Genomic DNA, 57017 nt, shown 5'->3' with positions numbered 1-57017 from the left:
GACAACGACCGCAACCTCGTCATCGTCGTCAACGACAACGGCCGCTCGTACGCGCCGACGATCGGCGGCATGGCCCGCTATCTCAACCGGGTCCGCACGAACGAGGCGTACCGCACGCTGCACCGCGGATCCGACACGCTGTTCCGCCGTCTCGGACCCGCGGCGCGCGCGGTCTACCGCGGCGTCCGCGGCGGGACGCACGGCTTCCTCTCGCGCTTCACGAACAACGAGGCGCTCTACAGCAACCTCGACATCAAGTACCTCGGCCCCATCGACGGGCACGACTTCGAGTCGCTCATCGAGACGCTCGAGCTGGCGAAGTCGTACGGCGCCCCGGTCATCGTGCACGCGATCACCGACAAGGGCAGCGGCTACGCGCCCGCGCTCAGTGACGAGGCTGATCAGTTCCACGCGGTCGGCAAGATCGACCCGATCACCGGCGAAGCCCTCGGCTCGGGCGGGGGCCCGCAGTGGACCGACGTGTTCGCGGAAGAGCTCACCGCCGTCGGCGCCGAACGCGACGACGTGATCGCGATGACCGCGGCGATGCTGCGCCCCACGGGTCTGCAGTCCTTCGCGCAGCGCTTCCCCGAGCGCGTGTACGACGTCGGCATCGCCGAGCAGCACGCCGTCGCCTCCGCCGCCGGCCTCGCCTTCGGGGGCCTGCACCCCGTCGTGGCGATCTACGCGACCTTCATGAACCGTGCGTTCGACCAGGTGATGATGGATGTCGCCCTGCACAAGGCCGGCGTCACCTTCGTCCTCGACCGTGCCGGCGTCACCGGCCCCGACGGCCCGAGCCACCACGGCATCTGGGACCTCGCCATGCTGCAGCTCGTCCCCGGCATCCGGATCGCCGCTCCGCGCGACGCGACCCGCCTGCGCGAGGAATTCCGCGAGGCGGTCGCCGTCTCCGACGCGCCGACCGTCGTGCGCTACCCGAAGGGCGGTGTCCCCGCCGACCTCGACGCGATCGAGCGCCTGCCCGACGGTGTCGACGTTCTCGCGCGAGGCACCTCAGACGACGTGCTCCTCGTCGGCATCGGCCCGATGGTCCACCTCGCGATGGAGGTCGCCGAGCGGCTGCGCGCGCAGGGCATCGGCGCCACGGTCGTCGACCCGCGCTGGGCGATCCCCGTGCAGCCGTCGATCATCGACCTGGCGCGCGAGCACCGGCTCGTGATCACGATCGAGGACGGCATCCGTGTCGGCGGCGTCGGAACCCGCGTCCGCCAGGTGCTGCGCGAGGCCGGTGTCGACACGGCGGTCGACGAGCTCGGCATCCCGGACGAATTCATCGACCACGCCACGCGCGAGCAAATCCTCGAGGACGCCGGGCTCACGGCATCCAAGATCGCCCACGACGTCGTGGCGCAGGTGCTCGGCACGCGCATCCCCATGGCGCGGCAGACGCCCACCGGCGCGATCCCGACGCTGGAGGAGTGGGAGAAGTCCCGCCCGTAGGTCCCGCACGAACGACAGCGGCGCCGCCCCCTCGGGGACGGCGCCGCTGTCGTGTTCGGGCTTTCAGCCGCCGATACCGCGGATCGGCGGGTGGTGGAACGTGTCGCCGAACGCGCGCTCCGACGCCCCCTCGCGGTCGAGGTAGGGCGAGGCTCCGCCGTCGATGAACGGCCAGCCCGCGCCGAGGATGAGGCACAGGTCGATGTCCTGCACCTCGGGGACCACACCCTCGTCGAGCATGATCTTGATCTCCTGCGCGAGGCCGTCCTGAACCCGGGCGAGGATGGTCTCGGGCGCCACCGGGGTCTTTCCGGTGACGAGCACCTTCTGCGCCGCCTTGGTCCAGCCGGTGACGCGGCCGCCCTTGTCCTTCTCGACGACCTCGGGCAGCGCCGCGAGCTCGTGGAAGTTCTCGGACGCGAAGAAGCGCTCGGGGAACGCGTGCGCCATCGTGTCCTGCACGTGCGCGGCGACCTTCCAACCGACGAGGTCGATGAGCTGGAACGGACCCATCGGCAGCCCGAGGGGCGCGAACGCCTTCTCGACGACCGTGATCGGCGTGCCCTCGTACACGGCACGCGCGGCCTCGCCCATGACCTTGGCCAGCAGACGGTTCACGACGAACCCGGGGGCGTCGGCGGTCAGGACGGCGTTCTTGCCGAGCCCCTTGGCCACGACGAACGCCGTCGACAGCGCGGCGTCGGAAGTGGCATCCGTCTTCACGACCTCGATGAGCGGCATGACCGCGACCGGGTTGAAGAAGTGGAAGCCGACGAGCCGCTCGGGGTGCTCGAGCGCCGAACCGATCTCGGCGACCGACAGCGACGAGGTGTTGGTGGCGAGGATCGTGTCGTCCGCGACGATCTTCTCGATCGCGGAGAACACCTCCTGCTTGACCCCGACCTCTTCGAAGACCGCCTCGATGACGAAGTCGCAGTCGGCGAACTCCGAGCGGTCGGTCGTGCCGTGCACGAGCGCGCGCAGCTGGTTGGCGGTGTCGGCGTCGAGCCTGCCCTTCGCCTCGAGCTTGCCGATCTCCTCCCGGATGGATGCCACGCCCTTGTCGACGCGTCCCTGATCGAGGTCGGTGATGACGACGGGCACCCGCAGCTTCCGCACGAAGAGCAGCGCGAACTGCGAGGCCATGAGGCCCGCGCCGATCACACCGACCTTGGCGACCTTCTTCGCGAGCGCCTTGTCGGGCGCTCCGACCGGCCGCTTCGCGCGCTTCTGCACGAGGTCGAAGGCATACATGGATGCCGCGAACTGGTCGCCCGTGATGAGGTCGGCGAGAGCCTCGTCCTCGCGCGCGAAGCCCTCGGCCTTCGTGCCGCTCCGGGCCTTGTCGAGCAGGTCGAGAGCGACGTAGGGGGAGCGGGGGACCGTGCCGATCTTCGACTCGAGCATGCCGCGTGCGACCTTGATCGCGATCGGCCACTTGGTCAGGCGCTCGATCTTGCCGGGCTCGTTCTTGCGCTCGACCTTGATGCGGCCGGTGAGCACGCCGTCGGCCCAGCGCAGCGAGTCCTCGAGGTAAGAGGCCGCCGGGAAGATGGCATCCATGATCCCGAGGTCGAACGCCTGCTGGGGCTTGAGCATCCGGTTCTGCTTGAGGGGGTTGGACACCACGACCTCGAGCGCGTTCTCGATGCCGATGAGGTTCGGCAGCAGGTAGGCGCCACCCCAGCCGGGGATGATGCCGAGGAACACCTCGGGCAGAGCGATCGCCGCAGCCGACGCGTCGACCGTGCGGTACGTCGAGTTCAGCGCGATCTCGAGGCCGCCGCCGAGTGCAAGGCCGTTCACGAACGCGAACGACGGCACACCGAGTTCGGACAGCGATCCGAGCACCTGGTGACCGCGCTGGGCGATGAGCCGCGCGACGTCCTTCGACGGCAGCTTGGCCACGTCGGAGAGGTCGGCACCGGCGGCGAGGATGTACTGCTTCCCGGTGATAGCGACCGCGTGGATCTCGCCGGCCGCGGCGCGCTCCTTCAGCGTCTCGAGCGTGCGCCCGAGTTCCGCCAGCGTCGCCGGACCCAGCGTGTTGGGCCGGGTGTGGTCGCGTCCGTTGTCGAGCGTCACGAGCGCGACGACGTTGCCCGAGGGCAGGCGCACGTCGCGGACGGGGGAGTGGGTCACGACCTCGTCGCCCGTGAGGGCGTCGAGGGGCGAGAAGTCGATCGAGTCGTAGCCGGTCACTTGCGCTTCTTCTTTCCGTCGAAGAACGGGTTCTCCCAGATCACCGAGCCACCCTGGCCGAGGCCGACGCACATGGCCGTGAGGCCGTACCGCACGTCGGGGCGCTCGGCGAAGTGCGCGGCGAGCTGGATCATGAGACGCACTCCGGATGCCGCGAGCGGGTGACCGAGCGCGATCGCACCGCCCCACGGGTTCACCCGGGGGTCGTCGTCGGCGATGCCGAAGTGGTCGAGGAGCGAGATGACCTGGATCGCGAACGCCTCGTTGAGCTCGAACAGGCCGATGTCGTCGATCGTGAGTCCGGCCTTCTTCAGCGCCTTCTCCGTCGAGGGGATCGGGCCGATGCCCATGATCTCGGGCTGCACGCCGGCGAACGCGAACGAGACCATCCGCATCTTCGGCGTGAGTCCGAGCTCCTTCACGGCGTCCGAGCCCGCGAGCAGGCTGATCGTCGCACCGTCGGTGAGGGGCGACGAGGTCCCGGCGGTCACGCGACCGTGCGGGCGGAACGGCGTCTTGAGGGATGCCAGACCCTCGAGGGTGGTCTCGGGGCGACGCCCCTCGTCCTCTGTGGCGAGCCCCCACGCGCCGTCGGCGTCCTTCACCGCGACGGAGACGAGGTCGGGCTGGAACTTCCCGGCCTCGTACGCGGCCTGCGCCTTGTGCTGGCTGGCCATGCCGAACCGGTCCGCGCGCTCCTTCGTCAGGTGCGGGAAGCGGTCGTGGATGCGCTCGGCCGTGACGCCCATGTTGAGGGCGCCCGGGTCGACCAGCTTCTCGGCGACGAAGCGCGGGTTGGGGTCGGCGTTGGCGCCGATGGGGTGCCGGCCCATGTGCTCGACGCCGCCCGCGAGGGCGAGGTCGTACATGCCGACACCGATCGACGCGCCCATCGTGGTGACGCTCGTCATGGCGCCGGCGCACATGCGCTCGATCGCCAGACCTGGCACGGTCATCGGCAGACCCGCGAGGATCGCCGCCGTCCGCCCGAGCGTGAGGCCCTGGTCACCGGTCTGCGACGTCGCGGCGATCGCCACGTCGTCGATCCGGTCCTTCGGCACGTCGCCGTTGCGTTCCATCAACCCGATGATCGCCTTGACGACGAGGTCGTCCGCGCGGGTGTTACAGTACATGCCCTTCTCGCCGGCGCGCCCGAAGGGGGTACGCATACCGTCGACGAAGAAGACGTCCGACATCTCGGCCACTCTGCCTCCATTGTTTGGGATGCAGCCAGCCTAGGAAACGCGCCGCGACGCGAAGAATCGGTTGTCCGAACCTACGAAGACGGTTCCGAGTCGTCCGGATCGGCGTTGAGGGAAGCTACAAAGCTATCCGCGATCACCTGTGCAGTCTGCTCAATCTGCCACGGGCGGGCGCCGAGCTCCGCGAGTGCGGTCGAGACGGACTCGACGCTCACCTCGGCCGGGGGAGTCCACGCCACGCGGCGCAGCGTCTCGGGGGTGAGGAGGTTCTCGGTCGGCATCCGGAGTTCCTCCGCGCGCGCCTCGACGGCCGGGCGGGCCGCCTTCAGGCGACGGTCCGCCTCGGGGTTGCGGTCGACCCAGGCGCGGGGCGGGGGGAGGGTGTCGCTGGGTACGCGGTCCGGCGGCAGGTCGGTGGCCTCGCGTCCGGCCACGATCGCGTTCCACCAGCGGTCGAGCTGGGTCCGGCTCGCGCGGCCGTTGAACTCCTTGACGCCCGCCAGCGCCTGCTTGGTCTGCGGGTCGGCGAGGACGGCGGCGACGAGCGCGCGGTCGGGCACGAGACGACCGGGGGCGACGTCCTGCTCGCGGGCGTAGTCCTCGCGCGCCTGCCACAGCGATCTGGCCACCGCGAGGGAGCGGCGTCCGCGCACCGTGTGCAGACCGCTGAGGCGCCGCCACGGGTCGTCGCGCGGCGGCTTCGGGAGCCGTTCGAGCACTGCCTGGAACTCCTGCCGCGCGAACTCCGTCTTCTCCTGCTCGTCGAGCTCTGCGGCGAGCTTGTCGCGCACGTCGACGAGGTGCTCGACGTCGAGCGCGGCGTACTCGAGCCAGGAGGCCGGGAGCGGCCGGGTCGACCAGTCGGCCGCGGAGTGCGCCTTCGCGAGCGTGATGCCCAGAGTCTCCTCGACGACGGCGCCGAGTCCGACGCGCTCGTGACCGAGCAGACGGGCGCCGAGCTCGGTGTCGAAGATCACCGGGGGTTCGAGACCGCGCTCGCGGAGCGACGGCAGATCCTGGCTCGCGGCGTGGAAGACCCACTCGACGTCGCCGATGGCGTCCTGGAGCGGCGCGAAGTCCTCGATCGTCGACGGATCGAACAGGAACACCCCGGCATCCCGACGGAAGACCTGGATGAGGTACGCCCGCTGGGAGTACCGGAACCCGGACGCGCGCTCGACGTCGACGGCTACGGGGCCGACCCCGGATGCCAGCGACTGCGACGCCGCGGACAGACCCGCGGCATCCTCGATGACGGTGTACTCAACCACGCGGGGGCCTCCGGGCTCCGAGGACCGCAACGCCCTCGGACCCCGGGGGGAGTCCGGCGAGCATGCAGACCAATTCGGCCCACGCCTCCAGGTGCGGGCGAAACGGACCGCGCGGCGACCACGACGCGCGGAGTTCGATCTGTGACCCCTCGCCCTGCGCCGCGAGAGCCCCGAAGCCGGTGGACAGCGTCTTGGTCGCCGTCCCCGACTCGGAGTGGCGTTCGGCACCGCGCGAATCGAGCGCATCGATCAGCCACGACCAGGCGACGTCCGCCAGGAGGGGATCGATCCCGATCTCCGGCTCGAGCGGGGCCTGGGCGAAGCACACCACGCGCCACGCACCGCCCCACGCCTCGGGTTCCTCCGGGTCGTGCAGCAGGATGAAGCGCCCCGTACCGAACGGAGAATCCGTCGTGTGCGCGTCGGGCCGCACGTCGCCGGCCAGCGCCAGCGACTGCGGCGCGAGGCCCGACGGGGACGGGATCTCGCGCACGACGAAATCGTCGCGGAACGCGGTCTCGCGCAACTCGTCGGCCGCCCGGGCGAAGGGGGTCGCCGCCTCGGGTGAGCGGGGGTCAGTCACGGCCACAGACTAGAGTGAGGCCTCGATGAACGCTCCCAGGCGCGCCGCGAGGCGCCGTGCCCCGCACCCCGCGGCCGCACCGTTGCGGGTCGCCGTCACCGCTCTCACCGCCGCGCTCGGGCTCAGCGCCGCGGCCCTCGGCGCCGTATCGCTGCGGATGGCTCGCACCGTGGTCACCCCCGCGGGCCGCGTCCCCGACGTCCAGCTCCTCGCGCTCGATCCGGCGGCGCAGACCATCACCCTCCAGCGCACGGACGACACCGCCCTCCCGGGGCGCTACGGGCTCTTCGCGACGGGATCCCTCGACTACCTGCGACTGGGCTCCGTCGTCAAGGCGGACGGCGCGAGCGTCACCCGCAAGCTCCTGACCCACGTCCCCGTCGATGCGCATCTCGCTCCGGCGGCCGCGTTCAGCGGCTGGTACTACGACAAGCCCGACGACCTGCAGATCCCGTACCGCACCGCGCTCATCGGCACGCCGGTCGGCCCGTGCGCGGCGTGGGAGTTCCCCGCCGCCGTCGACACCGATGTATGGGTGATCCAGGTGCACGGGCGCGGGACGACCAGATCCGAAGCGCTGCGTGCCGTCCCCGTCTTCCACGACCTCGGCATCACGAGCCTCCTCGTGTCGTACCGCAACGACGGGGATGCACCCCACAGCCGCACGGGCACCTACGCCCTCGGCGCGACCGAGTGGCGCGACGTCGACGCCGCGATCGGATACGCCCGCCGTCAGGGAGCCCGCCGCATCCTGCTGATGGGGTGGTCGATGGGCGGCGCGATCGCGCTCCAGACCGAGTTCTCGTCGCCCCACCGCGACGTGATCGCCGGCCTCATCCTCGAGTCGCCCGTCGCCGACTGGCGCACGGTGCTGCGATACCACAGCCGCCTCCTGCGCCTCCCCGGCGTCGTTCTGGCGTTCGCCCAGCGGATCCTCGGCTCCGACTGGGGCGCCGTCCTCACCGGCAGCGGCTCCGCGATCCCGCTCGACAGCCTCGACGCCGTCGCCCGGGCGGGGGAGCTTCGGCATTCCGTGCTCCTCCTGCACAGCGACGACGACGGTTTCGTCCCGAGCGACGCGTCGCACGCCCTCGCCGAGGCGCGGCCCGATCTCGTGACGATGGAGACGTTCACCGTCGCGCGTCACACGAAGCTCTGGAACTACGACGAGGCGCGGTGGACCCGGGCGATCCAGGACTGGGTGCGCGCTCAGGGGCTCGCCGCCGGGGAGTGAGTGGTCAGAGACCGCTCTTGGCCCGCACCTGACGCTTCGCGCGCATGAGCATTCCGGTCATGCCGGCGATGCGCAGCGGGCTCACGGCCCGGGTGAGACCGATGCTCTGCGGGAAGTCGTCCGGGACCGCGAGGACCTCCTCGGCCGACAGGCCCGTGAGTCCCTGCGCCAGGATGCTCGCGAAGCCGCGGGTCGTGGGCGCCTCGGCCGGTGCGGTCGCGTGCATCGCCACGTGGCCGGCGTCGTCGACATCGACCACGATGTACACCGGCGACTGGCACTCGGCGACCCGCTCGCACATCTCGGGGTGATCCGCGTACTCGGCCGGGACGTCGGGCAGCTCGTGCGAGAACTCCAACAGGAGCTGCAGTCGGTCGGGCTCGTCGAGCTCGAGGAACTCCTCGCGGATCTCGGCGAGGCGGGCGGGGAGCGTGTTCTCGGACATCACCGCCAGTCTCCCACGCCCGCCGCGCCCGGGCTCAGCGCGCGGGAACCTCGCCCGGCTCGGCCCCCGCGACGATGGGCACGCGCACCGCGCTGCCCCACTCGGTCCACGAACCGTCGTAGTTGCGCACGTCCTCGAAGCCGAGCAGGTGCTTCAGCACGAACCACGTGTGGCTGGAACGCTCGCCGATGCGGCAGTACGCCACGATCTTGTCGCCGTCCGCGAGGCCCGCGCCATCTCGGTAGATGGCATCCAGTTCTTCGCGCGACTTGAAACCGCCGTCCTCGGCGACGGCCTTGGCCCACGGAACGCTCTGCGCGCTGGGGATGTGGCCGGCGCGGAGCGCACCCTCTTCGGGGTAAGCGGGGGCCGAGGTGCGCTCACCGGAGTACTCCTCGGGGGAGCGGACGTCGATGAGGGGGTTGCCGAGGTGGGCGAGCACGTCGTCCTTGTAGGCGCGGATCAGCGTGTCGTCGCGCTCGATGATCGGGTACTCGACCGGCTCGCGAGTGGTCGGCTCGGTGGTGATCGGGCGCCCCTCGGCGATCCACTTGTCGCGGCCACCGTCGAGCAGACGCACGTCCGCGTGTCCGAACAGCGAGAACACCCACAGGGCGTAGGCGGCCCACCAGTTGTTCTTGTCGCCGTAGATGACGACCGTGTCGTCGCGGGCGATGCCCTTGCGGCTCAGGAGTTCGGCGAACCCCTCGCCGTCGACGTAGTCGCGGACCACGGGGTCGTTGAGTTCGGTGTGCCAGTCGACCTTCACCGCGCCGGGGATGTGACCCGTCTCGTAGAGCAGGACGTCCTCGTCGGATTCGACGACGACGAGGCCCGGCTGGCCCAGGCGTTCCTGCAGCCAGTCGCCGGTCACGAGACGGCCGGGCTCGGCATACGCGGCGAACTTCGGGGAGGTGGTGTCGAACTCGACGGTCACGATGTCTCCTCTGTCAGGGTGGGGGAGCGGGCGGCGTAGGGTGGACTCCGCACCTTCGACCCTAGGACCGCCGTGTCGAAGCAGGCACCCTCCCGTAAGACTGCGACACAGGACGGCCATGACCTCAACGCCCGCGACGACCGGTGTCGTGCACCTCATCGATCGCGAGCCGGCCATCTCGGGCGCCGAGATGGTGAGCGCGCTCGTGCCGCCGCCGCAGTTCGACGGCGCGACGTTCGAGTCCTATCGGGCGGATGCCGCCTATCCCTCGCAGCAGGAGGCGAAGGAGCTGCTGCAGACCTTCGCGACCGGCCAGGGCGCGCCGGCGAAGAAGTCCGGCTTCTTCCGCCGCGCCGAGAAGACCCCGCCGGTGAAGCCCGGCGTGTACCTGGACGGCGGATTCGGTGTCGGCAAGACCCACCTGCTCGCGTCGATCTACCACGCGATGCCCGCCCGTCGGAAGTACTTCGGCTCGTTCATCGAGTACACCGCGCTGGTCGGCGTCCTCGGCTACGCCAAGGCGGTCGAGCTCTTCCGCGGCTCCGACCTCCTCTGCATCGACGAGTTCGAACTCGACGACCCGGGCGACACGATGGTGATGACTCGGCTGCTCGGCGAGCTCGTGGCATCCGGAACCCGTCTCGCCGCCACGTCGAACACGCCCCCCAACGCCCTGGGCGAAGGACGTTTCGCCGCGCAGGACTTCCTGCGCGAGATCCAGTCCATGTCCGACAGCTTCCGCACGATCCGCATCGACGGCACCGACTTCCGTCAGCGCGCCATCGACGGCGAGGCCCGCGTGCTGACGGACGCCGACTACACCGACGCGATCCAGGATGCCGCCTCGCGCGGCGTCGCGACCGACGACGACTTCACGGCGGCCGTCGCGCACCTCGCCCGCGTGCACCCGTCGCGCTTCATCCGCCTGATCGACGGCATCGACGCGATCGGGCTGCGCGACGTCAAGGTGCTGCACGATCAGTCCGCGGCACTGCGACTGGTCGCGTTCGTCGACCGGGCCTACGACGCGCAGATCCCGATCCGCGCCACCGGCGTTCCCCTGAACACCGTGTTCGCCGACGAGATGCTCGCGGGCGGCTACCGCAAGAAGTACCTTCGCGCCGTGTCACGTCTCGTGGCCTTGACGCATTCCTGACGGGCCGTTTCATCGCCGCTTCGCGGCACCGCGAAACGTGATGTTTACACGACCGCCGCGGCTGTAACGCGTTAGAAACACGATTCCCACGCCGATGGAAACCGGGGCTGTGAACACTGAGGGGACCCGACGCTACACCTGCGTCCCTGCAGAGAGGTTCCCTCCGAGATGGATCAAGGCAACACCGCATTCATCCTGCTAGCAGCGGCACTCGTGCTGCTCATGACGCCCGGCCTGGCGTTCTTCTACGGCGGCCTCGTGAAGGCCAAGAGCGTCATCAGCATGATGATGATGAGCTTCGGCGCGATGGGACTCATCGGAGTCCTGTGGGCGCTGTACGGCTACGCGATCGCATTCCCCGCCACTGACGCGGGCGTCACCCAGGCCCCGTGGGCGATCGACTTCAACGAGCTCGGCCTGACCGGTGTCCTCGAGACGCCCGAGGGTGCGGCTTACCCGCCCCTGGCCTTCGTCGCCTTCCAGGCCACGTTCGCCATCATCACCGTCGCGCTCGTCTCGGGCGCCATCGCCGACCGCGCCAAGTTCGGCTCGTGGATGGTCTTCGCCTTCCTGTGGTCGACCATCGTCTATTTCCCCGTCGCCAGCTGGGTCTTCAACTTCGGCCTCGCCGACGACGGCTCGTTCTCGTACGGCGGCTGGATCACCAAGGGCATGCAGGACGTCTTCGGTGTCGGCGCGATCGACTTCGCCGGTGGTACCGCGGTCCACATCAACGCCGGTGCCGCGGCCCTCGCCCTCGCGCTCGTCCTCGGCAAGCGCGTCGGCTTCCAGAAGGGCGCTCACGCTCCCCACAACCCGCCCTTCGTGCTCCTCGGCGCCGGCCTGCTGTGGTTCGGCTGGTTCGGCTTCAACGCCGGTTCGGAGCTCGCCGCGGACGGCACCGCCGCCCTCGCCTTCGTCAACACGATCATCGCCCCGGCCGCGGCCCTGCTCAGCTGGCTGCTCGTCGAGAAGATCAAGGACGGCAAGCCCACCTCCGTCGGTGCCGCCTCCGGCGCCGTCGCGGGTCTGGTCGCCATCACCCCCGCGTGCGCCTCTCTCGACCCGATCTGGGCGATCCTGCTGGGCCTGCTCGCCGGTGCGATCTGCGCCCTCGCGATCGAGCTGAAGTTCAAGCTCGGCTTCGACGACTCGCTCGACGTCGTCGGCGTGCACCTCGTCGGTGGTCTCCTCGGAACCCTGTACCTGGGCATCTTCGCCCGGGGCACGGGCCTCGTCGAGAGCGGATCCTTCAACCAGCTGCTCGTGCAGGCCATCGCGGCCTTCGCGGTCCTCATCTACTCGTTCGTGCTCGCCTACATCATCGGCTTCGCGATCGAGAAGACGATCGGCTTCCGCGTGAAGAACGAGGACGAGATCGCCGGCATCGACACCATCGTGCACGGCGAAGAGGGCTACGTCCTCACCGACGCCCGCTGATACGCACTCCCCGGAACGGGGCGTCACGGATTCGTCCGTGACGCCCCGTTCTTCGTGCGTCGGGGAGTCGGCGGGGCACTGTCTAGGGTGTGGATATGGGAACCGCCGCACGCCTCGTCTCCGCCTTCCTGCGGGCCTTCCGGCCGTCCACGTCGCCGCAGCCCTCCGCGACGCTCCGGCCCGGGCAGGGGTCCGGCGCTGCCGCGACGAGCCCGTCCGCGCCCCTACGGCCCGGTCAGGGCTCCGGTGAGACCGCGACGGTCGAGGTCGCCCCTCCGCGACGCCTGACGCTCTCCTACGCCCCGCAACGCGACGGCGCGCCCGACGGCGGCGAGATCGTGTGGACCTGGGTGCCGTACGAGGAACGCGACGGACGCGGCAAGGACCGACCGGTGCTCGTCATCGGGCGAGCGGATGCCACCCGCTCCTACGCCGTGCGCCTCACCAGCAAGCCGCACGCGGGCGACACCGATTACCTGGCGCTCGGCACGGGGGAGTGGGACCCGCAGCGCCGCCCCTCGTGGGTCGACATCGAGCAGCTCTACCTCGTGCACGACGCCGGCATGCGCCGGGAGGCCGCAGCCCTGGACCGACGCCGCTTCGAGGCCGTGGCATCCGCTCTCCAAGGCCGCTACGGGTGGCGCCTGGGCTGAGCCTGGGGCTCACGGGTGGTGCGGGTCGCGTGACGCGGGGCGCATTTCGCGAGAATGCATCCGCCTGACATCTCCACTGCACGCTGCAGCGGAGTTGTCAGCGAGATGCAGTCTCGATGATCCGTCGCTGTGTCAGACGCCCGCGGGAACTAGTCGCTGGAGCAGCATGTCCGCCGCGAATGAGAGGTTCGAGACCTGCCATGCGACGATCACCGCCGCGATCACACCGAACCAGACGGTGTCACGGAGCGGACTGCGACGGGCGATCCGGTGGATGACGAGACCCACCGCGGTCGTCATGGCGACCACCGCTCCCGCCACCTGCGCGAACGCCATGCGCACGTAATCGTGTGCGTCCGGCGGGGTCCAGCTGTTGGAGGCGACGGTGATCACCATCGGCACGAGGAGGACGCCGACGACGAGGACGACCGCCGAGGAGTACCCGCGCAGTCGAGTGCCGGGCAGGGGACGGGTGGCGGTCTGCTCCATGGGCAGAGCCTAGGGGAAGGGATGCCGTCAGCCCAGGCGCCGCCGGGAAACGACGAAGCCCCCGGCGAACCGGGGGCTGTGCTGTGGGCGATGCCGGACTCGAACCGACGACCTCTTCCGTGTGAAGGAAGCGCGCTACCAACTGCGCCAATCGCCCAATGTCCCGAACGGGACTCGACTACCTTACCCGATTCGAGGAGCCTCTCCCGACCGTGGCGGCGGACACGCGCGGGCCGCGTCCGGTTTTGCGCACGCCTCGCAATCGGGTAATGTCTTACGAGTGCTCGGGGCAAGCCCCGGGAACGAAATGCGGATGTAGCGCAGTTGGTAGCGCACAACCTTGCCAAGGTTGGGGTCGCGAGTTCGAGTCTCGTCATCCGCTCGAGTGTGAAGATCGCCGTCAGGTTTCCGACGGGAGATCACGACACGTGGGTCGAACCACACACGGTGGCGTGGCCGAGCGGCTAGGCACCGGCCTGCAAAGCCGTTTACACGGGTTCGAATCCCGTCGCCACCTCGCCTACAACTGAACAGCCTTCACAGGCGCGATTGGCGCAGCGGTAGCGCGCTTCCCTGACACGGAAGAGGTCACTGGTTCGATCCCAGTATCGCGCACCACCTGAAACCCCCGGCTCGCCGGGGGTTTTCGCTTTTCCGCCCGCGCACCGGCCGGTCGAGGCGCCGCCGATGAGCAGAGGCGCGACTGCCACCCGCCGGCGACCCGGACGCCCCGCTACTGCTCCTCATCGCCCGCGCGCTGCCGCACGCGGCGTGTCGACGGGCGCACCGGATCAGCCTCGTCGGCTGCCGGTTCGGCATCCGGGGTGTCGTCGAGACGTTCGCACAGCGCGGCCGCCTGCTCGGCGGGCGACACGGGGATGCGGGTCAGGTCGGACACACCGCCGTCCACGCGCCGCAGGTACCAGCTGAGGGGAAGCTCGCGCGAGCTGAACCAGCCCCGACGCGAGCGGACGATGGTGAACCCCTGATCCCGCAACGACACCGCGTGCTCCGCGGTCAGCGAGGTCGGGGGGATGCGCACCCAACCTCGGCGGAAATCGTAGGCGTGGGTCGCGATGTGGTGGCGAGACATGCGGACCTCCTTACCTCGAAGAATCCCACGCCCGGCGAAGAGGGCTCATGCACGATGTGTTCCATTCGTGTGAACAATGCTCAACGTTTCATATGAGCGCAGCGGTGATTCGCGGAGCGCAAGCCCGGGAGCCGAGCAATTCGCTCGCACTAGCGTGAAACGCATGACCGTCCCCGACACCCTCTGGCGTGAGATCGCGTCGTCTCCGTTCGTCTCCCTCGCCACTTTCAAGCGCGACGGCACCGCAGTTGCGACGCCCGTGTGGATCGCGCGGGACGGCGACGAGCTGGTCGTCACGACCGAACGCAAGACCGGGAAGGTCAAGCGCCTCCGCAACGACGACCGCGTCACGCTGCGTCCCTGTTCCCGCATGGGAGCCGTGGAACCGGATGCCGTCGTCGTCGAGGCCCGCGGACGCATCGCCGGTCCGAGCGTCGACGACCGCCGGGCCGACGCGGCGCTGCGACGCAAGTACGGGTGGCAGTTCCGCGCCATCATCGGGTTCGAAGCGTTCGTGCGCCGGCTGCAGCGCCGCGCCGGCGACCGCGTCATCCTCCGCATCTCGCGGGGAGAGTGATTCCTGCGCGGAACGGACATAGCTTCAAACCCGTTCGGCCGCAACCGGGTTTGCGTTTCGGGGGGATTCGCGAGATGTTGCCCCCGAGAGCGTTGGCATCCCCCTTCATCCGCGTTCGTCATTTCTCGCCAGGAATGCGCGGTCCGCGGGATGCCTCCCCGGAGGGCTGCCATGGGCAAATTCATCTACGACGGCAATATCAAAGTCGATTTCGAGGATCGTCTCCTCGCCCATCTGCAGGCGGTGATCATGGCGAAGGTGCGGCGCGGCGAGAGCTTCCCCTTCACGTGGAAGGACGACATCAGTATCGGCGGCGGCCGGACCACCGTGTACATCCACCCCAACGTGTCGATGGTGTTCAAGTACCACGGCAGCCGGAACCCGCAGCTGAGCAGCACGTGGCTCCACGCCCTGACGTACAACGCCAACTCGGGACGCGGCCTGTACGTCATCCCCGAGCCCGACGATGTCGCCGTCCGCGAGCAGCCGCATCGCGAGGAGATGGTCTTCCGCGAGGTCCCCAACGACCAGGCTCCGATGGCCTCGCGCTCCTGACCCGAAACACCTCAGATGGCCTGGAGCCGCGCCTACGAGGGCTGACGCTCACAACGTCAGCGGCAGGACGGCGAGCACCAGGATCAGCGGCGCGATGACGGCACCGAGGAGGACGAACCGGCTCCATCGGACTTCGACTCCCGCCGCCACCAGCCGGTCGTGCCACAGCAGCGTCGCGAGCGAGGCCCACGGCGTGACGATCGGTCCCGCATTCACCCCGATGAGGAGTGCCGCCAGACGCACGGGGGAGCCGGCGACCGACTCCATCGCGAGGTAGGCCGGGAGGTTGTTGATCCCGTTCGCCGCGAGCGCTCCGACACCCGCCAACTGCCACAGCGACACGAGGTCGTCCCCCGAGCCGGCGAGCACCGACGTGACGCGACCGATGCCCACGGCTTCGAGCGCGCCGACGGCGAGGAACAGCCCGCCCGCGAACACGAGCAGAGACCAGGGCACGAGCCGGATGCCGAGAGCCCGGGGCGCGCGCAGGGCGAAGGTCACGATGAGCACGACCGCGGCGGCGAGGGCCGGCATCCACGGGTCCAACCCGATCACGAGCAGGGGCAGCAGGGCCACGGTGACGACGGCGGACACGCGCAGCAGGACGGGGTCCGCGACGGCGGGGGAGGCGGCATCCGGGTACGTCTTCGGCAGCTTTCGCAGGAACACGACCGTCAGGACCACCACCGACACCGCGACGGCGATGAGCGCGGACGGGCCGAGCAGAGCGAGGAAGGCCACGGGGTCGTGCCCGCCGAGCGCGTCGGATGCCAGCAGGTTCGTGAGATTCGACACGGGCAGGAAGAGGGACGCGGTGTTCGCGAGCACCACCGTGACGAAGGCGAAGGGCAGTGGGTCGAGTTTCCGGGCCACCGCCATCGCCACCACGACCGGGGTGAGCAGCACCGCGGTCGTGTCGAGAGAGAGGAAGGCCGTCGCGACGGTGGCCAGCGCGACGACGAGCACCCACAACCACGCCGTGCGCCCGCGCGCGATCCGCGCGAGGCGGGCGGCGACGACGTCGAACAACCCCGCCCTGGATGCCAGCTCCGCCACCACCGTGACCGCCACCACGAACAGCAGGATGGGCCAGACGCGGTCGGCGACGGCGAGGGCCTGGTCGGCGGGGAAGATGCCGACGAGGAGCGCGATGATGCCGAGGATCCACAGCGCGCCGCCGATGATGGCCAGAGTCACCGCTCCACTATGCGGCACTCCGCGTGCCGTCGAGGCCACGCCCGGCGGGTAGCCTGGATTCGACCCATCCAGGAGACCGCCTTGACTGATGCCGCCCTGCCGTCGGAGCAGACCTACCCCGCCGACGGCTTCGCCCTCTTCCCCGACCGTTCGGTCGTCGCCCTGCGCGTGAACGGTGAGCTGAAAGACCTCGCGACGACCGTCCACGCGCACGACCGGATCGAGCCGGTGACGATCGACAGCCCCGAGGGACTGTCGATCCTGCGGCACTCGACGGCGCACGTCCTCGCCCAGGCGGTGCAGCGCGTGAAGCCCCAGGCGAACCTCGGCATCGGACCGCCCGTCACCGACGGCTTCTACTACGACTTCCAGGTCGACGACCCCTTCACTCCGGAAGACCTCAAGGTCATCAAGAAGGAGATGGAGCGGATCGTCCGCGAGAACCAGCGGTTCGTGCGCCGCGTCGTCACCGACGACGAGGCCCGGGCCGAACTCACCGACGAGCCGTTCAAGCTCGAGCTGATCGGCCTCAAGGGCGGATCCGCCGAGGCCGCCGAAGGTGCGAACGTCGAGGTCGGCGCCGGCGAACTGACGATCTACGACAACGTGAACCGCGACGGCGAGACCGTCTGGAAAGACCTGTGCCGCGGACCGCACGTCCCGGGCACGCGCCTCATCGGCAACGGCTGGGACCTCACCCGCATCGCCGGCGCCTACTGGCGCGGCAGCGAGAAGAACCCGCAGCTGCAGCGCATCTACGGCACCGCCTGGGCGACCAAGGACGACCTGCGCGCCTACCAGCACCGTCTGGAAGAGGCCGCCAAGCGCGACCACCGCAAGCTCGGCAAGGAGCTCGACCTCTTCTCGTTCCCCGACGAGATCGGCCCGGGCCTGAGCGTGTTCCACCCCAAGGGCGGAATCATCCGGTACGAGATCGAGCGCTACATGCGCGAGCGTCTGCTCGCCAGCGGCTACCAGGTGGTGAACACGCCCCACATCACCAAGGGCGACCTGTTCATCACCAGCGGTCACCTGCAGTGGTACGCCGACGGCATGTACCCCCCGATGACGCTCGACGAGGTCGTGGACGCCGACGGGCACGTGTCGCGCGAGGGCCAGGAGTACTACCTGAAGCCCATGAACTGCCCGTTCCATAACCTGATCTTCCGCTCGCGCGGTCGCAGCTACCGCGAGCTGCCCCTGCGGCTGAGCGAGTTCGGGTCGGTCTACCGCTACGAGAAGAGCGGCACGCTCGCGGGCCTGACCCGCGTACGCGGCATGACCCAGGACGACACGCACATCTACGTCACCGCGGACCAGGTGAAGGGCGAGCTGACCCACAGCCTCGACTTCGTGCTGCAGACGCTGCGCGACTACGGCCTGCACGACTTCTACCTCGAGCTGTCGACGAAGGAGGAGGGCAACCCCAAGTTCATCGGCGACGACACGCTGTGGACCGAGGCGACCGAGACCCTCCGAGAGGTCGCCGAGGCCTCGGGCCTCGAGCTCGTCCCCGACCCGGGCGGAGCCGCGTTCTACGGCCCGAAGATCTCGGTCCAGGCCCGCGACGCGATCGGCCGCACCTGGCAGATGTCGACGATCCAGCTCGACTTCAACCAGCCCGAGCGCTTCGAGTTGGAATACACCGGGCCGGACGGCGAGAAGCACCGCCCCGTGATGATCCACCGCGCGCTCTTCGGCTCGGTGGAGCGCTTCTTCGCCATCCTGCTCGAGCACTACGCCGGCGCGTTCCCGGTGTGGCTCTCGCCCGTGCAGGTCGTGGCGGTGCCGGTGGCCGCGGAGTACGGCGAGTACCTCGACGGCATCGTCGCCGAGCTCCGCGCGAAGGGCGTCCGCGCCGAGGTCGATCACAGCGACGACCGCATGCAGAAGAAGATCCGCACGCACACCACGCAGAAGGTGCCGCTCCAGCTCATCGCCGGCGAGGCCGACCGCGCCGGCGGCACCGTGTCGTTCCGCTTCCGCGACGGCACGCAGCTCAACGGCATCCCGGCCGACGAAGCCATCGCGCGCATCACCGGTGCGATCGCGACCCGCGCACTCATCGACACCGCCGAGGACCTGGCGTGACGAACGAACCGGATGCCTCCGACGGCGGCGATGCGCAGATCATCGCCGCCGCGGAGCTCCCGGGGGTGCCCGACGAGTTCCAGCGTCTGTGGACACCGCACCGCATGGCCTACATCCAGGCCGGCCGCGAGCCCATGGAGCAGAACTGCCCGTTCTGCGCCGCGCCGGGGAAGTCCGACGAGGACGGCCTGATCGTCGCGCGCGGGAAGAGCGCCTATGTGCTGCTCAACCTGTTCCCGTACAACTCCGGACACCTGCTCGTGTGCCCGTACCGCCACATCGCCACCTACGACCAGGCGACCGACGAAGAGGTCGCCGAGATCGGCGCGCTGACGCAGCGCGGCATGCGCGTGCTCCGCGCCGTGTCGCGCTGCGACGGATTCAACCTCGGCATGAACCAGGGGGCGATCGCCGGGGCCGGCGTCGACGCGCACCTGCACCAGCACATCGTTCCCCGGTGGGCGTCGGATGCCAACTTCTTCCCGATCATCGCCAAGACCAAAGCCCTGCCCCAGTTGCTCGGCGACGTGCGCCGCGCCGTCGCCGACGCGTGGAACGCCTGACCCGCCGATCGACGGGGGAGTGCGCGCCCGGCCGCTACGGTAGGGGAATGAAGGCTCCCGTGCGTCCCCTCGTCCTGACCCTCATCGTCGCTGCGGCGCTCGGGACCACGACGGGATGCTTCCGGCTTCCGAGTCCCCTGGGACCGGACGGGATGCAGGCGCCCGTGACCGCGCCCGAAGATCCCTTCGTCGCGACTCCTTCCCCGACGGACGACTCCAGCCCCGACGCGGGCGCGGCGGCGGAGGATCCGATCGCCGAGCGCGATCGCTTTCTTCAGGAGCAGCAGCTGCCCCTCGACGGCACGCCGCTGGTGGCGGTCACCCCGGCGCAGAAGCAGTTCATCGAAGACCAGAAGTCCTACGTCGAGGAGCAGGGGTTCGAGTGGACCGCCGATGACGAGAGCCTCTCGCTCGCGCTCGTCTCCGACGCGTGCGAGACCGCGATCCTGAACTCCCACGTGGTGAATGCGGATACGCTCCGCACGCACGTGGCGACGTCGCCGCTCTTCGCCCAGCTCGTCGACCAGAGCCTGGAGGGGGACGAGCGCACGGCGGCGGAGGCGCCCATCGCCAACCTCATGGTCTACGGCACGACGTACATGTGCCCGCGCGACACCGCCGGCTGGCTCGACGCGTACACCGAGGTCTACGCCGGCTGACGCCGAGACCCGACGGGCGGGGGATGCCTCAGCGCACCTGCCGCACGGGGAACTGCAGGCGCGGGTGCGCGTACGCCTCCTGCGACTCGACGAGCAGCAGCTCGCGCGAGCCGGCCTCGTACGTGTTCGACAACAGGTCGAAAACGCTGGATGCCGTGCGGGCGAGCGCGTCGGCGGCGTCGCCGCTCCGGCGGTAGTGGGCCGTGAAGAGCGCCGCCGTCACGTCGCCCGAGCCGTTCGCCTTCATCGGGATGAGCGGCGTCTGCACGATCCAGGCGCCCGCGTCGTCGACGACCATCATCTCGATCGTGTCGGGCACGCGGTCGGGTCGCTCGACGCTCGTGACGAGGACGGTGCGGGGTCCGCGGGCGCGCGCGAGGTCGGCGGATTCGAGGGTGGACTCGATGCTCCCCGGCTCGGTGCCGGTGAGGAAGCCGAGCTCGAACTGGTTGGGCGTGATGATGTCCGCCACGGGGATCACCCGCTCGCGCAGGAGCTCGGGGATGGCCGGTGCGACGAAGCAGCCCGACTTGGCGTTGCCCATGACCGGGTCGCACGCGTAGACGGCATCCGGATTCGCCTTCTTCACCCGGGCGACGGCGTCGATGATGACGTCGGCGATGCCCTCGCCGCCCTGGTAGCCCGACAGGACCACGTCGATCTCGCCGAGGACCCCGCGCTCCTCGATGCCGGTGATGACGTCGGCGACGTCGGCGGGGGAGATGAGGGGCCCTCGCCACGCGCCGTAGCCGGTGTGGTTGGAGAAGGTGACCGTGTAGACGGGCAGCACCTCCACGCCGATGCGCTGGAGCGGGAAGACGGCGGCCGAGTTTCCGACGTGGCCATAGGCGACGGCCGACTGGATCGAGAGGACCTTCATCCTTCGATCCTCCCACCTCGCGGCGTCGGCCGGAGCGCGGCGACGGCCGTGGCGAGGTCGTCGGCGAGAGCCGTCGCCTCGTGGTCGTCGAGTTGGTGGACGGTGAGGCGGAGGTAGTCGCCGGCGGTGTCGGGGGAGAGGAAGAAGTGGTCGCCGTCGCGGACCAGCCAGCCGCGACGCATGAGGTCTTCGCGAACACGGGCGGCGGGGACCGGGAGCGGCATCCAGAGGTTCAGGCCGTCGCCGACGGAGACCGGCAGTCCGCGGGCCTCGAGGGCGGCCGCGAACGCGTCGTTGCGAGCGGCGTAGTGCGCCGCGGCCCGGTCGATCCCCTGGCGCACCTCAGGATCGGTGACGAGCGCGAGAGTGAGACGCTGGAGGATGTGGCTCACCCAGGTCGTCCCCGGGGTGAGGCGCAGCGCGAGTCGGTCAGCGGTCTCGTCGTCGGATGCCACGACCGCGAGGCACATGTCCGGTCCGAGGAACTTCGACACCGAGCGGATGCGGGCCCACCGCTGCTGGGCGTCCCCGATGACCGAGCGGAGGGGAGCGCGCGAGAGCAGCGAGAAGTGGTCGTCCTCGATGACCAGCACGTAGGGGTGGTCCGCGAGCACCGCCCGAAGCTGCGCAGCGCGTTCCTCGGTGAGGCTCGCGCCGGTGGGGTTGTGCGCGCGCGGCGTGCAGATCACCGCCCGGACGCCGTCGGCCAGCGCGGCCCGCAACCCCTCGACGGTCATGCCCTCGGCATCCACCGCCACCGGCACCGCGCGGTAGCCGCCCTGACGCACCGTGTGCAGCGCCGAGAGGAAGCAGGGGTCTTCGAGGGCGACGGCGTCGTCGCGCTGCAGCGCCTGGGCCAGCAGTCGCTCGATCGCGTCGCTCGCGCCGCTGGTCACGGTGATGCGGGGAGCACCGTCGGGCAGCCCCTCGGCCATCCATTCGCGTGCCCACGCCTCCAGCCCCGGGTCGACGACGGGTTCGCCGTACAGCACGGGACGACCCGACCGCGCGAGGGCCGCGGCGGGGTCGGGGATGAGCGTCGGGTCGGGGTTGCCGGTGCCGACGTCGCGCAGCACGGTCCCGGCCGCATACCCCTCCTGCGCCACGGGAGCGAGACCTGCGACCCGGGTACCGCCCCGCCCGCGCGCGACGACGAGTCCGGCCTGGGCGAGCAGGCGGTAGGCGGCGACGACGGTGTTGCGGTTCACGCCGAGATCGGCGGCGAGGGCGCGCACGGGGGCGAGTGCATCGCCCGGCCGCAGCTGTCCGCGCTCGATGCGCTCCCGCAGGTCCGCGGCGATCTCGGATGCCGAGCGCCCGGTGATGTCGACGGTCATGCGCCCCCTCTCGCTCCCTCCAGCCTATGTCCTGCGTCATGCTACGGTTTGGCCTAAGCCAAACAAAGCGCCCCGAAGCGCGAAGGGAATCGACAATGACCGACACCGGAACCTCCCGCGTCAAGCGCGGACTCGCCGAGATGCTCAAGGGCGGCGTCATCATGGACGTCGTCACCGCGGAGCAGGCCCGCATCGCCGAAGATGCCGGCGCCGTCGCCGTCATGGCCCTCGAGCGCGTTCCCGCGGACATCCGCGCGCAGGGCGGCGTGGCCCGCATGAGCGACCCCGACCTCATCGACGACATCATCGCGACGGTCTCGATCCCCGTGATGGCCAAGGCGCGCATCGGGCACTTCGTCGAGGCGCAGATCCTGCAGGAGCTCGGTGTCGACTACATCGACGAGTCCGAAGTGCTCTCGCCCGCCGACTACGTCAACCACATCGACAAGTGGAACTTCACCGTTCCGTTCGTGTGCGGCGCGACCAACCTGGGCGAGGCCCTCCGCCGCATCACCGAGGGCGCGGCGATGATCCGCTCGAAGGGCGAGGCCGGGACCGGCGACGTCTCCGAGGCGACCAAGCACATCCGGACCATCACGGGCGAGATCAACGCGCTGCGCGCGAAGACCAAGGACGAGCTGTACGTCGCGGCCAAGGAGCTGCAGGCCCCGTACGAACTCGTCGCCGAGATCGCCGAGACCGGGAAGCTCCCGGTCGTCCTGTTCACCGCCGGCGGCGTGGCCACCCCGGCCGACGCGGCGATGATGATGCAGCTCGGCGCCGACGGCGTGTTCGTCGGGTCGGGCATCTTCAAGTCCGGAAACCCCGCGCAGCGTGCCGCCGCGATCGTCAAGGCCACCACCTTCCACGACGACCCGAAGATCGTGGCCGAGGCCTCGCGCGGTCTCGGCGAGGCGATGGTGGGCATCAACGTCGCCGACCTCCCCGCGCCGCACCGCCTGGCCGAGCGTGGCTGGTAACAGCCCCCGCGTCGGCGTCCTCGCCCTCCAGGGCGACGTCCGCGAGCACCTGCGCGTGCTCGCAAACCTGGGCGCCGACGCCCGGCCCGTCCGGCGGACGTCGGAGCTGGCCGAGGTGGAGGGGCTCGTGCTCCCGGGCGGGGAGTCGAGCGTCATCGACAAGCTCGCGCGGGCGTTCGACCTGTTCGATCCGATCCGCGCCGCGATCGCCGACGGCCTCCCGGTGCTCGGCACGTGCGCGGGGCTGATCCTCCTCGCCGACCGCATCGACGGCGCGATCGAGGGCCAGCGCACCTTCGGCGGGCTCGACGTCCGGGTGCAGCGCAACGCCTTCGGCTCGCAGACGCAGTCGTTCGAGACCGACCTGGCCGTCCCCGTCCTGGGCGAGCCGCCGGTGCACGCCGTGTTCATCCGCGCGCCCGTGGTGACCGAGACGGGCCCGGATGCCACCCCTCTGGCGACCCTGCCCGACGGTCGCGTCGTCGCCGTCGAGCAGGACAACCTCCTGGGGCTCGCGTTCCACCCCGAATCCACCGGCGAGACGCGCTTCCACGCGCGCTTCCTCGACCGTGTCCGCAACCGCGCCGGGGTGTCGGCGCCCGCGCTCTAGACTGGAAGCCATGTCCGGACACTCCAAATGGGCCACGACCAAGCACAAGAAGGCGGTCATCGACTCCCGCCGCGCCAAGTCGTGGGCCAAGCTGATCAAGAACATCGAGGTCGCCGCCAAGCTCGGTGGGGCGGACCTCCAGGGCAACCCGACGCTCTTCGACGCGGTGCTCAAGGCCAAGAAGACCTCGGTCCCCAAAGACAACATCGACCGTGCGATCAAGCGCGGGGCCGGCATCGGCGGCGAGGCCGTCGAGTACGCCTCGATCATGTACGAGGGCTACGGCCCCAACGGCGTCGCGTTCCTCATCGAGTGTCTGACCGACAACAAGAACCGCGCGGCGGCCGAGGTGCGCACCGCTCTCAGCCGTAACGGCGGCACCCTCGCCGACCCGGGCAGCGTCGCCTACAACTTCAGCCGCAAGGGCGTCATCGTCGTCCCGTCCGAGGGCACGACCGAGGACGACGTCATGCTCGCGGTCCTCGAGGCCGGCGCCGAAGAGGTCGAGCCGCACGGCGAGGGCTTCGGCGTCATCACCGAGGCGAGCGACCTCGTGTCGGTGCGCTCCGCGCTGCAGGAGGCCGGCATCGAGTACGACTCCGCCGACGTCGAGTTCGTCCCCTCCCTCAAGGTCGAGGTCGACGCCGACACCGCGCGCAAGGTCTTCCGTTTGATCGACGCCCTCGAAGACAGCGACGACGTGCAGAACGTCTACACGAACTTCGACATGACCCCCGAGGTGCAGGCCGAACTCGAGAACGACGAGTAAGGGCGCGCCCTGCCCCTCTCCACGACCCCTGCGCCTAGCGTGGGGGTCGTGTCTCGTTCTCTGCGCGTCCTCGGCATCGACCCGGGCCTGACGCGCTGCGGCATCGGCGTGGTCGACGTCTCACCGGACCGCACGGCATCCCTCGTGCATGTCGGCGTGGTCCGCTCCGCCGTCACCGATCCCATCGAGAAGCGCCTCGCCGCGATCGCCGCGGGGATCCGCGCGGTGCTGAACGCCCACGATCCCCACGTCGTCGCCGTCGAGCGCGTGTTCGCCCAGAACAACCGCCACTCGGTGATGGGCACCGCGCAGGCCAGCGGCATCGCCCTCCTGCTCGCCGCCGAACACGGAATCCCCGCGGCCACCCACACGCCGAGCGAGGTCAAGGCCGCCGTGACCGGCTACGGCTCGGCCGACAAGCTGCAGGTGCAGACGATGGTGGCGCGGGTGCTCCGCCTGGATGCCCTTCCCCAACCCGCCGACGCGGCCGACGCCCTCGCCATCGCCCTGTGCCACGGCTGGCGCGGGGGAGCGGCTGCGCCCGCGACCGGCGGCGCTCTGACCCCCGCCCAGAAGGCATGGCGGGATGCCGAGAAGCGACAGAGCGCCCCGACGACGCGTGTCGCTCGAACAAAGGTCCGAACCGGCGCGTAGGCTCGTCGCATGATCTCTTCGCTGCAGGGTGTCGCCGCGCACGTCGGCGACGACGCACTCGTCGTGGTCGTCGGGGGAGTGGGGCTCTCGGTGGCCGTGACCCCGCAGGTCGCGCGGACCACCCATGTCGGCGCGCAGGTCCACCTGCACACGCACCTCGTGGTCCGCGAAGACGCCCTGTCGCTCTTCGGTTTCGAGACGCGCGAAGAGCTGACGGTCTTCACGCAGCTCATCGGCGTCACCGGCGTCGGGCCGAAGTCCGCGATGGGGGTGCTCTCGTCGCTGACGGTGCCGCAGATCGCCCAGGCGGTCACCGACGACGACGACGCCCCCTTCAAGCGCGTGTCGGGAATCGGCCCGAAGACCGCGAAGCTCATCGTGGTTCAGCTCGCCGGGAAGCTCGCCGTCCCCGCGGCGCAGGCCCCGGCCGCGGTCGCCCCGCACGGCCAGGTACCCCTGCAGGTCACCCAGGCCCTCATCGGACTCGGGTGGAGCGAACGCGTCGCGGCCGAGGCCGTGGCATCCGTCGCCGAGAACGCCGCCGACGCCGACCGGGCCTCGGTCCAGGCGCTGCTCCGGCTCACGCTCGCGCTGCTGGGCCCCGCGCGCAGGGAGCCCGTCGGTGGCTGACGTCGTGCGCGACGCCGGCTCGCCCGACGACGAGACCGAGCTGGCGATCGAGGGCGCCCTGCGTCCCACCTCGCTCAGCGAGTTCGTCGGACAACAGAAGGTGCGCGGTCAGCTGCAGCTCCTCCTCGACGCGGCTCGCATCCAGCAGCGCTCGCCCGACCACATCCTGCTCTCGGGCCCTCCCGGCCTCGGCAAGACCACGCTCGCGATGATCGTGGCGCACGAGAGCGGCCGCCCGCTGCGCCTGTCCAGCGGACCGGCCATCCAGCACGCGGGCGACCTCGCCGCGTTGCTGTCGTCGCTGACACCGGGCGAGGTGCTCTTCATCGACGAGATCCATCGCATGGCGCGCTCCGCCGAAGAGATGCTGTACCTCGCGATGGAGGACTTCCGCATCGACATCATGGTCGGCAAGGGGGCCGGGGCGACGAGCATCCCCCTCGACCTCGCTCCCTTCACGCTGGTGGGGGCGACGACCCGCGCGGGACTCCTCCCCAACCCGCTGCGCGACCGGTTCGGCTTCACCGCCCACCTCGAGTACTACGAGCCGGAAGAGCTCGAGCGGGTCGTCTCGCGGTCGGCATCCATGCTCGACGTCGGTCTCCCCGGCACCGCACGCACCGAGATCGCCCGCCGCTCGCGCGGCACGCCCCGCATCGCCAACCGTCTGCTGCGGCGCGTGCGCGACTACCTCGTCGTGCACGGGCCCTCGACCGGGACGGATGCCGGCGACGCCGACGTCCGCACGGTCGACGCCGCGCTCGACCTCTACGACGTGGATGCCATCGGCTTGGACCGCCTGGACCGGGCGGTGCTCGACGCCCTCGTGCGACGGTTCCGCGGGGGGCCGGTCGGCCTCAGCACCCTGGCGGTCGCCGTCGGCGAGGAACCGGAGACCATCGAGTCGGTCGTCGAGCCGTATCTCGTGCGGATCGGCTTCATGGGGCGAACCCCGCGCGGCCGGGTCGCGACGCCCGAAGCGTACGACCACCTCGGCGCTCCCCACCCCGACGGACTGCTCCGATTCAGTCAAGGGGGATGACCTATACTCGGCGGGGGATTCCCCGACCCCCACAGGTAGTGCCGCACGGTGCGCCTGAATCGAAAGGTGCACCGCCTCCATGGATTTCGCGAGCTTCTTCGCCAACTACGGCCTGATCATTCTGCTGATCGGTCTGCTGGTCTTCATGTTCTACAGCTCGCGTCGCCGCATGCAGAAGCAGAAGCTCGAGCAGGAGGAGAAGGCGCGCCAGACCGTTCCCGGCTCCGAGGTGCTGCTGCAGGGTGGCCTGTACGGCACGATCGTCGAGTACGACGGTGAAGACCTCGACAAGCCCGCCCAGGTCGAGATCGCTCCCGGCGTGGTCATCAAGGTGCACAGCCAGGCCGTTCTCCGCATCGTGAGCCCCGCCGAGGGCTTCGTGACCGAGGACGAGTTCATCGAGGCCGAGGAGTCCGAGGCCGAGTACGTCGCCGGCGTCGCCGATGGCGACATCACCTCGATCAGCGACGACCACCGTGCCCGACAGGCTGAGGCCGAGCGCGACGACAAGGACCGCCCGCAGGCCTGACGTCCCTCCGCCCTTCCCGTTCACCGCCGCACAGAAAGCCGACTCCGTGGCGCCCTCAACTCCCGTCCGTCACGCCTGGCGCGTACTGCTCGGACTGCTCGCCATCACGGGCGTGCTGTTCGGCATCAACTCGCTCGGTGTGTACGTCTTCCAGGCCAGCTCCTGGGCCCCGTCCCTCGCTCTCGATCTGCAGGGCGGCACCCAGATCATCCTGCAGGCCCAGACCACCGACGGCGCCGACCCCAACAAGGACCAGCTCGACCAGGCGGTGTCGATCATCCGTCAGCGCGTCGACGCCTCCGGTGTCGGCGAGGCGGATGTGGCGACCGAGGGCGGGAAGAACATCGTCGTGCAGATCCCCGGCGAGGCCGACGAGGCCACGCGCCAGCGGATCCAGAGTTCCGCGCAGCTGCAGCTGCGCGCGGTGCTGTTCACCGGTTCGCCCGCGACGTCGTTCGTCGGCGAGGACGGCCAGAACACGCCGTACCCGACCCCCGACCCGTCGCTGCAGGCGACCCCCACCGCGTCGCCGACCAGCGGCAGCGACACGTCGTGGATCACCCCGGCCCTGCAGGCCCAGTTCCTCGCGTACGACTGCGCCAACCCGACGAACAACCCGGCCCAGGCTCCCGTCGACCAGCCGCTCATCACGTGCAGCGAAGACGGGTCGATCAAGTACATCCTCGGACCGGTCGAGCTCGATGGCACCGACATCAGCAACGCGACCAACGGCCAGGAGCAGAACACCGGGCAGTGGGCCGTGAACCTCGTCTTCAACGACCAGGGCACCGAGACCTTCGGCAAGATCAGCCAGCGCCTCTACGGCGCCCAGGCCCCTCTGAACCAGTTCGCCTTCGTGCTCGACGGCACGGTCCTCTCCGCGCCGTCGATGAACGGGATCATCGTGGACGGCCGCCCGAGCATCACGGGCAGCTTCACGCAGGAGTCGTCCAAGGCCCTCGCCGACCAGCTGAAGTACGGCGCGCTGCCGCTGAGCTTCACCGTCGTCAGCTCGGACACCGTCTCGGCAACCCTCGGCTCGCAGCAGCTGCAGGTCGGCCTCATCGCGGGCCTCATCGGACTCGGGCTGGTCGCCGTCTACTCGCTGATCGTCTACCGCGCGCTCGGAACGGTGATCATCGCGTCCCTCGGCGTCATGGCGGTACTGACCTACGTCCTGCTCTGCATCCTGGCCTGGCGGATGGGCTTCCGCCTGTCGTTGGCGGGCGTCGCGGGTCTGATCGTCACGATCGGCTTCACCGCCGACTCGTTCATCGTCTACTTCGAACGCATCCGCGACGAACTCCGCGACGGCAAGTCCATCACCGCCGCCGTCGAGGACGGCTGGGCGCGCGCGAAGCGCACGATCTACATCTCGAAGTCGATCAACATCCTCGCGGCCGTCGTCCTCTACATCCTCGCGGATGCCACCGTGAAGGGCTTCGCGTTCACGCTCGGGCTCACGACCGCGATCGACATCCTCATCTTCATCCTCTTCACGCACCCGGTGATGCAGCTGCTGGCGCGAACGCGCTTCTTCGGCTCGGGCCACCCGCTGTCGGGAATGGACCCCGAGGCGCTCGGCGCCGTCTACCGCGGTCGCGCGCAGTTCCGTGCCCCCGCCGCCGCCGTCTCCGGCCGCGCCAACCGCTCACGCGGCGAAGCCCAGCGCCGGCAGACGATCGCGGAGCGCAAGCGCGCGGAGCTCGCCGCAGCCCAGGGCAGTACCCGCCCCACGAAGGAGGGAGACGACTGATGCGCTCCATGACGCAGCTCGGAAACGACCTCTACTCGGGCAAGACGTCCTTCCCGTTCGTCCAGCGCCGCCGCCTGTGGTTCATCATCGCCGCGGTGCTCGTGATCGGCGCGGCCCTGGTCCCGCTGTTCCGCCCGGTGCAGTTCTCGATCGAGTTCACCGGCGGATCGCAGTTCACCGTCTCCAACCCGGCATCCTTCGATCAGGCGATCGCGACCGAGGCCGTGACCTCCGTGGTGCCCGGCACCGCGACCCGCGTGACCACGATCAGCGGCCAGGCGGTCCGCGTCCAGACGGACCAGCTCGACGACGCCCAGACGCAGGCCGTCTCCTCGGCCCTCGCCGAAGGGTACGGGGTCCCGACGAGCGAGGTGACGAACTCGTTCATCGGCCCGACCTGGGGCGCGGACGTCACCCGCCAGTCGCTGTGGGGTCTGGCGATCTTCCTCGCGCTGACGTTCGTGATCCTCGCCCTGTACTTCCGCACCTGGAAGATGTCGGTGGCCGCGATCATCGGTCTGGTCGACGTGCTCGTGATCACGATCGGCGTCTACGCCGTGTTCGGCTTCGAGATCTCACCGGCCGCCGTGATCGGATTCCTGACGATCCTCTCGTATTCGCTGTACGACACGACGGTCGTCTTCGACAAGGTGCGGGAGAACACCCGGCAGGACGGGGAGATCTCGGGACGCACCTACGCGGAGTCGGTCAACCTCGCGGCGAACCAGACGCTGATCCGCTCGATCAACACCACGGTCGTGGCGATCCTGCCCGTCGGTGCGATCCTCTTCATCGGTGTGCCGCTCGGCGCCCGCACGCTGAGCGACATCTCGCTGTCGATCTTCGTCGGCACGATCGTCGCCGCGTACTCGACGCTGTTCGTCGCGGTGCCGCTCTACGCGCTCCTGCGCCAGGGCGAGAAGTCGATCCAGCAGCGCGACGCCCGCGTCGTGGCCGCGCGCGCGAAGGCCGGTATCCCCGCCTGACGGCGGGCACCGGCCCCGCGCGGCGTAGGATGGGAAGACTGACCGCAGCACCCGGGGGAGGGGATCGATGACCGAGACCACGTCCCCCGCGCCGCCGCCGTCATCGCTGCGACGACTGGTCCCGCGCATCTTCTCGCGCGCCGCCCGCCGCGACGACGTCGACAAGCTCCTGCGCACCGTCCGCACGCACCATCCCAAGGGCGATCTCGGCATCATCGAGCGCGCCTACGCCGTCGCCGACAAGGCGCACGAGGGGCAGAAGCGTCAGAGCGGCGAGCCGTACATCACCCACCCGCTCGCCGTCGCGCAGATCCTCGCCGAGCTGGGCCTCGGCCCCAAGGCGATCGCCGCGGCGCTGCTGCACGACACGGTGGAAGACACCGGGTACCCGCTGGACGAACTGGCCGCCGACTTCGGCGACGAGGTCGCGATGCTGGTCGACGGCGTCACCAAGCTCGACAAGGTCAAGTACGGCGAGAGCGCGCAGGCCGAGACCGTCCGCAAGATGATCGTCGCGATGTCGCGCGACATCCGCGTCCTGCTGATCAAGCTCGCCGACCGTCTGCACAACGCGCGCACGTGGGGTTTCGTCCCGCCCCACAAGGCCGCGAAGAAGGCCACCGAGACACTCGAGATCTACGCGCCGCTTGCCCACCGCCTCGGCATCCAGGCCATCAAGAGCGAACTCGAAGACCTCTCGTTCGCCGTCCTGCACCCCAAGCTCTACGCCGAGATCGAGAGCCTGGTGCGCCAGCGCACTCCGCAGCGCGAACAGTACGTGCAGACCGTGATCGAGGACATCGACTCCGACCTGCGCGAGCTCCGCGTCCGCGGTCGCGTCATGGGGCGCCCCAAGCAGCTGTACTCCGTGTACCAGAAGATGGTCGTGCGGGGCCGTGAGTTCGACGACATCTACGACCTGATCGGCATCCGGATCCTCGTCGGCACCGTGCGCGACTGCTACGCGGTGCTGGGTGCCATCCACGCGCGCTGGACGCCGCTGCCGGGCCGCTTCAAGGACTACATCGCGACCCCGAAGTTCAACCTGTACCAGTCGCTGCACACGACGGTGATCGGTCCCAGCGGCCGAACGGTCGAGATCCAGATCCGCACGCACGAGATGCACCAGCAGGCGGAGTTCGGCGTCGCCGCGCACTGGAAGTACAAAGAGCGGATGGCCGGCGGGAAGACGGATGCCAAGGCCTCCGACACCGACATGGCCTGGATCGCCCGCATCTCCGACTGGCAGGCCGAGACGGCCGACCCGGGCGAGTTCCTGGACTCGCTGCGCTTCGAGATCGGCGCGAAAGAGGTCTACGTTTTCACGCCCAAGGGGCGCGTCATCGGTCTTCCCACGGGGGCCACCCCCGTCGACTTCGCCTACGCCGTGCACACCGAGATCGGCCATCGCACAATGGGGGCCAAGGTCAACGGACGCCTCGTGCCGCTCGAGTCCGAGCTGCAGTCGGGCGACGTCGTCGAGGTCTTCACGTCGAAGAACCCCGACGCGGGCCCCAGCCAGGACTGGCTCGGCTTCGTCAAGAGCACCCGTGCGCGCAACAAGATCCGCGGCTGGTTCACGAAGGAACGCCGCGAAGAGGCGATCGAGCAGGGCAAGGACTCCATCGCGCGGGCGATGCGCCGGCAGAACCTTCCGCTGCAGCGCCTCATGAACCAGGACTCGTTCACCGAGGTCGCGCGCGGGTTCCACTACGAAGACGTCTCCGCGCTGTACGCGGCGGTCGGCGAGGGCCACGTCTCGACGCAGTCGGTCATCGAGAAGGTCACGGCGCTGGTCAGCGCCGACGACACCTCCACCGGGCCGATCGATCTGCCACAGGTCGGCCGCAGCCGCGCCCCGCGCGGCGGCGACTCGGGCGTGCTGGTGCGCGGCGCCCCCGACATCCTGGTGAAGCTCGCGAAGTGCTGCACGCCGGTGCCGGGCGACGAGATCGTCGGCTTCGTCACGCGGGGGAGCGGCGTTTCCGTGCACCGCTCCGATTGCACAAACGTGAAGTCGCTCCGGGAAGACCCCGAGAGGCTCATCGACGTCGAGTGGGCTCCCACCACCAAGAGCGTGTTCCTCGTGCAGATCCAGGTCGAAGCGCTCGACCGTTCGGGTCTGCTGAGCGACGTCACCCGGGTGCTGAGCGAGCACCACGTCAACATCCTGTCCGCCACCGTCTCGACGACGAACGACCGACTCGCTCTCAGCAAATTCGTGTTCGAGATGGGCGACACCGTGCATCTCGACCGCGTGCTGAACGCCGTGCGACGCATCGACGCCGTCTACGACGTCTATCGCGTCACCTCGTCCTGACCTTCCGCGCGGATCACTCGACTCCGAGAGTCCTCAGCACCTCGTCGGCCCGACGACCGTAGGGGAACCGCGGATGCCGGGCGAGCCACCGCTGCGCCTCCGCGACGAGGCGCGGCTCGGCCAGGCCCCACGCGCGCGCGGCCGTCACGTCGGCCTCGTCGCCGGATCGGGCGAGATCCACCAGCGTGCGCTCCGGACTCGCCACCAGGACCCCGGCGATCGTCACGACGTCGGCGGGCGCGATCCGGACGTCATGGGTGACGACCCCCGTGGTGCGCGGCGGCCGTGCCCGTTCGGCGGACGCGCGCTGGAGGTGGTGCCGTGCCGGTTCGAGGTCGGCGCCGCCGTGGATCCACGCGGCGCTGGATCGGACCGCGGCCCACTTCGCGCCGACCAGGGGTGCCAGACTCCGCGCCCGCATCCAGGAGGTCTCGACGGCGTCGGCGGGCATGAACCCCTCACCGATGGGCGTGAGCAGACCGTCCAGGCAGGCCGCGGTCAGCTCCGCCAGTGACAGCCGTTCGCCGGGGAAGTACAGAAAAGGAGAGACCATCCCGTCAGTGTGCCGGGATGGTCTCTGCCGGGGCGTCCAGGGGACGCCGAGCTGTGGAGAACGCTCAGCCGCCGAGCGCGCGCAGCCACGTGCGACGCGCCTCGAGGGCCTCGGACGCCTGGGCCGCGGCGCGCTTGTCGCCCATGGCCTGGGCGGCGGCGAGTTCGGCCTCGAGCTTCTCGATCGCGTCCGTCAGCTGACGCGTCATGTCGTTGGCACGCGCCTTCTGCTCCGGATCGTTGCGCTTCCACTCCGCGTCCTCGCGCGTGCGGACGCTCTGCTCGATCTTGCGGAGCTCGTCGTCGAGGACGCGCTCCTTGTCGCGGGGGAAGATGCGGCCGATCTCGTCCCACTGCCGTTGGATCGCGGTCAGCTTCTGTCGAGCCGTCGCAAGGTTCTTCTCGTCGACGATCGGCGCGGCCTCCTCCAGCAGAGCGCGCTTCTGCTCGATCTTCTCCTTGGATGCCTCGGCATCGGCGGTCTCGCGTTCGATGCGGGCGCCGTAGAGCGCGTCGCCCGCCGCCTTGAACCGGGCCCACAATGCGTCGTCGACCTTGCGGCCGGCGCGGCCGGAGGCCTTCCACTCGTCGAGGAGGTCGCGGTAGGCGGGGATGCCGTCCTCGCCGCGGGGCGCGAGCGCCTCGGCCCGCTCGACCAGGCGCGTCTTGGCGTCGCGCGCGGACTTGTGCGTCTCGTCGAGCGCGGAGAAGAACTCGCGGCGGTGACGGTCGACCGTCGCTCGCGCGTCGCGGAAACGGCGCCACAACTGCTGAGCGGTCGACTTCGGAAGGCGAGGACCGTTCTGCTGGTGCGCCTGCCACCGGTCGAACAGGTCCGACATGTCGGCGGTCATCTGCTTCCACTGCACCGACTGCGGGTCGCGGGCGGCGAGGGCTTCGGCCTGCTCGACGATCTCTGTGCGTTCGCGCACGGCGTCGTCGACGGCTTCCTTGGCCGCTGCCGCTTCGGTCTCGGTGGCCTCGGCCAGCTCGGCCGTCAGGGCGTCCAGGCGCTCGAGCAGTGCGGCGAGGTCGCCGACGGCTGCGGCACCGTCGACCTTGGCCCGCACCGTGGCCGCGGTCGAGCGCAGGTCGGAGGCGGATGCACCGCCGCGGCGGTGACGCACCTCGAGGAGGGTCACCTCGCCGGCGAGGTCGGCGAACTTGCGCGTGTAGTAGGCCAGGGCCTCGTCGGGCGTGCCGTCGGGGTACTGCCCGACGACCCGCCATTCGCCGCCCTCGCGCACCGAAACGGTGCCGTCCTCGTCGACTCGACCCCACGGCTCGACCGGAGCTGCGACGCGCGCACCGGGACGCGGGCCGGGCCTCGGACCGGGTGCGGGGGTGGCCTTGGGAGCGGCAGGCGCGCTCTCGACGGGCGCTTCCGCGTCCTCGACGGGGGCGGCGGACGCTTCCTCGTCCGGAGTCTCCTCAGCGGAAACCTCCTCGACGGGAGTCTCCTCAACAGAAGCCTCGGCGACAGGAGCCTCCTCGACGGAAGCCTCCTCGGCGGGAGCCTGGTCGGCCGCGCCGTCTTCGGCGGCGGCCGGAGCGGCCTCGGCCGCGGTCTCATCCGCGGCGGTCTGGGGGGTCTCGTCGACAACCGTGTCGTCGTCGGCGACGGCGGGGGTGGTGTCGGGGGAGTCGGAGGAAGGAACGGAAGTCACGGAAAGCACCTCATCGCGGCAGGGCCGCCTGGGGGAGAAGGACGCTCCGAGCCTAGTACGACGGATGCCGTCGTCACAGGTTCACGGGGTGGGCGAGACCGAGGGTTCGGGCAGCAGCGGGCCGGTGGACGCCGGGCTCGGCGTGTCGGCGACCGTGGGCTGGGGCGCGGGAGCGCCGGGACCGGCGACGAAGTAGACGGTCTGCAGGCCGACCGCCGCGCCGATCACCACGAGACCGACAACGAGCGCGAGGACGTTGTCGCGCGTGCGCCGGCGTCCCTGGCGTCGGTGGAGCTCTTGGCGGGCCTGATACGCCCGCGACCGCTCGCGCTGCTCACGACTCTGTCGATCCTTGCCACCCGTCGCCACATCGACCTCTTTCCACCGCTCGCGGACCGCCCCGATCCTACGCACCCCGCCGATGAGCCCACAAAGGCGCTCGATCCGTTGTCGGCGGTCGCGATTAGCCTGGATCGGTGACCAGTGCTTCCGCCCTCTTCCAGGGCCAGACCCCGCTCGCGGTGCGGATGCGCCCGACGAGCCTCGACGAGGTCGCCGGCCAGGGTCATCTGCTGCGCCCCGGCTCGCCCCTGGTCACGCTCGCCGGCACCGACTCCTCGGCATCCGGATCCGCCGTCTCGGTCATCCTCTGGGGACCTCCGGGCACGGGCAAGACGACTCTGGCGCAGGCGATCGCCCGGTCGTCCGGTCGTCGCTTCGTGGAGCTCTCGGCGATCACCGCCGGGGTGAAGGACGTCCGCGAGGTCATGCAGGAGGCCCTCACCCAGCGCGACCTGTACGGACAATCGACGATCCTCTTCCTCGACGAGATCCACCGCTTCACGAAGGCGCAGCAGGACGCGCTGCTGCCGGGCGTCGAGAACGGATGGGTGGTGTTGATCGCCGCCACGACCGAGAACCCGTCGTTCTCCGTCATCTCGCCGCTGCTGTCGCGGTCGCTGCTGCTCACCCTGCGCCCGCTCGGCGACGACGATCTCGGCGCCCTCGTCGATCGCGCCGTGACCGATCCGCGCGGCCTCGACGACCGTGTGGTCCTGAGCGACGAGGCGCGTTCGGCGCTCGTGCGCCTGGCATCCGGCGACGCGCGCCGCGCTCTCACCGCACTCGAGGCCGCCGCCTCCGTGGCCGCGGACGACGCGGCACGCGACGGCGACGCCGAAGACCGCGACGGCGATGCCGAGGACGACGAAGATGCGGACGCCGACCCGCGCCCTGTCATCACCGGTGACCACATCTCCCAGGCCGTCGACCGCGCGCTGCTGCGCTACGACCGGCAGGGCGACGAGCACTACGACGTCATCAGCGCGTTCATCAAGTCGATCCGCGGATCGGACGCGGATGCGGCGATCCACTACCTCGCGCGCATGATCGAGGCCGGGGAGGACCCGCGGTTCATCGCCCGCCGACTGGTCATCTCCGCCGCGGAAGACATCGGTCTCGCCGACCCGCAGGCCCTGCAGATCGCCGTCGCCGCGGCGGACGCGGTCGCCTTCATCGGGATGCCGGAGGGACGCATCCCGCTCGCCGAGGCGACGGTGTACCTCGCTACCACGGCGAAATCCAATGCGGCGTACAACGCCATCAACGCCGCGATCGCCGACGTGCGGGCCGGCGGGTTCGGTCGCGTGCCCGTGCACCTGCGCGACGCCCACTACGCGGGCGCGAAGCGACTCGGGCATGGCAAGGGCTACAAGTACGCGCACGACAGCGACATCGGCATCGTCGCGCAGCAGTACCTGCCCGACGAACTGCGGGGGAAGCGCTACTACCAGCCGACCACGCACGGCGCCGAACGCGAGGTCTCCGCCCGGCTCGAGAAGATCCGCCGCATTCTCGACGGCGGGTGAAATCCGACACCGCGGCACGAGGGCCCCGCGCGTTCCGTGCGACGCTGTCGCGATGACCGCCGCTCTCCTCGCCGCCGCCGCCGTGATCGTCCTCGACGTGTACGCGGTCGTGCTGGTCGTGCTGCGGGCGAAGGTCTACCGGGTCGCTCTGTACCGGCCGATGCTGCTGAACATCGGGCTGTCGACGCTTCCGGTCGTGACGGCGATCGGTGTCGTCGTCGGGCTCACGGTGCTCGCCCCTGTGCTCACGCGTCTGGCCGATGTCGCGGCCGACGCGGGCGTCGTCGTGCTGCCGATCTACCTCGCCCTCGCGACGGGGGTGTGGCTTCTGCTCTTCCCCAACTCGGTGTACCTCATCACCGAACTCAACTTCAGCCACCGGACGGCGGACTCCCCAGTCCCGCTCTGGTACGACATCATCCAGACGCTCGTGCTGACCCTCTCGGGTCTCGGCAACGCGGTCCTGAGCCTCGGCATCCTGCACGCGCTCTTCGTCGTCTACGAGGAGCCCGACGACGCCGTGCCGCCGACGGCCAGCTGGGTCCTGGCGGCGGTGGTCATCGTGCTCGGTGCCGTCGGGGTCTATCTCGGCCGCTATCTGCGCGTGAACAGCTGGGATGTGCGGCATCCCGTCTCCCTCCTCCGCAAGCTCGCCGCGCATCTGCGTCAGCCCGGCAAGGCGCTGGAGGCGAGCGCCTTCGTCGTCACCCACGCGCTCCTGGTCGCCGTGCTCTACGTGCCGCTGTTCTCGCTGACCTGGACCTCGTTCGTCGCGACGGCCGTCTGATAAGCTGAATCGGTTCGAAACAGAGTTTTCGGGCATCCCCTCTCTTCTTCACCGACCTTCCGGCATGCCCCGGCGTGCAGTCCGGACAGGGCGAAGAGAGCGTGATACGTCCGTGAGCCGCGAAACGCGCGGCCACGTCATCGGAAGGAGCACTTCGTGGCAACGAAGTCCCAGGACCGCCGCAAGGTCCGTCTGTCGCGCGCCCTCGGCGTCGCGCTCACCCCCAAGGCCGCCCGCTACCTCGAGAAGCGTCCCTACGCTCCCGGCGAGCACGGCCGCACCAAGCGCAAGGCCGACAGCGACTACGCCGTCCGCCTGCGCGAGAAGCAGCGTCTGCGCGAGCAGTACGGCATCCGCGAGAAGCAGCTGCGAATCGCGTTCAACGAGGCACGTCGCACCGATGGCCTGACCGGTGAGAACCTGGTCGAGCTCCTCGAGATGCGTCTGGACGCCCTGGTCGTGCGTGCCGGTTTCGCCCGCACCACCGCTCAGGCCCGCCAGCTCGTCGTGCACCGCCACATCCTGGTCGACGGCCAGCTCGTGGACCGCCCGTCGTTCCGCGTGAAGCCGGGTCAGCAGATCCACGTCAAGCCGAAGAGCGAGGGTCTCGAGCCCTTCCAGGTCGCCGCCGCCGGCGGGCACGCCGAGGTGCTGCCCCCCGTTCCCGGTTACCTCGAGGTCGACCTGGCCACGCTGCAGGCGAAGCTCGTGCGTCGCCCCAAGCGCGCCGAGGTGCCCGTCACGTGTGACGTGCAGCTCGTCGTCGAGTACTACGCCGCTCGCTGAGTCCACGACTCACGAGCCGAAGGGCGCCGGGTTCTCCCGGCGCCCTTCGTCGTTCCCGGGTGGATGCCGGGGGCGTGGCATCCACCCCTCCGGGCGCGTGGCATCCACCCCTCCGGGCGCGCGCTCGCGCGACCCTGTCGCCTACGATGAAGGGATGCCGCGTCCGCGGCGCTCGCTCGAGGAAGAAGTGGTGAACGTGAGAAGCCTCGTCTGGTTCGTATTGGGCATCGCCGGAGGCTTCGTCGCCGCGCACCTGGTCAACAAGGACCCCCGCGGTCAAGAACTGCTCGCTCAGGTCGACGCCCGGATCGGCGAGTTCGCCGACCACCTGAGCGACGCCTACCACGAGCAGGAATCCCGCCTGTCCGACATCCTGGACGATGCCAGGAACGTCGCGGCGTCCGCCGTCGAGGCGACCGCCGACGCCGTCGATTCCGCCGCCGACGCGGCGAAGAAGGCCGCCCCCACCGACTGACCTCCCGGCATCCCGCCCCGCCCCCCGGGGCGGATCCGCACGCCCACGGAAAGACCCCTCATGAACACCGCCGAGATCGCTCAGCGCTTCCTGGACTACTTCCAGAAGAAGAACCACACCATCGTGCCGTCGGCCTCCCTCGTCACCGACGACCCGGCCCTGCTGTTCACGGTCGCCGGCATGGTGCCGTTCATCCCCTATCTCAGCGGGGTCGTTCCGCCGCCGTACCCGCGCGCGGCCGACGTGCAGAAGTGCATCCGGACGAACGACATCGAAGAGGTCGGCAAGACGCCCCGTCACGGCACCTTCTTCCAGATGCTGGGCAACTGGTCGTTCGGCGACTACTTCAAGGAAGACGCGATCCGCTACGCGTGGGAGCTGCTGACGACCCCGGACGCCGAGGGCGGCCTCGGCTTCGACCCCGACGACCTGTGGGTCACGGTCTACGAAGAGGACGACGAGGCACGCGACCTCTGGCTGAAGCTCAGCACCCTGCCCGACGAGCGCATCCAGCGCCTGGGCAAGGACACGAACTACTGGTCGACCGGGCTCCCGGGTCCCGCCGGGCCCTGCTCGGAGATCTTCTTCGACCGCGGTCCCGCGTACGGCATCGACGGGGGACCGGCGACCGACGACGACCGCTACGTCGAGATCTGGAACCTCGTGTTCATGCAGTACGAGATCACGAACGTGCGCTCGAAGTACGACTTCGACATCGTCGGCGAACTGCCCGCGAAGAACATCGACACCGGCATGGGCCTCGAGCGCATCGCGTTCATCAAGCAGGGCGTCGACAACATGTACGAGACCGACCAGGTGCGTCCGGTGCTCGACCTGGCGGCGAAGCTGGCGGGCAAGTCGTACGGCGCCGAGTCGCACGAGGACGATGTGCGCCTCCGCATCGTCGCCGACCACGTGCGGTCGTCGCTGATGCTGCTCGCCGACGGCGTGACCCCGTCGAACGAGGGCCGGGGCTACATCCTGCGCCGCATCATGCGCCGAGCCATCCGCTCGATGCGCCTGCTGGGCGTCGACGGCCCGACCTTCCCCGAGCTGTTCGCCGCGTCGCGCGACGCGATGAAGGGGTCGTACCCCGAGGTCGAGACCGACTACGCGCGCCTGTCCGCCTACGCGATCGCCGAGGAGCAGACGTTCCTCCGGACGCTGGCGGCGGGATCCGCGATCCTCGACCAGTCGGTCGCGGATGCCAAGAGCGGCGGCGCCACGACCCTGCCGGGCTCGGAGGCGTTCCTGCTGCACGACACGTACGGCTTCCCGATCGACCTGACGCTCGAGATCGCGGAAGAAGCGGGCCTCGCCGTCGACCGCGGTGCGTTCGACACCCTCATGCAGGAGCAGCGGACTCGGGCGAAGGCCGACGCGCGCTCCCGCAAGGGCGCGCTCGCCGACCAGAGCGTGTACCGCGAGTTCCGGGCGCTCGGCGAGACCGTCTTCACCGGATACACCGACCTCCAGACGGAGTCGAAGGTCCTCGGCATCCTGGTCGACGGCCGCAGCACCGACCGCGCGTCCCAGGGGCAGATCGCCGAGGTCGTCCTCGCCGAGACCGCGCTGTACGCCGAGTCCGGCGGACAGGTCGCCGACAAGGGCGTCATCGTGGGCCCCGGCTACGAGCTCGAGGTACTCGACGTGCAGCGTCCCGTTCCGGGCCTCATCAGCCACACGGTGGAGGTCACCACCGGCGAGGTGTCGATCGACGCGCCGGCGACGACGGTGGTCGATGCCCTCAACCGCCACTCGGCGCAGCAGGCGCACTCCGCGACGCACCTCGTCCACGCCGCGATCCGCGACACGCTCGGCAAGACCGCGACGCAGACCGGTTCGCTCAACCGCGCCGGTTACATGCGCTTCGACTTCAGCTGGGGCGCGGCGCTCTCGCCCGAGACCCGCACCGAGATCGAGGAGATCGCCAACAACGCGGTGCGCGACAACCTCGAGGTCACCACGCGGGTCCTCTCGCTCGATGAGGCGAAGGCCGCGGGCGCCATGGCGCTGTTCGGCGAGAAGTACGGCGACACCGTGCGCATGGTCGACATCGGCGGTCCGTGGTCGCGCGAGCTCTGCGGCGGCACGCACGTCGCGCGCAGCGCAGAGATCGGGCTGGTGAACCTCGTCTGCGAGCAGTCGGTCGGCGCGTCGAACCGTCGTGTGGAGGCCCTCGTCGGTCTCGACGCGTTCCGCGATCTCGCCGCCGAGCGCGCCATCGTGTCGCAGCTGACGACGTCGCTCAAGACCCCCCGCGAGCAGCTCACCACCCGTATCGCCGAACTCGCCGCGAGCCTGAAGGCCGCCGAGAAGAAGATCGCCGCGTTCGAGGCACGGGCGCTCTCCGACCGCCTGCCGCAGCTCGTCGAGTCCGCGACGTCGGGGGGCACCGTCCGCGTCGTCGCGCAGTCGCTCGGCGAGGGCGCCGCCGCCGACGACGTGCGCACGCTCGCGCTTCAGGTGCGCGATCGCCTCGGCTCCGACGCGGCCGTCGTCGCGCTCGGCACCGTCGCGGGCGACCGTGCCACCGTGGTCGTCGTCACCAACGAGGCGGCACGCGAGCGCGGCCTCGCCGCAGGAGCCCTCGCCAAGGCCGCCGCCGGTGTGCTCGGCGGGGGCGGAGGCGGTCGTCCTGACGTCGCCCAGGGCGGTGGCACGGATGCCTCGGCCCTGCCGCAAGCGCTCGAGGGCATCGTCGCGGACGTGCGGGCGATCACGGCGTGACGGAGTTCCGCCGCGGCATCCGGCTCGGCATCGACGTGGGACGCGCGCGCGTCGGCGTCGCGCGATCGGACCCCGACGGTCTGCTCGCGGTGCCCGTCGAGACGGTGCCCCGCAAGGGGGAGCCCGTGCGTCGCATCGTCGCCCTCGCCGCCGAGTACGAGGCGTTCGAAGTGCTCGTGGGGTTGCCGTTGAACCTCCGAGGCGAGGACACCCCGTCGACGACGGACGCCCGTCGGTTCGCGGGGGAGCTGGCCGCCGCACTGCCCGTCCCGGTGCGGCTGGTCGACGAACGACTCAGCACCGTCTCGGCGCACGGCGTGCTCCGCCAGGCAGGGCGCTCCCAGCGGGAGTCTCGTAGCATTGTGGACCAGGTCGCCGCTGTGGTGCTTCTGCAGCAGGCGCTCGACGTGGAGCGACAGTCCGGTGAGCCGGCCGGACCCGCCATAGCACCGGGACAGGAGCCCGCCTGACATGCCCGAAAACGACCCGACCGATCCTCTCGCAGAGCTGTACGGACGTCTGCCCGACCCCCGTACGGGCGCGACAGGCGCCGCCCCGCGCGACGGAGGAGATGCCGGCGCATCGACGCCCGACGCCCCCGCGCCGGCCTCCCGCCGCGCCGCGCGCGAGGCCCGCCGGACGCAGACCGGTCCGACGCCCGCCGCCCCCGCGGCCGACGACACGACCGCTGTCCCCGCCGCGCGGCCGTCCGCCGACACGACACCCGGGCCCCGGCCCGCGCGCGACTCCCCGTCGGCGACGGAGCCGCAGCGGCTCGACGAGCCCCGACTGACACCGGCGCCCCGCGGGGAGGACTCGCGTCCCGCGGGCCCGCGGCGGACCCCGCAGCCCGAGCCCGAATCGTCGCGCGACCGCGAGCCCGTCCTCGTCGGCGCCGGCGGCGCGGCGGTCGGCGCGACCGAGACCCCGCGACCCGCGGCATCCGGTTCGCTCGAGGACCTGTTCTCCGGCCGCGCCCACACCGACGAGGTGCGCGGCGCCACCCGCCCCCCGAAGCGACGTCGCCGCGTGGGCGGATGGATCGCCCTGACCGTGGTGCTCGTCATCCTCGGAGGACTCGTCGGCGGCGGCGTCGTGGTGTGGAACACCTACGGCGATCGCGTCCGCGAGTTCCTCGGCACCGGTGAACCCACGGACTACGCCGAGGGGATGGCCACCGGCGAAGCGCGGGTCACGATCGCCTCCGGCGACACCGGCGAGTCCGTCTCTCCCAAGCTGTTCGAGGCCGGCATCACGAAGCAGTCGGACTCGCTCTACCAGTACATGGTGAAGAACGCCGTTGCGTTCACGTTCCAGCCGGGGGTGTACGAGCTGCAGCAGCAGATGTCGTCCGCGGCCGTGCTCGCGGCACTGGGCGATCCCGCGAACCGTCTGAACCTCAGCGTGCAGCTCCGGGAGGGGCTGACACTCGAGCAGTCGCTCGATGCGATGTCCGAGCAGCTGGGCATGCCGCGGGCGGACTTCGAGGCGGCGACGGCCGACCCGTCGCAGTACGGCGTGCCGGCCTCGACGCTCGAAGGGTGGATCTTCCCCGCGACCTACGACTTCGATGAGGGGGTCACGGCGACCGAGATCATCCAGAGGATGGTGCAGCGCACGGTGCAGTCCCTGGATCAGGCAGGGGTTCCCGAGGCCGACCGGGAGCGCATCCTCATCATCGCGTCGATCATCGAACGCGAAGCGCGCAACTCCGACGACTTCTACAAGGTCTCGCGCGTGATCGAGAACCGTCTGCAGCCCGACAACGACGAGACCCACGGCCTCCTGCAGATGGACTCGACGGCGCAGTACGGAGTCGGCGAGATCGGCGCGGGCAGCTCGTCGTCGACCGAGAACGCGCTCACGAGCGACAACCCGTGGAACACCTACGTCCATCCCGGACTGCCGATCGGGCCGATCTCCAACCCCGGCGATCTCGCGATCGACGCGGCCATGCATCCCGTGGACGGCACGTGGTACTACTTCACCACCGTGAACCTGGAGACCGGCGAGACGGTGTTCTCGACGACCTACGCCGACCAGCTCACGGCCGTGCAGCAGTTCCAGGATTGGTGCCGCGCGAACCCCGACGGCGGATGCTGACCCCGGCCCGGCTCGCCGTCTGGGGAGATCCGATCGACCACTCGCGGTCGCCGGCGCTGCACGCGGCGGCGTACCGCGAGCTGGGTCTGCCGTGGGAGTACGGGCGTCAGCGCGTCACCGAGGCGGGGTTCCCCGCGGCGCTGGAGAACCTGGATGCCACCTGGCGGGGCCTGTCGCTGACGATGCCGCTGAAGAACGTCGCGGCGACGTCGGCGGCATCGCTCGACGACGCGGCGCTGCGCACAGGCGCGGTGAACACCTACCTGCTGACCGACGACGGGCCACGCGGCTTCAACACCGACGTCGGGGGACTGGCGCGCGCGCTGCGGGAGGCCGGCGTCACCCGGCCCCGGGCCGCGCGGATCCTCGGCGCGGGTGCGACCGCGACCTCCGCCGTGCTGTCGCTGGCCGAACTCGGCGCTCCGGGCGTCGAGGTCGTGGCCCGGCGCCCGGAGGCCGTGGAGCCGTTGCGCGCACTCGGGGCGTCCGTGGGCGTCGAGGTCGTCCCGTCCGCTTTCGACGCCCCCGGCACGCCGGACCCGGTCGCCGTCACGATCGGGGCGCTGCCCGGGGGAGTGGATGCCGGTGCCGGCATCCGTCCCTACGCCGAGAACGGCGGGCTGCTCGTCGACGTCGTGTACGGGAACTGGCCGACGTCGCTCGCCGAGCAGTGGCTCGCGGCGGGGAACGCGGCGATCAACGGCCTGCCGATGCTGCTGCACCAGGCCCTGCTGCAGGTGCGGGTGTTCGTGGGCGGGGACCCCGCGGTCCCGCTCGAGCGCGAGGACGCCGTGCTCGCCGCGATGCGTGTCGCGCTCGTGGGAGGATAGGGGCATGCTTCGCGTGCTCACGGCCGGGGAATCCCACGGTCCCGAACTGGTCGCCCTCATGGAGGGGATGCCGGCCGGCGTCCCGATCTCTCCCGCGCAGATCCGCGCGGACCTGGCCCGGCGCAAGCTCGGCTATGGCCGCGGCTCGCGCATGAAGTTCGAGGAGGACGAGCTCACGCTGTCGACCGGCATCGTGCACGGTTTCACGATCGGCAGCCCCATCGCGCTGCGCATCGGCAACACCGAGTGGCCGAAGTGGGTCGAGGTCATGAGCCCCGAGCCGGTCGAGCTGTCCGACCGTTCGCGCGGTCGCGGTGCGGCGCTCACGCGTCCCCGCCCGGGTCACGCCGACCTCGTCGGCATGCAGAAGTACGGCTTCGACGAGGCGCGACCGATCCTCGAGCGCGCGTCCGCCCGCGAGACCGCGGCCCGCGTCGCGCTCGGCGCCGTCGCGCGCGCGTTCCTCGGCGAGCTCGGCATCCGACTCGTCAGCCACACGCTCTCCATCGGCCCGGTGCGCGTGCCCGAGGGTGCGGCGCTGCCGACGCCCGACGACGTCGACCTCCTCGACGCCGATCCGCTGCGCTGCTTCGACCCCGAGACCTCCGCCGCGATGGTCGCCGAGGTCGACGACGCGAAGAAGGCCGGCGACACGCTCGGCGGTATCGTCGAGGTGCTCGCGTACGGCCTGCCGCCGGGGCTCGGCTCGCACGTGCAGTGGGATCGTCGACTGGATGCCAAGCTCGCCCAGGCCCTGATGAGCATCCAGGCGATCAAGGGGGTCGAGGTCGGCGACGGCTTCCTCACCACGACCCGCCGCGGCTCGCAGGCGCACGACGAGCTGTTCGCGACCGGAGACGGCATCACCCGTTCCTCCGACCGCGCGGGCGGCACCGAGGGCGGCATGTCGACCGGCACCGTGCTGCGGGTGCGCGCGGGCATGAAGCCCATCGCCACGATTCCGCACGCGCTCCGGACCGTCGACGTCGCCACGGGCGACACGGCCGCCGCGCACCACCAGCGCTCCGACGTGTGCGCGGTCCCTGCCGCGGGTGTCGTGGCCGAAGCGATGGTCGCGGTCACGCTGGCCGACGCGGTCCTGGAGAAGTTCGGCGGCGACAACGTCGCCGAGACCCGCCGCAACCTCGAGGCGTACCTCGCGCACCTGCCCGAGACGCTGCGCACCACCGACGCCTCCGACGCGGCGTTGCTCGCGCATGACCTCGGCTGAGGCGGGCCGCGGCGCGCTCGTGCTCATCGGACCGATGGGGGCGGGCAAGACGAGCGTCGGGCGGCGCGTCGCGCGTGCCCTCGGTGAGACGTTCAGCGACACCGACAAGATCGTCGTGCGCGACCACGGCCCGATCCGCGATCTCTTCCTCGCCCACGGCGAGGCGCACTTCCGCGCGGTGGAACGGGATGCCGTCGCCGAGGCGCTCGAGCGGGGCGGTGTCGTCGCGCTCGGCGGGGGAGCGGTGCTCGACCCGGTCACGCGCGAGCGCCTGACGCAGCATCGCGTGGTGCTGCTGACCGTGGCGCCGCACGTCGTGGCATCCCGGATCCACGGAGACGAACGCCCCCTGCTGGGCGGCGAGGATCCGGCGGAGCGCTGGCTCCGAATCTACGAAGAACGGCGACCGATCTACGAGGCGGCCGCCGACATCGCTTTCGACACGTCCTCGGGCCCGCTGGCCCGCGTGGTCGACGACATCGTGGCCTGGGCGCGCCCCGTCCCGGCCCAGGAGACCCCATGACCGACACCACGACCATCACCGTCGCCGGCGACCCGGGCTACGACATCACGATCGGACGCGGCCTGCTGGCCACGCTCGGTGAGAAGCTCCCCGCGGCCGCGCAGAAGGTCTTGATCGTGCACCCGCCGACGCTCGCGGCTCAGGCCGAGGCGCTGCGCGCACAGCTCGTGGGCGACCGACAGGTGCTGCTCGCCGAGATCCCCGATGCCGAGGCGGGCAAGCGCATCGAGGTCGCCGCCTTCTGCTGGCAGGTCATGGGACAGGCCGACTTCACGCGCACGGATGCCGTCATCGGTTTCGGCGGCGGATCGGTCACCGACCTCGCCGGTTTCGTCGCTGCGACGTGGCTGCGGGGCGTCGCGGTGGTGCAGGTGCCGACGACGGTCCTCGCGATGGTCGACGCCGCCGTGGGCGGCAAGACGGGCGTCAACACCGCCGAGGGCAAGAACCTCGTGGGCGCGTTCTGGCCTCCTCACGCCGTCGTCTGCGATCTCGACCTGCTCGAGACCCTCTCGAAGAACGAGGCCACCGCGGGCTTCGCCGAGGTCGTGAAGGCCGGGTTCATCTGGCATCCGGAGATCCTCGACCTCATCGAGGCCGACCCGTCGGGGATCGTCGACCCGCGGGGCGACGCGTTCCGCCGCTGCATCGAGCTCGCGATCGACATGAAGGCGCGCGTCGTGGGGGAGGACCTGCGCGAGGCGGGCCTGCGCGAAGTCCTGAACTACGGTCACACCCTCGGTCACGCCATCGAGCACGCCGAACGGTACCGCTGGCGCCACGGCGCCGCGATCTCGGTCGGCATGGTGTTCGCCGCCGAGCTGTCGCGCCTGGCGGGACGCCTGTCCGACGACGTGGCCCAGCGCCACCGGACGGTCCTCGAGTCCCTCGGACTGCCGACGACCTACCGCGCCGGGGCGTTCCAGACGCTCAAGGCCACGATGCAGCGCGACAAGAAGACCCGCGGCAGCATGCTGCGCTTCATCGTGCTCGACGACCTCGCCCGCCCGACCGTGCTGCAGGCCCCCGACGAGTCGCTGCTGTTCGCGGCGTACCAGGAGGTCGGGGCGTAGGCCCGCGGACACCGGAACGGCCCCGCCTCCCTCGGGAGACGGGGCCGTTCCGGCGTTGCGGGATCAGACGGTCGCGGGGACGCGTTCCTCGGCGGCCTGGCCCAGGCGCGCCGTGGGGACGTCCTTCGTCTCGCGGGCGGTGAGCGCGCTCACCGACGCGATGACCGCGATCACCGCGGTGAAGACGCTGATGACGATCCAGCCGTTCTCGCCGCTGCCGCCGAGGGCCGCGACGATGCTGGGCGCGAATCCGGCCATGAGGAAGCCGAGCTGCGTGCCGATCGCCATGCCGGAGAACCGCACCCGGGTGCTGAACATCTCGCCGTAGAACGAGGGCCAGACCGCGTTCGCGGCGGCGTACCCGAACGAGAAGGTCAGGATCGCCAGACCGAAGGTGATCAGGTCGTTCCCCTTGCCCATCGACAGGATGTAGAAGGGCATGAAGACCGCCGACGACAGGGCGCCGTAGATGAACACGGGCTTGCGTCCGATGCGGTCGGCGAGACGCCCGAAGAGGGGCTGGGTGCCGAGGGCCACGATGTTGGCCACGACCACGAGCCACAGGGTGACGCTCGCGTCGAGTCCCTGCGCCTTGCCGTACGCGATGGCGAGCGTGCCGAACACGGTCGAGACGGCGGCGATGAACGCGCAGCAGATCACGCGGATCACGTCGCGCCAGTGGTCGCGCAGCAGGGGGATGAGCGGCATCCGGGCGATCTGACCGGTCGCCTTCGCCTGCTCGAACTCGGGGGTCTCGTGGAGGCTCCGACGGATGAAGAACGCCACGATCACGACGAGCGCGCTGAGCCAGAACGGCACGCGCCAGCCCCAGCTGAACTTGATCTCGTCCGGCAAGGCCACGACGGGGATGAAGATGAGCGCGGCAAGGATCTGGCCGCCCTGCGTGCCCGTGAGCGTCCACGAGGTGAAGAACGAACGACGGTTCTCGGGAGCGTGCTCAAGGGTGAGCGAGGAGGCTCCGGCCTGCTCACCGGCCGCCGAGAGACCCTGCATCAGGCGGCAGATGACGAGGAGCGCCGGCGCGAACCACCCGATCTGGGCGAAGCCGGGAAGGCATCCGATGATGAAGGTCGACAGACCCATCAGCAGAAGGGTGAACATCAGCACCTTCTGCCGACCGATCCGATCGCCGTAGTGGCCGAGGATGACGGCGCCGACCGGGCGCGCGACGTACGCGAAACCGAAGGTCGCGAACGACATCACCAGGGCCGCCTGGTCGCCCGACGGGAAGAACACCGTGGGGAAGATCAGCGCGGCCGCCGAGCCGAACAGGAAGAAGTCGTAGTACTCCACGGCGCTGCCCATGAAGCTCGCGGCTGCGGCCTTCACGGGAGTCTTCCGCGTCGTTGCGGTGGTGGTCATGAACGGATGCTCCTTAGCGGGCGAGGACGTCGCCGGCGGCGACGAGGTCGAGGAAGTGCGCGGACATGCGGTCGGGGTCGGGTCGCGTCCCCGTGATGAGGGCGAAGGCGTCGACGGCCTGGTGTACCGCCATGCGTCCGCCACTCAGGGTGCGGCAGCCGCGTTCGCGCGCCGCGATCAGCAGCTCGGTGTCGAGCGGCCGGTAGACGATGTCGGCGACCCAGAGGTCGGGTCGCAGGAGGTCGGCATCCAGGGGGAGTCCGGGGTGCTCCGCCATGCCGACCGGGGTGCAGTGCACGAGACCGTCCGCGCGGCCGAGGACCGCGGCGAGATCGACCGGCGCGGCGGCGGCGACGACGGCGGAGGGATGCCGGGCCGCGAGGTCGCCGACGAGGGCACCCGCGCGCTGCGCGTCGAGGTCGACGACGGTGAGGTGGGCCGTACCCGAGCGCAGCAGCGCGTCCGCGACGGCCGAGCCGGCCCCACCGGCGCCGAGCTGGACGACCCGATCGGTCGCGGCATCCGGCAGGCCCTCGGCGAACGCGGCGGCGAAACCGGTCGTGTCGGTGTTGTAGCCGACGCGGCCGGCGGGGGTGAATAGCACGGTATTGACCGCGCCGAGCGCGGCGGCCACGGGATCGATGCGATCGAGGTGGGCGAGCACGCTTTGCTTGCAGGGGTGCGTGACGTTGACGGCGTCGTAACCCAGCCGCTCCGCCCAGGCGAGCACGTCGCCGATGCGCTCGGGGTCGATGCCGAGGGTGGGGAGGTCCAGCGGCCGGTAGACGTAGGTCAGCCCGAGGGACCGCGCCTCGGCCATGTGCATCGGCGGGGTCAGCGAGGGCAGGACACCCGCGCCGATGAGGCCCACGAGGTAGGGGTGCGAGTCGATCACGGTACTCCTTTGTTTCCGGACCCCGGTCGTTCTCGGCAACCGCCGAATGTACTAACCGGTACGTTCACAGAAAAGCACGACGAACGGCGCCTGTCAACAGATGCGTGGATGCCGAGGCTTCAGGCGGCGGGGGAGGTGAGCCACCCGACGACGACGTCGCCGATGACGGACCGCAGGTGGGCGCGACGCCCGGCCTCGGCCATGTCGACGTCGAAGAGGTGCCCGAACGTGTACCGATTGGCGACCTGGAACACGCAGTACGCACTGATCACCAGGTGCACGTCGATCGCCTCGACGTCGTCGCGGAAGAGCCCGGCGGCACGACCTCGCTGGAGGATCTCGTCGAGCACGTCCTTCGCGGGCTTCGAGGCCTCGCGCAGTCCGTCGATCTGCCGGATGAAATCGCCGCGGTGGATGTTCTCGATCGCGACGAGACGGATGAACGCGTCGTGCTGCACGTGATGGTCGAACGTGACCTCGGCGAGCGCGCGCACCGCCTGAACGGGGTCGGCGTGATCGACATCGATGCCGCGCTCGGCTTCGCGGATTCCGCGGTAGGCCTCTTCGAGGACGGCGCGATACAGCCCTTCCTTGCCACCGAAGTAGTAGTAGATCATCCGCTTGGTCGTGCGGGTGCGCGCGGCGATCTCGTCGACTCGGGCGCCGGAGTAGCCGTCTTCGGCGAAGACCTCGGTCGCGACGGCGAGGAGCTCGGCGCGGGTGCGCTCGGCGTCGCGGCGGACCTCGGGCATCGGCCCAGACTAGTGGACGGGCTATGTACTGGCTGGTACATTCGGCGCACATGAAGACCTCGATCGCGACCGTGTGCGTCAGCGGCACTCTCGCCGACAAGCTCCACGCCTGCGCCGCCGCGGGATTCGACGGCGTCGAGATCTTCGAACCGGACCTGCTGGCCGCCCCCGAGAGCCCCGAGGAGATCGCGGCCCTCGCCGCACGACTCGGGCTCAGCCTCGACCTCTACCAGCCGATGCGCGACGTCGAGGGAGTCGACGAAGAGGCCTTCGCGGCCGTGCTGCGGCGCGCGGAGGCGAAGTTCCGCCTCATGCGGCGCCTCGGCATGGACCTGGTCCTGTGCTGCAGCAACGTCGCCACCGCGACCGTCGACGACGACGCGGTGTCGGCGAGCCAGCTGCGGCGACTCGGCGAGCTGGCGGAGGGCTACGGCATTCGGATCGCCTTCGAAGCCCTCGCGTGGGGACGCTACGTCGACGACTACCGCCGCGCGTGGCGGATCGTCGAGCTCGCCGACCACCCCGCCGTGGGCATCTGCCTCGACTCGTTCCACATGCTCTCGCGCGGACACGATCCCGCCGCGATCGCCGATATCCCCGGAGACCGCATCTTCTTCGTGCAGCTCGCCGACGCGCCGCTCCTCTCGATGGACGTGCTGTCGTGGAGCCGGCACCACCGGCTCTTCCCCGGTGAGGGCGGTTTCGACCTCGTGGACTTCACCGCGCGCATCGTCGCCGCCGGGTACACCGGCCCGTGGTCGCTCGAGGTCTTCAACGACACGTTCCGGCAGACCGATCCCCGCCGCACTGCGCTGCATGCCCGCCGGTCGCTGCGGTGGCTGGAGGACGCGGTCGCGCGGTACGCACCGGATGCCACGGTGTCCCGCCCCGACATCGCGATGCTGCCCGACTCGGCCGCACCCTCCGACGTCGACTTCGTCGAGATCACCGCAGAGGACACGTCCTCCGTCGAAGAGCTGCTGGCGCAGCTCGGCTTCACCCCGCGCGGGCGGCACCGCACGAAGCCCGTGACGCTCTGGACCGCGGGGGAGGCGCGCGTGATCCTCAACGAACAGCACGCGCGCGGCCAGGCGCCCCGTCTCGCCGCGATCGGTTTCGAAGTGGACGACGCCGAAGCCGTCGACCTGCGCATGCACGACCTGCGGGTGCCGCGCGCCTACCGGCGCACCTACGCCAGCGAAGAGCGCCTGGACGGCGCAGTCGCCCCCGACGGCACCGAGATCTATTGGGCGCAGGCGGCGGACGAGGGCGACCCCGCGTGGGTGCGGGAATTCGAGCACGGCGAGCCGCCGCGCGAGAGTCCCGTGCTCGCCGTCGACCACATCAGCCTCACGCAGCCGTGGCAGGTGGTGGAGGAGTCGACGCTGTTCTACACCGCCGGATTCGCCCTGTCTCTCGACAGCCGCACCGACGTCCCCGGCCCTCAGGGGCTGGTCGAGAGCCGTGTGCTCACGGCGCCGAACGGGGCGATCCGCATCCCGCTGAACGTCGCGCCCCCGATCCTGGCCGAGCGGGGAGGCGACGGCCCCACTGTCCTTCCCCAGCACGCCGCCTTCCGGTGCACCGACGTCCGCGCGCTCGCCCGCGCCGCGCGCACCCGCGGGTTCCGGCCGCTGGAGATGCCCGCCAACTACTACGACGACATCGCCGCCCGGTTCGACCTCGCGGATGCTTTCGTCGACGAGCTGCGCGACCTGCACCTCGGCTACGACCGGGATTCCGCCGGGGAATACCTGCACTTCTACACGCGCACCATCGGCGAGGTGTTCCTGGAGTTCGTCGAGCGCATCGGCGACTACGCCGGGTTCGCGGCGGGCACAGCACCGGTGCGTCTGACCGCGCAGCGGGGACGCTGATAGCGTGCCTCGGATGAGCACGCCGCGCCGCCTCCTCCTCGTCAACGGCCCCAACCTCAACCTGCTGGGAACCCGCCAGCCCGAGATCTACGGGCACGACACCCTCGCCGACGTCGAGCGCGTGACGGCCGACGCGGCCGAGCGCCACGGTCTCGAGGTCCGCGCGATCCAGAGCAACCACGAGGGGGTGCTGATCGATGCGATCCACGCCGCCCGCCTCGACTGCGCCGGCATCGTGATCAACGCCGGGGGACTCACGCACACCTCGATCGCGTTGCGCGACGCCCTGGCATCCGTGGCTCTTCCCGTGGCCGAAGTGCACATCTCGAACATCCACGAGCGCGAGAGCTTCCGGCACTTCTCGTACATCGAAGACGTCGCCGCCGTCCACGTGATCGGCGAGGGCGTGCCCGGATACGCGCGCGCCGTCGACCTCCTCGTCGACGTCATCAGCGGCCGCGCCGACGGCTGAGCGACCCATCGCGTAGACTGGATCGCTGGGCGAGCGCCGACGCGACGCCCCACCGACTCACGAAACGGAACATCGAAGCTCATGGCATCCACCGCAGACATCAAGAACGGCGTCGTCCTGAACATCGACGGTCAGCTCTGGAGCATCGTGGAGTTCCAGCACGTCAAGCCCGGCAAGGGCGGCGCGTTCGTCCGCACGAAGATGAAGAACGTCATGTCGGGCAAGGTCGTCGACAAGACGTTCAACGCCGGCGCCAAGATCGACATCGAGAACGTCGACCGCCGCGACTTCACGTACCTGTACAACGACGGCGAAGGCTTCGTGTTCATGGACGTCGCCGACTACGACCAGATCACGGTGGGCGCCGCCACGGTCGGCGACGCCGCCAACTTCCTGCTCGAGAACCAGCAGGTGCAGATCGCGCTGAACAACGGCAACCCGCTCTACATCGAGCTCCCGCCGTCCGTCGTGCTCGAGGTCACCTACACCGAGCCGGGCCTGCAGGGCGACCGCTCGTCGGCCGGCACCAAGCCCGCCACCGTCGAGACCGGCTACGAGATGCAGGTTCCGCTGTTCCTCGAGACCGGCACGAAGATCAAGGTCGACACTCGCACCGGCGAGTACCTCGGCCGCATCAGCTGACCTTGAGCGCTCGCACAAAGGCGCGCAAGCGCGCCCTCGACATCCTGTTCCAGGCCGACGTCCGCGGCGAAGAGCTGCCCGTGATGCTCGCCGTCGAAGCCAAGCGCGCGGCGTCCGAGCCCGACCGCCAGGCGTCGTGGCTGTACGCCCGCGACATCGTGGACGGCGTCATCGACAACCGTGACGCGATCGACGAGCAGATCACCACGTTCGCGAAGGACTGGTCGCTGCAGCGCATGCCCGCCGTCGACCGCGCCCTGCTGCGCATCGGCGCGTGGGAGATCCTCTACAACGACGACGTGCCCACCGCGGTCGCGATCGACGAGGCCGTCGAGCTCGCGAAGGAGTTCTCCACCGACGACTCCGGCTCGTTCGTGCACGGCGTCCTCGCCCGGATCGCCCGCTCGTCCTGACGTCCATCGACGTGTTCCGGCGCGGCCCGCTCTCCTCGCGGGTCGCGTCGTCGCGTTCGCGGGCGGCGGCGCCGCACACCCCCAGAACACGCATAAACGCGATTCGCGCGCATAAACACGGGGGCAGCGCGTTTCTGCGCGTCGATCGCGTTTATGCCGCGCCGGACACCGCATGAGCGACTGGCGCGGTCTCCTTCCCGACGCCGAGCGCCCCGGCTTCGACGCTCTGGCGCTCGGCATCGAGCTGCGCCAGCGCGAGGCGTACGACCCGTCCCGGTGGGAGGCGCGGTCCGTCGACCCGGTCACGCCCCGCATGCTCGCGCGGCGGCAGGACGAGCTGCAGCTCGTCGCGCGTCCGCTCGTGCGCGGGGCGCGCGACACGTGGATCCGGGCGGATGCCACCTGGGACGCGGTCCGCCGATCCACCGGCCGCTTCGACCCGACGCACGCCGCATGGTTCGCCGAACTCCACGCCCTCGCCCAGGCCATGCGCACCACCGGACCGTTCGTCGCCGCGAGCGACACCGTCGCCCTCGACGCGATCGCCTCGCCGCTCCTCTGGCCGCACCTGCGGGCGGCGGCGGGGCTCGGCATCCCTCTCGTCTCCATGCACCCGCAGCAGAGCGTGCTGCTGGCGTCCGAGGCGTCGGCACGGGTCGCCGTCGACACGGCTGCGGGCGGCGCGCTGCGCCTGTCGGCGGCGATCGAGATCGACGGACGAGCGGTGGATGCCACGCGCGTTCGGCCCCTCGGCACGGCGGGGCTCTTCCGGTTCGAGGTCGACCGCGACCCGATCCCGGTGGTCCTCGCCCCCGTGTCCTTGCCGGCACCGCTGCCGGCGCTGCTCGCCGACGGACCCGTGATCGTTCCGGCGGAGGACGCGGGGGAGTTCCTCCGGGACGCGTACCCGAGGCTCGCGCGGCGGGGGCCATTGGCCGTGGGGCCGGGTGTTCCCGCCCCTCCGCCGCCGCGACCGACGCTGGAGGCGACGGTGTCGTACCTCGACGACGAGTCCGTCGAGTACGCGCTCGACTGGGTCTATCCCGGCGGCATCCGCGCCGCGTACGGACTGCCGGCGGACGACGAGCGCGACCCGCGGGCCGAGGCCGAGATCGCGAGGCGCGTCGAGGCCGCATGGCTTGAGCGCGCCGATCTGCCGGTCCGGGCGCGAGGGGTGCTGCGCGACGCCGACGCCGCCGCCTTCGCGACGCGCGTGCTCCCCGCCCTCGACCTCCTCGACGACGTGCGCGTGATCACCCGCGGCACCGTCCCCGCGTTCCGTGAGCTGCGCGGCGACCCGTCGCTCACGATCACCGCGGTGCCGTCGCCCGAGCGCGATTGGTTCGACCTCGGCATCGTCGTCGTGATCGACGGGCGGACCATCCCGTTCGGCACGCTCTTCTCGGCGCTCTCCCGCGGCCGCACGCGCATCAAGCTGTCGGATGGGGCGTGGTTCTCGCTCGCGCATCCGTCGCTGCAGCGGCTTCGGGATCTGCTCGAGGAGGCCGCCGAGCTCGACGAATGGGAGACCGGACCCCGCATCGCGCGCCGCCACCTCGCCCTGTGGAGCGATTTCGAAGACCTCGCCGACGAATCCACCGCCGCCGTCGAGTGGCGGGACCTCGCGCGGGCGCTGCGGGACGTGGCATCCGTCCCCGCCGTCGACACGCCGCCCGGGTTCCGCGCCGAACTCCGGCCGTACCAGCGCGAGGGTCTCGCGTGGCTCGCGCTCCTGCACGCGCACCGGCTCGGCGGCATCCTGGCCGACGACATGGGTCTCGGGAAGACGGTGCAGATCCTTGCGCTCATCGCGCACGCGCGGGCGACGGGGGAGCGGCGGCCCTGGCTCGTCGTCGCGCCGACGTCCGTGCTGCCGACGTGGGGCGCCGAGGCGGCCCGCTTCGCGCCCGACCTGCGGGTCGTCACCGTCGAGGCGACCTCCGTGCGGCGCACGCGAACGATCGCGCAGCTGGCCGACGGCGCCGACATCGTCGTCGCCCCGTACGGCGTCGTGCGCACCGACGAGGCGGAGTTCGCCGTTCCGGCGTGGGCCGGGGTCGTGCTCGACGAAGCGCAGTTCGTGAAGAACCCCGCGACGCGCATCCACCGAGCCGTCGCCGCGCTCCGCGCCGACTCGGTCTTCGCGGTCACCGGAACCCCGATCGAGAACGGCCTCGACGATCTGTGGGCGCTGCTGGCGCTCGTGGCACCGGGACTGTATCCCTCGGCGCGACGGTTCCGCGAGGAGTACGTCCGCGCGATCGAGCAGCTGCCGTCCGACGCCCCGACCGAGCTGTCGGCCGCCGCGGCCGAGGAGCACCGGCGCGGCAGCCTCGCGCGTCTGCGTTCGCGCGTCCGCCCGTTCCTGCTGCGCCGCACGAAAGACGTCGTGGCCGCCGACCTGCCGCCGAAGCAGGAGCAGACGATCGCCGTACCTCTCGCCCCCGCGCATCGCGAGCTGTACGACCGCGTGCTGCAGCGCGAGAGGCAGAAGGTGCTGGGGCTCCTCGACGACCTCGACCGGCAGCGCTTCATCGTGTTCCGGTCGATCACGCTGCTGCGCATGCTCGCGCTCGCCCCCGGCCTCATCGACGAACGCGACGCGCACCTCGGCTCAGCGAAGCTCGACGTCCTGCTGGAGCGTCTGGTCGAAGTGGCATCCGAGGGTCATCGTGCGCTCGTCTTCAGCCAGTTCACGTCGTTCCTCGACCTCGCGGCGGAACGCCTGGATGCCGCCGGCCTCGCCTACGCGCACCTCGACGGCTCGACCTCCCGGCGCGGCGAGGTCGTCGAGGGGTTCCGCGGGGGCGACGCCCCGGTGTTCCTCATCAGCCTCAAGGCGGGCGGGTTCGGCCTGACGCTCGTGGAGGCCGAGTACGTGTTCCTCCTCGACCCGTGGTGGAACCCCGCCGCCGAGGCGCAGGCCATCGACCGCACGCACCGCATCGGTCAGACGAACAGCGTGTTCGTCTACCGCCTCATCGCCGCCGGCACCGTGGAGGAGAAGGTGCTCGAGCTGCAGCAGCGCAAGGCCGCCCTCTCGCGCGCGGTGCTCGACGACGGCGAGGCCTTCGCGAACGCGCTGGACGCCGACGACATCCGCGGGATCCTCGGCGGCTGAGGCGGGCGCGGGGACGCGGGACCTTGTGCCCACCGTGTGCACAGTCACCCCCGCGTAGACTCGACGGGTTCTCACGGACAGGAGCGATATGAAGATCACCGGCCTCGGCCACGCGGGAATGTTCATCGAGACCGCGGGCGGCAGCATCCTCTGCGACCCCGTGATCGGTCCGAGCTTCTTCGGCTCGTGGTTCCCGTTCCCCGACAACCGCGCGCTCGACTGGGAGCGCTTCGGCAGGGCCGACTTCCTCTACATCTCGCACCGCCACCGCGATCACTTCGACCCGGCGATGCTCGAGCGCTACGTCTCGAAGGACATCCGGGTCCTGCTCCCCGAGTACCCGACCGATGACCTCGAGCAGGACCTGATCGCCCTCGGCTACACGAACCTCGTCCGCACCGAGGCGGGGGTTCCGCTGCAGTTCGGCGACCTGAAGCTCATGGTCACCCCGCTCCGCGCCCCCTCGGACGGCCCCATCGGCGACTCCTCGCTGTCGGTCGATGACGGCACGGCATCCATCCTGAACCAGAACG

54 protein-coding genes and 4 tRNA genes (2 of these 58 running past the window's edge) are annotated in these 57017 nt (G+C 70.4%); 40 read left to right on the top strand and 18 right to left on the bottom strand.

What is annotated here, in order from left to right:
- Window positions 1-1464: the 3' portion of a 1-deoxy-D-xylulose-5-phosphate synthase gene (gene dxs, locus P8R59_RS14545; protein ID WP_278101643.1), read on the top strand. 486 nt of this gene lie to the left of the window's left edge; the window shows 1464 of its 1950 coding nt (coding positions 487-1950); the start codon falls outside the window, past its left edge; the stop codon is at window positions 1462-1464.
- A gap of 63 nt (window positions 1465-1527) precedes the next feature.
- On the opposite strand, the gene P8R59_RS14540 is transcribed toward dxs, so the two are convergent.
- The 4 genes from P8R59_RS14540 to P8R59_RS14525 all read right to left on the bottom strand — a co-directional run bounded on the left by P8R59_RS14540 (window position 1528) and on the right by P8R59_RS14525 (window position 6722).
- A complete protein-coding gene (locus P8R59_RS14540) occupies window positions 1528-3666 on the bottom strand; it encodes a 3-hydroxyacyl-CoA dehydrogenase NAD-binding domain-containing protein (RefSeq protein ID WP_278101642.1) in 2139 nt (712 codons plus the stop codon).
- The gene (locus tag P8R59_RS14535; protein ID WP_278101641.1) at window positions 3663-4871 is read right to left on the bottom strand and encodes a thiolase family protein; all 1209 of its coding nucleotides are present in this window, start codon (window positions 4869-4871) and stop codon (window positions 3663-3665) included. The genes P8R59_RS14540 and P8R59_RS14535 overlap by 4 nt, the downstream gene beginning before the upstream one ends.
- Window positions 4872-4942: 71 nt before the next feature.
- A complete protein-coding gene (locus tag P8R59_RS14530; protein ID WP_278101640.1) occupies window positions 4943-6139 on the bottom strand; it encodes a ribonuclease D in 1197 nt (398 codons plus the stop codon).
- Window positions 6132-6722 carry a DUF3000 domain-containing protein gene (locus P8R59_RS14525; RefSeq protein ID WP_077052623.1) on the bottom strand — a complete coding sequence of 197 codons (591 nt, stop codon included), beginning with the start codon at window positions 6720-6722 and terminating at the stop codon, window positions 6132-6134. The genes P8R59_RS14530 and P8R59_RS14525 overlap by 8 nt, the downstream gene beginning before the upstream one ends.
- Window positions 6723-6747: 25 nt before the next feature.
- Between P8R59_RS14525 and P8R59_RS14520 the strand changes: the two genes are divergently transcribed.
- Window positions 6748-7956 (top strand): alpha/beta hydrolase family protein, encoded by a 1209-nt coding sequence (locus tag P8R59_RS14520; RefSeq protein WP_278101639.1) that lies wholly within the window; start codon window positions 6748-6750, stop codon window positions 7954-7956.
- Window positions 7957-7960: 4 nt separating this feature from the next.
- Here P8R59_RS14520 and P8R59_RS14515 read toward each other — a convergent pair whose 3' ends face one another.
- Both P8R59_RS14515 and P8R59_RS14510 read right to left on the bottom strand, forming a co-directional pair.
- On the bottom strand, window positions 7961-8401 hold the full coding sequence (locus P8R59_RS14515; protein WP_278101638.1) for a SufE family protein: 441 nt from the start codon (window positions 8399-8401) through the stop codon (window positions 7961-7963).
- A 34-nt stretch (window positions 8402-8435) separates the two neighbouring features.
- Window positions 8436-9338 carry a sulfurtransferase gene (locus P8R59_RS14510; protein WP_278101637.1) on the bottom strand — a complete coding sequence of 301 codons (903 nt, stop codon included), beginning with the start codon at window positions 9336-9338 and terminating at the stop codon, window positions 8436-8438.
- 118 nt (window positions 9339-9456) lie between these two features.
- On the opposite strand from P8R59_RS14510, the gene zapE reads away from it, so the two are divergent.
- The 3 genes from zapE to P8R59_RS14495 all read left to right on the top strand — a co-directional run bounded on the left by zapE (window position 9457) and on the right by P8R59_RS14495 (window position 12587).
- Window positions 9457-10494 carry a cell division protein ZapE gene (gene zapE, locus P8R59_RS14505; RefSeq protein ID WP_278101636.1) on the top strand — a complete coding sequence of 346 codons (1038 nt, stop codon included), beginning with the start codon at window positions 9457-9459 and terminating at the stop codon, window positions 10492-10494.
- Window positions 10495-10662: 168 nt separating this feature from the next.
- Window positions 10663-11934: an ammonium transporter gene (locus P8R59_RS14500; protein WP_077051445.1), complete on the top strand. Its 1272-nt coding sequence runs from the start codon at window positions 10663-10665 to the stop codon at window positions 11932-11934.
- Between the two features lie 95 nt (window positions 11935-12029).
- Window positions 12030-12587, top strand: coding sequence for a type II toxin-antitoxin system PemK/MazF family toxin (locus P8R59_RS14495; RefSeq protein ID WP_278101635.1), 558 nt, complete (start codon window positions 12030-12032; stop codon window positions 12585-12587).
- 132 nt (window positions 12588-12719) lie between these two features.
- Here P8R59_RS14495 and P8R59_RS14490 read toward each other — a convergent pair whose 3' ends face one another.
- Together P8R59_RS14490 and P8R59_RS14485 are read right to left on the bottom strand one after the other, a co-directional pair.
- On the bottom strand, window positions 12720-13076 hold the full coding sequence (locus tag P8R59_RS14490; RefSeq protein WP_278101634.1) for a hypothetical protein: 357 nt from the start codon (window positions 13074-13076) through the stop codon (window positions 12720-12722).
- A gap of 84 nt (window positions 13077-13160) precedes the next feature.
- Window positions 13161-13233: transfer RNA gene (locus tag P8R59_RS14485), tRNA-Val, on the bottom strand.
- 152 nt (window positions 13234-13385) lie between these two features.
- Between P8R59_RS14485 and P8R59_RS14480 the strand changes: the two genes are divergently transcribed.
- From P8R59_RS14480 to P8R59_RS14470, 3 genes are all read left to right on the top strand, one after another.
- Window positions 13386-13458 (top strand) — tRNA-Gly (locus tag P8R59_RS14480).
- A 64-nt stretch (window positions 13459-13522) separates the two neighbouring features.
- Window positions 13523-13593: transfer RNA gene (locus tag P8R59_RS14475), tRNA-Cys, on the top strand.
- A 26-nt stretch (window positions 13594-13619) separates the two neighbouring features.
- A tRNA-Val gene (locus P8R59_RS14470) sits at window positions 13620-13694 on the top strand.
- A gap of 115 nt (window positions 13695-13809) precedes the next feature.
- Here the strand turns inward: P8R59_RS14470 and P8R59_RS14465 are convergent.
- Window positions 13810-14169, bottom strand: a complete 360-nt coding sequence (locus tag P8R59_RS14465; protein WP_278101633.1) for a hypothetical protein — start codon at window positions 14167-14169, stop codon at window positions 13810-13812.
- A 163-nt stretch (window positions 14170-14332) separates the two neighbouring features.
- Between P8R59_RS14465 and P8R59_RS14460 the strand changes: the two genes are divergently transcribed.
- Window positions 14333-14746 carry a PPOX class F420-dependent oxidoreductase gene (locus P8R59_RS14460; RefSeq protein WP_278101632.1) on the top strand — a complete coding sequence of 138 codons (414 nt, stop codon included), beginning with the start codon at window positions 14333-14335 and terminating at the stop codon, window positions 14744-14746.
- A gap of 171 nt (window positions 14747-14917) precedes the next feature.
- Entirely contained in the window at window positions 14918-15301 is a 384-nt protein-coding gene (locus P8R59_RS14455; protein ID WP_077051440.1) for an ATP-dependent DNA ligase, read from the top strand.
- A gap of 48 nt (window positions 15302-15349) precedes the next feature.
- Here P8R59_RS14455 and P8R59_RS14450 read toward each other — a convergent pair whose 3' ends face one another.
- Window positions 15350-16498, bottom strand: a complete 1149-nt coding sequence (locus tag P8R59_RS14450; RefSeq protein WP_278101631.1) for an SLC13 family permease — start codon at window positions 16496-16498, stop codon at window positions 15350-15352.
- 9 nt (window positions 16499-16507) lie between these two features.
- On the opposite strand from P8R59_RS14450, the gene thrS reads away from it, so the two are divergent.
- From thrS to P8R59_RS14435, 3 genes are read left to right on the top strand one after another with little or no spacing between them, the layout of a single operon-like run.
- Complete coding sequence (gene thrS, locus P8R59_RS14445) at window positions 16508-18589, top strand: threonine--tRNA ligase (RefSeq protein ID WP_431606858.1); 2082 nt, start codon at window positions 16508-16510, stop codon at window positions 18587-18589.
- Window positions 18586-19152: an HIT family protein gene (locus tag P8R59_RS14440; RefSeq protein WP_278101629.1), complete on the top strand. Its 567-nt coding sequence runs from the start codon at window positions 18586-18588 to the stop codon at window positions 19150-19152. The genes thrS and P8R59_RS14440 overlap by 4 nt, the downstream gene beginning before the upstream one ends.
- 47 nt (window positions 19153-19199) lie before the next feature.
- Window positions 19200-19811: a hypothetical protein gene (locus P8R59_RS14435; protein WP_278101628.1), complete on the top strand. Its 612-nt coding sequence runs from the start codon at window positions 19200-19202 to the stop codon at window positions 19809-19811.
- A 28-nt stretch (window positions 19812-19839) separates the two neighbouring features.
- On the opposite strand, the gene pdxY is transcribed toward P8R59_RS14435, so the two are convergent.
- Together pdxY and P8R59_RS14425 are read right to left on the bottom strand one after the other, a co-directional pair.
- A complete protein-coding gene (gene pdxY / locus P8R59_RS14430; RefSeq protein ID WP_278101627.1) occupies window positions 19840-20691 on the bottom strand; it encodes a pyridoxal kinase PdxY in 852 nt (283 codons plus the stop codon).
- Window positions 20688-22028, bottom strand: coding sequence for an aminotransferase class I/II-fold pyridoxal phosphate-dependent enzyme (locus tag P8R59_RS14425; protein WP_278101626.1), 1341 nt, complete (start codon window positions 22026-22028; stop codon window positions 20688-20690). Before P8R59_RS14425 ends, pdxY begins: the two co-directional genes overlap by 4 nt.
- A 95-nt stretch (window positions 22029-22123) precedes the next feature.
- Between P8R59_RS14425 and pdxS the strand changes: the two genes are divergently transcribed.
- The 10 genes from pdxS to P8R59_RS14375 all read left to right on the top strand — a co-directional run bounded on the left by pdxS (window position 22124) and on the right by P8R59_RS14375 (window position 32304).
- The gene (gene pdxS, locus P8R59_RS14420; protein ID WP_278101625.1) at window positions 22124-23008 is read left to right on the top strand and encodes a pyridoxal 5'-phosphate synthase lyase subunit PdxS; all 885 of its coding nucleotides are present in this window, start codon (window positions 22124-22126) and stop codon (window positions 23006-23008) included.
- Entirely contained in the window at window positions 22998-23618 is a 621-nt protein-coding gene (gene pdxT, locus P8R59_RS14415) for a pyridoxal 5'-phosphate synthase glutaminase subunit PdxT (RefSeq protein WP_278101624.1), read from the top strand. The genes pdxS and pdxT overlap by 11 nt, the downstream gene beginning before the upstream one ends.
- A gap of 10 nt (window positions 23619-23628) precedes the next feature.
- Window positions 23629-24387, top strand: a complete 759-nt coding sequence (locus tag P8R59_RS14410; protein ID WP_077051431.1) for a YebC/PmpR family DNA-binding transcriptional regulator — start codon at window positions 23629-23631, stop codon at window positions 24385-24387.
- Between the two features lie 48 nt (window positions 24388-24435).
- On the top strand, window positions 24436-25041 hold the full coding sequence (gene ruvC / locus P8R59_RS14405; RefSeq protein WP_278101623.1) for a crossover junction endodeoxyribonuclease RuvC: 606 nt from the start codon (window positions 24436-24438) through the stop codon (window positions 25039-25041).
- A 9-nt stretch (window positions 25042-25050) separates the two neighbouring features.
- Window positions 25051-25671, top strand: coding sequence for a Holliday junction branch migration protein RuvA (gene ruvA / locus P8R59_RS14400; RefSeq protein WP_278101622.1), 621 nt, complete (start codon window positions 25051-25053; stop codon window positions 25669-25671).
- Window positions 25664-26713 carry a Holliday junction branch migration DNA helicase RuvB gene (ruvB, locus tag P8R59_RS14395; RefSeq protein ID WP_077051429.1) on the top strand — a complete coding sequence of 350 codons (1050 nt, stop codon included), beginning with the start codon at window positions 25664-25666 and terminating at the stop codon, window positions 26711-26713. Before ruvA ends, ruvB begins: the two co-directional genes overlap by 8 nt.
- Window positions 26714-26792: 79 nt before the next feature.
- Window positions 26793-27242 (top strand): preprotein translocase subunit YajC, encoded by a 450-nt coding sequence (locus P8R59_RS14390; RefSeq protein WP_278101621.1) that lies wholly within the window; start codon window positions 26793-26795, stop codon window positions 27240-27242.
- Window positions 27243-27288: 46 nt separating this feature from the next.
- Window positions 27289-28998: a protein translocase subunit SecD gene (gene secD, locus P8R59_RS14385; RefSeq protein WP_077051427.1), complete on the top strand. Its 1710-nt coding sequence runs from the start codon at window positions 27289-27291 to the stop codon at window positions 28996-28998.
- Entirely contained in the window at window positions 28998-29984 is a 987-nt protein-coding gene (gene secF / locus P8R59_RS14380) for a protein translocase subunit SecF (protein ID WP_278101620.1), read from the top strand. The genes secD and secF overlap by 1 nt, the downstream gene beginning before the upstream one ends.
- Before the next feature lie 67 nt (window positions 29985-30051).
- Window positions 30052-32304, top strand: coding sequence for a RelA/SpoT family protein (locus P8R59_RS14375; protein WP_278101619.1), 2253 nt, complete (start codon window positions 30052-30054; stop codon window positions 32302-32304).
- Between the two features lie 13 nt (window positions 32305-32317).
- Here P8R59_RS14375 and P8R59_RS14370 read toward each other — a convergent pair whose 3' ends face one another.
- The 3 genes from P8R59_RS14370 to P8R59_RS14360 form a co-directional block, all read right to left on the bottom strand.
- Window positions 32318-32857 carry a type IV toxin-antitoxin system AbiEi family antitoxin gene (locus P8R59_RS14370; protein WP_278101618.1) on the bottom strand — a complete coding sequence of 180 codons (540 nt, stop codon included), beginning with the start codon at window positions 32855-32857 and terminating at the stop codon, window positions 32318-32320.
- Window positions 32858-32921: 64 nt separating this feature from the next.
- A complete protein-coding gene (locus P8R59_RS14365; protein WP_431606857.1) occupies window positions 32922-34523 on the bottom strand; it encodes a DUF349 domain-containing protein in 1602 nt (533 codons plus the stop codon).
- Window positions 34524-34604: 81 nt separating this feature from the next.
- Window positions 34605-34937, bottom strand: a complete 333-nt coding sequence (locus tag P8R59_RS14360) for a dioxygenase (RefSeq protein WP_278101617.1) — start codon at window positions 34935-34937, stop codon at window positions 34605-34607.
- A 62-nt stretch (window positions 34938-34999) separates the two neighbouring features.
- On the opposite strand from P8R59_RS14360, the gene P8R59_RS14355 reads away from it, so the two are divergent.
- The 11 genes from P8R59_RS14355 (at window position 35000) to aroB (ending at window position 46929) form a co-directional block, all read left to right on the top strand.
- The gene (locus P8R59_RS14355; RefSeq protein WP_278101616.1) at window positions 35000-36391 is read left to right on the top strand and encodes a replication-associated recombination protein A; all 1392 of its coding nucleotides are present in this window, start codon (window positions 35000-35002) and stop codon (window positions 36389-36391) included.
- Window positions 36392-36443: 52 nt separating this feature from the next.
- On the top strand, window positions 36444-37178 hold the full coding sequence (locus tag P8R59_RS14350; RefSeq protein ID WP_278101615.1) for a DUF1361 domain-containing protein: 735 nt from the start codon (window positions 36444-36446) through the stop codon (window positions 37176-37178).
- A 156-nt stretch (window positions 37179-37334) separates the two neighbouring features.
- Window positions 37335-37964: a 30S ribosomal protein S4 gene (gene rpsD, locus P8R59_RS14345; protein ID WP_076490487.1), complete on the top strand. Its 630-nt coding sequence runs from the start codon at window positions 37335-37337 to the stop codon at window positions 37962-37964.
- A gap of 154 nt (window positions 37965-38118) precedes the next feature.
- Window positions 38119-38439: an ATPase gene (locus P8R59_RS14340; RefSeq protein ID WP_278101614.1), complete on the top strand. Its 321-nt coding sequence runs from the start codon at window positions 38119-38121 to the stop codon at window positions 38437-38439.
- 60 nt (window positions 38440-38499) lie between these two features.
- Window positions 38500-41169, top strand: a complete 2670-nt coding sequence (alaS, locus tag P8R59_RS14335; RefSeq protein ID WP_278101613.1) for an alanine--tRNA ligase — start codon at window positions 38500-38502, stop codon at window positions 41167-41169.
- Window positions 41166-41639: a Holliday junction resolvase RuvX gene (gene ruvX, locus P8R59_RS14330; RefSeq protein ID WP_278101612.1), complete on the top strand. Its 474-nt coding sequence runs from the start codon at window positions 41166-41168 to the stop codon at window positions 41637-41639. Before alaS ends, ruvX begins: the two co-directional genes overlap by 4 nt.
- 1 nt (window position 41640) lies before the next feature.
- Window positions 41641-43272 carry an endolytic transglycosylase MltG gene (mltG, locus tag P8R59_RS14325; RefSeq protein WP_278101611.1) on the top strand — a complete coding sequence of 544 codons (1632 nt, stop codon included), beginning with the start codon at window positions 41641-41643 and terminating at the stop codon, window positions 43270-43272.
- Window positions 43266-44102 carry a shikimate dehydrogenase family protein gene (locus P8R59_RS14320; protein ID WP_278101610.1) on the top strand — a complete coding sequence of 279 codons (837 nt, stop codon included), beginning with the start codon at window positions 43266-43268 and terminating at the stop codon, window positions 44100-44102. Before mltG ends, P8R59_RS14320 begins: the two co-directional genes overlap by 7 nt.
- A 4-nt stretch (window positions 44103-44106) precedes the next feature.
- Window positions 44107-45333, top strand: a complete 1227-nt coding sequence (aroC, locus tag P8R59_RS14315) for a chorismate synthase (RefSeq protein WP_278101609.1) — start codon at window positions 44107-44109, stop codon at window positions 45331-45333.
- Window positions 45320-45856, top strand: a complete 537-nt coding sequence (locus P8R59_RS14310) for a shikimate kinase (protein ID WP_278101608.1) — start codon at window positions 45320-45322, stop codon at window positions 45854-45856. The genes aroC and P8R59_RS14310 overlap by 14 nt, the downstream gene beginning before the upstream one ends.
- Window positions 45853-46929: a 3-dehydroquinate synthase gene (gene aroB / locus P8R59_RS14305; RefSeq protein WP_278101607.1), complete on the top strand. Its 1077-nt coding sequence runs from the start codon at window positions 45853-45855 to the stop codon at window positions 46927-46929. Before P8R59_RS14310 ends, aroB begins: the two co-directional genes overlap by 4 nt.
- 63 nt (window positions 46930-46992) lie before the next feature.
- Here the strand turns inward: aroB and P8R59_RS14300 are convergent, their stop codons facing one another.
- From P8R59_RS14300 to P8R59_RS14290, 3 genes are all read right to left on the bottom strand, one after another.
- The gene (locus tag P8R59_RS14300; protein WP_278101606.1) at window positions 46993-48312 is read right to left on the bottom strand and encodes an MFS transporter; all 1320 of its coding nucleotides are present in this window, start codon (window positions 48310-48312) and stop codon (window positions 46993-46995) included.
- Between the two features lie 13 nt (window positions 48313-48325).
- Window positions 48326-49207: a shikimate dehydrogenase gene (locus P8R59_RS14295; protein WP_278101605.1), complete on the bottom strand. Its 882-nt coding sequence runs from the start codon at window positions 49205-49207 to the stop codon at window positions 48326-48328.
- A gap of 119 nt (window positions 49208-49326) precedes the next feature.
- A complete protein-coding gene (locus P8R59_RS14290; protein WP_278101604.1) occupies window positions 49327-49959 on the bottom strand; it encodes a TetR/AcrR family transcriptional regulator in 633 nt (210 codons plus the stop codon).
- 50 nt (window positions 49960-50009) lie between these two features.
- Here P8R59_RS14290 and P8R59_RS14285 point away from each other — a divergent pair, with 50 nt between their 5' ends.
- From P8R59_RS14285 to P8R59_RS14260, 6 genes are all read left to right on the top strand, one after another.
- Entirely contained in the window at window positions 50010-51836 is a 1827-nt protein-coding gene (locus P8R59_RS14285; protein ID WP_278101603.1) for a sugar phosphate isomerase/epimerase and 4-hydroxyphenylpyruvate domain-containing protein, read from the top strand.
- Window positions 51837-51849: 13 nt separating this feature from the next.
- Entirely contained in the window at window positions 51850-52308 is a 459-nt protein-coding gene (locus tag P8R59_RS14280) for a type II 3-dehydroquinate dehydratase (protein WP_278101602.1), read from the top strand.
- 81 nt (window positions 52309-52389) lie between these two features.
- Entirely contained in the window at window positions 52390-52950 is a 561-nt protein-coding gene (gene efp, locus P8R59_RS14275; protein ID WP_076490500.1) for an elongation factor P, read from the top strand.
- Between the two features lie 2 nt (window positions 52951-52952).
- On the top strand, window positions 52953-53363 hold the full coding sequence (gene nusB / locus P8R59_RS14270) for a transcription antitermination factor NusB (protein WP_278101601.1): 411 nt from the start codon (window positions 52953-52955) through the stop codon (window positions 53361-53363).
- A gap of 172 nt (window positions 53364-53535) precedes the next feature.
- Window positions 53536-56484, top strand: a complete 2949-nt coding sequence (locus tag P8R59_RS14265; protein WP_278101600.1) for a DEAD/DEAH box helicase — start codon at window positions 53536-53538, stop codon at window positions 56482-56484.
- Between the two features lie 88 nt (window positions 56485-56572).
- Window positions 56573-57017: the 5' end (the start) of an MBL fold metallo-hydrolase gene (locus P8R59_RS14260; protein WP_278101599.1), read on the top strand. It continues 1133 nt past the right edge of the window; only the first 445 of its 1578 coding nucleotides appear in the window; its start codon is at window positions 56573-56575; its stop codon lies off the right edge, out of view.

Origin of the sequence: Microbacterium proteolyticum (assembly GCF_029639405.1) — a bacterium.
Taxonomy (GTDB): domain Bacteria; phylum Actinomycetota; class Actinomycetes; order Actinomycetales; family Microbacteriaceae; genus Microbacterium.
The sequence above is the reverse complement of the archived record's forward strand: the minus strand, read 5'-3'. Positions and strand labels throughout refer to the sequence as shown.

Excerpts from the sequence above, each read along its gene's own strand:
- P8R59_RS14520 (WP_278101639.1), top strand. The coding sequence starts at position 6,748 with ATGAACGCTCCCAGGCGCGCCGCGAGGCGCCGTGCCCCGCACCCCGCG.
- P8R59_RS14515 (WP_278101638.1), bottom strand. The coding sequence starts at position 8,401 with ATGTCCGAGAACACGCTCCCCGCCCGCCTCGCCGAGATCCGCGAGGAG.
- zapE (WP_278101636.1), top strand. The coding sequence starts at position 9,457 with ATGACCTCAACGCCCGCGACGACCGGTGTCGTGCACCTCATCGATCGC.
- P8R59_RS14500 (WP_077051445.1), top strand. The coding sequence starts at position 10,663 with ATGGATCAAGGCAACACCGCATTCATCCTGCTAGCAGCGGCACTCGTG.
- P8R59_RS14495 (WP_278101635.1), top strand. The coding sequence starts at position 12,030 with ATGGGAACCGCCGCACGCCTCGTCTCCGCCTTCCTGCGGGCCTTCCGG.
- P8R59_RS14490 (WP_278101634.1), bottom strand. The coding sequence starts at position 13,076 with ATGGAGCAGACCGCCACCCGTCCCCTGCCCGGCACTCGACTGCGCGGG.
- P8R59_RS14465 (WP_278101633.1), bottom strand. The coding sequence starts at position 14,169 with ATGTCTCGCCACCACATCGCGACCCACGCCTACGATTTCCGCCGAGGT.
- P8R59_RS14460 (WP_278101632.1), top strand. The coding sequence starts at position 14,333 with ATGACCGTCCCCGACACCCTCTGGCGTGAGATCGCGTCGTCTCCGTTC.
- P8R59_RS14455 (WP_077051440.1), top strand. The coding sequence starts at position 14,918 with ATGGGCAAATTCATCTACGACGGCAATATCAAAGTCGATTTCGAGGAT.
- thrS (WP_431606858.1), top strand. The coding sequence starts at position 16,508 with ATGCGGCACTCCGCGTGCCGTCGAGGCCACGCCCGGCGGGTAGCCTGG.
- P8R59_RS14435 (WP_278101628.1), top strand. The coding sequence starts at position 19,200 with ATGAAGGCTCCCGTGCGTCCCCTCGTCCTGACCCTCATCGTCGCTGCG.
- pdxY (WP_278101627.1), bottom strand. The coding sequence starts at position 20,691 with ATGAAGGTCCTCTCGATCCAGTCGGCCGTCGCCTATGGCCACGTCGGA.
- P8R59_RS14425 (WP_278101626.1), bottom strand. The coding sequence starts at position 22,028 with ATGACCGTCGACATCACCGGGCGCTCGGCATCCGAGATCGCCGCGGAC.
- pdxS (WP_278101625.1), top strand. The coding sequence starts at position 22,124 with ATGACCGACACCGGAACCTCCCGCGTCAAGCGCGGACTCGCCGAGATG.
- P8R59_RS14410 (WP_077051431.1), top strand. The coding sequence starts at position 23,629 with ATGTCCGGACACTCCAAATGGGCCACGACCAAGCACAAGAAGGCGGTC.
- ruvA (WP_278101622.1), top strand. The coding sequence starts at position 25,051 with ATGATCTCTTCGCTGCAGGGTGTCGCCGCGCACGTCGGCGACGACGCA.
- P8R59_RS14390 (WP_278101621.1), top strand. The coding sequence starts at position 26,793 with ATGGATTTCGCGAGCTTCTTCGCCAACTACGGCCTGATCATTCTGCTG.
- secF (WP_278101620.1), top strand. The coding sequence starts at position 28,998 with ATGCGCTCCATGACGCAGCTCGGAAACGACCTCTACTCGGGCAAGACG.
- P8R59_RS14375 (WP_278101619.1), top strand. The coding sequence starts at position 30,052 with ATGACCGAGACCACGTCCCCCGCGCCGCCGCCGTCATCGCTGCGACGA.
- P8R59_RS14370 (WP_278101618.1), bottom strand. The coding sequence starts at position 32,857 with ATGGTCTCTCCTTTTCTGTACTTCCCCGGCGAACGGCTGTCACTGGCG.
- P8R59_RS14350 (WP_278101615.1), top strand. The coding sequence starts at position 36,444 with ATGACCGCCGCTCTCCTCGCCGCCGCCGCCGTGATCGTCCTCGACGTG.
- P8R59_RS14340 (WP_278101614.1), top strand. The coding sequence starts at position 38,119 with ATGCCGCGTCCGCGGCGCTCGCTCGAGGAAGAAGTGGTGAACGTGAGA.
- alaS (WP_278101613.1), top strand. The coding sequence starts at position 38,500 with ATGAACACCGCCGAGATCGCTCAGCGCTTCCTGGACTACTTCCAGAAG.
- mltG (WP_278101611.1), top strand. The coding sequence starts at position 41,641 with ATGCCCGAAAACGACCCGACCGATCCTCTCGCAGAGCTGTACGGACGT.
- P8R59_RS14320 (WP_278101610.1), top strand. The coding sequence starts at position 43,266 with ATGCTGACCCCGGCCCGGCTCGCCGTCTGGGGAGATCCGATCGACCAC.
- aroC (WP_278101609.1), top strand. The coding sequence starts at position 44,107 with ATGCTTCGCGTGCTCACGGCCGGGGAATCCCACGGTCCCGAACTGGTC.
- P8R59_RS14310 (WP_278101608.1), top strand. The coding sequence starts at position 45,320 with ATGACCTCGGCTGAGGCGGGCCGCGGCGCGCTCGTGCTCATCGGACCG.
- aroB (WP_278101607.1), top strand. The coding sequence starts at position 45,853 with ATGACCGACACCACGACCATCACCGTCGCCGGCGACCCGGGCTACGAC.
- P8R59_RS14300 (WP_278101606.1), bottom strand. The coding sequence starts at position 48,312 with ATGACCACCACCGCAACGACGCGGAAGACTCCCGTGAAGGCCGCAGCC.
- P8R59_RS14290 (WP_278101604.1), bottom strand. The coding sequence starts at position 49,959 with ATGCCCGAGGTCCGCCGCGACGCCGAGCGCACCCGCGCCGAGCTCCTC.
- P8R59_RS14285 (WP_278101603.1), top strand. The coding sequence starts at position 50,010 with ATGAAGACCTCGATCGCGACCGTGTGCGTCAGCGGCACTCTCGCCGAC.
- P8R59_RS14280 (WP_278101602.1), top strand. The coding sequence starts at position 51,850 with ATGAGCACGCCGCGCCGCCTCCTCCTCGTCAACGGCCCCAACCTCAAC.
- efp (WP_076490500.1), top strand. The coding sequence starts at position 52,390 with ATGGCATCCACCGCAGACATCAAGAACGGCGTCGTCCTGAACATCGAC.
- P8R59_RS14265 (WP_278101600.1), top strand. The coding sequence starts at position 53,536 with ATGAGCGACTGGCGCGGTCTCCTTCCCGACGCCGAGCGCCCCGGCTTC.